This window comes from Pseudomonas sp. Sample_14 (assembly GCF_004307515.1).
Lineage (GTDB): Bacteria > Pseudomonadota > Gammaproteobacteria > Pseudomonadales > Pseudomonadaceae > Aquipseudomonas > Aquipseudomonas atacamensis.
In genome coordinates this window covers 1-46,470 of sequence record NZ_RCOC01000063.1, presented here as the reverse complement: position 1 = coordinate 46,470, position 46,470 = coordinate 1, and the positions used below count along the sequence as shown (strand labels likewise).

The following is a 46,470-nucleotide window of genomic DNA, read 5'->3' as shown; positions in this document are numbered from 1 at the left end:
TCTTCGCGAGTAATCGCCATCACCGAAGACCTTGGCTTGCCGTTGGGCAGATGCTCGGGGAAGGTCGAACCGCCGTTCTCGCCGGGATGCTGAATCCCGACAAACAGGGTTTTCTGATCCGGCGAGAAGCTGATCCCGGTCACTTCGCAACCCACCGGCCCGACCATGAAACGGCGAATCTCACCGGTCGCAGGATCGGCGCAGAGCATCTGGTTGTTGCCCATCCCGGCGAAGTCGCCAGCGTTGCTCGAGTCGCCGTCGGTGAGAATCCACAGGCGTCCGGCCTTGTCGAAACCCAGACCGTCGGGGCTGTTGAACATGTTCTGCGGGGTGATGTTGGATGAACCACCCTTCGGCGTCCCGGCATGCACGCCCGGGTTGCCGGCGACCACAAACAGATCCCAGGCAAACGTCTTCGAGGCGTGATCGTTGCGGTCGGTGCGCCAGCGCAGAATCTGCCCGTAAACGTTCTTCTCGCGCGGGTTTGGACCGCCCACCGGTTGCCCGTCTTCACCGCGCTTGGCGTTGTTGGTCAGGGTGCAATAAACCTGGCCGTCCTTGGGACTGACGACGATCCACTCCGGGCGGTCCATGCGTGTTGCGCCAACGACGCTGGCGGCAAGGCGCGCGTGGATCAGCACTTCTGCCTGATCGGCAAACCCGCTGCTGGCGTCGATGCCGTTCTTGCCGTGGGTCAGTTCGATCCACTGGCCCTGGCCTTTCGGGTGATCAGGGTTGCCGTCGCCGGCATCGAATTTGGCCACATACAACGTGCCGTGATCGAGGATGTCGCGGTTGGCTTTCTGATTGCGATGGTTGATGCGATCACGGCTGACGAATTTGTAGATGAACTCGCCACGCTCGTCGTCGCCCATGTACACCACAGCGCGACCATCGTCGGTCTCGGCCAGTGCGGCGTTTTCATGTTTGAAGCGGCCCAGCGCGGTGCGTTTGACCGGAGTCGATTGCGGATCGAACGGATCGATCTCGACCACCCAGCCGTGACGGTTGAGCTCGTTGGGGTTCTTGGCCATGTCGAAGCGCGGGTCGTGCGGGTGCCAGTTGATGTCTTTGCTGCTGGCGACAACGCCGTAGCGCTTTTGCGCGGCATCGAACTGCTGCTGGGCGTTGCTGCTGCCGAAGCAGTCGGTGAAGTTTTCTTCGCAGGTCAGGTAGGTACCCCACGGCGTCTTGCCGTTGGCGCAGTTCTGGAAGGTGCCGAGGACTTTTTTGCCGTGCTTGTCGGCGGCGGTTTTCATCAAGTCGTGGCCGCGGGCCGGACCGCTGATGCGCAGCGGCGAGTTACCGTGAATCCGACGGTTGTAGCGCGAGCCCTGGACGAATTGCCACTGGCCGTTCTTGCGCTGCACTTCGATCACCGACACGCCTTCGCAGGCCAATGCCTTGCGCACGTCTTCAGCCGACTGCGGCATGCCGCCATGCGGATATAGATAGCGATAGTTGGTGTATTCGTTGTTGATCGCCATCAGCGCGCGGTTCTTGTCGTCCGGGAAGGCGAACAGGCTCATGCCGTCATTGTTGTCGCCGAACTGCACTTCCTGTGCGGCAGCGGTGCCGTTACCGCTCGGATCGAAGGCCGGGCCGTTCTTGTGCAACGGCTGGCCCCAACTGATCAGCACCGAAGACTTGTAGCCCTTGGGCAGGCTGATGGCGTCGGTGGTCGCCGCCGGAATGCTCTCGAAACCGAGCAGGCGGCTGTTGCCGGCGCTGACGCTGGCGGCCATGACGCTGCGGCTCAGCAGGTTGCCGCCGAGGAACATCGCCGCGCCGCACAAGGCACCGGCGCTGATGAAACCGCGACGGCTGAGGCCGACCATTTTTTCCAGATCAGTGGATTGGTTTTCTTCTAATAGGCTCACATCAGGCTCCCTGCTTGGTTATGGGCAACACCTTAATGCGGGTCGATGACGCTTTTGTGGCAGGGCCGAATCAGAGCGGCGTGCCGATCAGCACGTTGGACGGCGCGCATTGCACCTGCACAGCAGACCCCACGCCGAGTTGCTGGTTGCGCAAGTGCAGCGGTTCGGCCAAGGCGCAAAGTGTCTGGCCGTTGGGCAGGGAAATGCGCACCTCGCTGGGACCGTCCTCGGCATCGAGGATGGCTTCGATGGTGCCGCGCAGCACATTGTGTCCGGGCGTTGTCGACTGATCGGCGCCGAGCAACTCAAGCCAGCCAGCCTTGATCAGCGCCATCACTTCGGTACCGATCTGCAATTCCAGATGTACGGTGCTGTCGTGGGTGATCTGCGCATCCAGAGCAATGCCTTCGGCCAGTTCGAGGTGGATCAGATCGTTGCGCCCCTGCGCCTGAATCGCTGCCACCGTGCCATGCAGTTGATTGCGCGCGCTGGTCCTGAGCATCAGACGCCCGAGCAGGTCGAGATCACTGGCGTCTTCCGCCGCTTCCAGCACCTGCGCCTGCAATGCCTGCAATTTCTGATACAGGCGCAGCACCCGCTCGCCCTCGCTGGACAGTCTGGCGCCGCCGCCACCCTTGCCGCCCACCACGCGCTCGACCAAGGGTTTCTGTGCCAGGTTGTTCAGCTCATCAATCGCATCCCATGCCGCTTTGTAACTGAGCCCCGCGCTTTTCGCCGCGCGGGTGATCGAGCCCTGCTCGGCAATGTGTTGCAGCAGGGCAATGCGCTGCGGGCGGCGGACGATGTGCTGGGACAGCAGGGTGGGCAGGGACATGGCAGAACGCTTCTGGCTCGGGCGATGAGAGGGACGTTGGCCACTTGCAACGCGCGAGTCAAGCCGAACACACAACCTGTAGGAGTTGAGCTCAGGTACCGGGCTTCGGCGTACGAGCCAGGCAATACACATTAACCCGCGCCGCACCAGCATTCATCAACAACCGCGCCAGTGCCTGAGCGGTCGCGCCCGTGGTCAGAACATCATCCACCAGCGCGAAATGGCGGCCGCTTACCTCTGCATCAGGCGCCAGCGCAAAGGCATTGCGCAAATTGCGTTTGCGCGCCTTGGCGTCGAGATCCTGTTGGGCGTCGGTGTCCATGACTCTCCGCAGCAGCTGTTCTTCACACGGCAAATCCAGCGACACACTCAACCAGCGCGCGAGCATCGCCGCTTGATTGAATCCTCGCCGACGCAGTCGTTTATTCGCCAACGGCACCGGTAGCAACACATCGGGTCGCGGCAAGTCCTCGGCGAAGCGATGCTGCAGGTATTGGCCGAGAACGTCGGCGAGCAGGTGACCAAACGGCCATTTCGCGTTGTGTTTAAACCGTGTAATCAGACTGTCCACGGGGAAGCCATAAACCCAGGGCACGGCGACCTGCTCGAAGGCCGGAGGCTCTAGCAGGCACTCGCCGCAAGTCAGGCCATCCGCCGCCAGCGGCAAAGCGCAGCTCTGACAATGGCTGCCGAGCCAGGGCAATTCGGTTTCGCAGGCCTCGCACATTGGCATTTGTGCTTCTGCGGGCTCATCGCACAGCAAACAGGTCTGTACGTTTTTTAAACAGATGTAAACCTGTCCTTGGTATTGCGGTTGACAGCGCATCGCTCTTCCTTAAATATGCCGAACATCCGTGTAGCGCCTGTGGATATTCCATTTTTCCCGGCGCCAGCCAAGCATAACCAAGGAATTGCCCATGAGCGCGAGCACCACCGCCACCCTGCGTCACGATTGGTCTCTGGCCGAAGTCAAAGCACTCTTCGTACAGCCATTCAACGACTTGCTGTTCCAGGCGCAAACGGTGCACCGCGCACATTTCAACGCCAACCGCGTGCAGGTCTCGACACTGCTGTCGATCAAGACCGGCGCCTGCCCGGAAGACTGCAAGTACTGCCCGCAGTCCGGGCACTACAACACCGGTCTGGAAAAAGAAAAGCTGATGGAAGTGCAGAAGGTCCTCGAAGAAGCGGCTCGCGCCAAAGCCATTGGTTCGACGCGATTCTGCATGGGCGCGGCGTGGAAACATCCGTCGGCCAAAGACATGCCGTATGTGTTGAAGATGGTTGAAGGGGTGAAAGCCCTCGGCCTGGAAACCTGCATGACCCTCGGCCGTCTCGATCAGGAGCAGACCGAGGCGCTGGCCAAGGCCGGTCTCGATTACTACAACCACAACCTCGACACTTCGCCGGAGTTCTACGGCAGCATCATCACCACCCGCACTTACAGCGAGCGCTTGCAGACGCTGGCCTATGTGCGTGAGTCAGGGATGAAAATCTGCTCCGGCGGCATTCTCGGCATGGGCGAATCGCTCGACGATCGCGCCAATTTGCTGATCCAGCTGGCCAACCTGCCGGAGCACCCGGAGTCGGTGCCGATCAACATGCTGGTGAAAGTCGCCGGAACGCCGCTGGAAAACGCCGAAGACATTGACCCGTTCGACTTCATCCGCATGCTCGCCGTGGCGCGCATCCTCATGCCGCAATCCCACGTGCGCCTGTCTGCCGGTCGCGAAGCGATGAACGAGCAGATGCAGGCCCTGGCTTTTTTCGCCGGCGCCAACTCGATTTTCTACGGCGACAAATTGCTCACCACCGCCAACCCGCAGGCGGACAAGGACATGCAGCTGTTCGCGCGCCTCGGTATCCAGCCGGAGGCTCGCGAAGAGCATTCCGATGAGGTTCATCAAGCTGCGATCGAGCAGGCGCTGGTGGAGCAGAAGAGTAGCGAGCAGTTCTACAACGCTGCGGTGTAATAAACCGCGCGGATTGCGCTGAAGGAATGCAAAACCCCTGTGGGAGCGAGCCTGCTCGCGAAAGCGGTTTGGCCGCCAACATCCATGTTGGATGTGACGCCCATTCGCGAGCAGGCTCGCTCCCACACGGGATCTGTGTCATCTGAAAAATTGAGGCCTGCATGTCTTTCGATCTCGCCGCACGCCTTGCTGCCCGCCGTGCCGACAACCTCTACCGGCAGCGCCCGCTACTCGAATCGCCGCAAGGGCCGGAAGTGGTGGTGGACGGCCAACCGCTGCTCGCTTTCTGCAACAACGACTATCTGGGCCTGGCCAATCATCCGCAGGTGATCGAAGCCTGGCGCGCCGGTGCCGAGCGCTGGGGTGTCGGCGGTGGCGCGTCGCACCTGGTGATCGGCCACAGCAGCCCTCATCACGCGCTGGAAGAAGCACTCGCCGATCTGACCGGACGCCCACGTGCGCTGCTGTTCACCACCGGCTACATGGCCAACCTCGGCGCGGTCACCGCGCTGGTCGGGCAGGGCGATACGGTGCTCGAAGACCGGCTCAATCATGCCTCGTTGCTGGACGCAGGCCTGTTGTCCGGCGCGCGTTTCAACCGCTATCTGCACAACGACGCCGAAAGCCTGGGCAAACGCCTGGAGAAAGCCACTGGCAACACACTGGTGGTGACCGATGGCGTATTCAGCATGGACGGTGACATCGCCAACCTGCCGGCGCTGGCCCGCGCGGTCAAGGCCAAAGGCGCGTGGCTGATGGTCGACGATGCCCACGGCTTCGGTCCGCTGGGCGCCAACGGTGGCGGCATCGTCGAGCATTTCGGCCTGAGCCAGGACGATGTGCCGGTGCTGGTCGGTACCCTCGGCAAAGCCTTCGGCACCGCCGGGGCCTTTGTCGCCGGCAGCGAAGAGTTGATCGAAAGCCTGATCCAGTTCGCCCGCCCGTACATCTACACCACCAGCCAACCGCCGGCGCTGGCCTGCGCGACGCTGAAAAGCCTCGAGCTGCTGCGCAGCGAGCACTGGCGCCGTGAGCACTTGCAGATGCTGATCCGCCAGTTCCGCCACGGCGCCGAGCAGATCGGGCTGGAGCTGATGGACAGCTTCACGCCGATCCAGCCGATCATGATCGGCGATGCCGGGCGCGCCGTGCGGTTGTCGCAGATGCTGCGCGAGCGCGGGCTGATGGTGACCGCAATTCGCCCACCGACCGTGCCTGCCGGGAGCGCGCGCCTTCGCGTGACGCTGACCGCCGCCCACAGCGAGGCGCAGGTGCAACTGTTGCTGGAAGGGTTGGCAGATTGTTTCGCCCGATTGTCATTGGAGCCAGGCCATGCGTAATCGTCTGATTCTGCTGCCCGGCTGGGGCCTCGGCGTGTCGCCGCTGGAGCCGCTGGCCGCAGCATTGCGTGGCCTCGACGAACATCTGCAGGTCGAGATCGAACCGCTGCCGGAGCTGGATTCCGCTGATCTTGAAGACTGGCTCGACGAACTCGATGCGCGCATTCCACAGGAAGTCTGGCTCGGTGGCTGGTCGCTGGGCGGCATGCTCGCCTCTGAGTTGGCAGCGCGACGCGGTGAGGTGTGCTGCGGGCTGCTGACGCTGGCGAGCAACCCTGCGTTTGTCGCCCATGAACAGTGGCCGAGCGCGATGCCTGGCGAGACGTTCGATGCGTTTCTTGCCGGTTGCCAGGCCGATCCGCGTACCACGCTCAAGCGCTTCGCTCTGCTATGTGCGCAAGGTTCGCCAGATCCGCGTGGCTTGTCGCGGTTGCTGCTCGGTGGCGCGCCAGCCACCGCGCCGGCCGCGCTGATGGCAGGGCTGGAGCTGCTTGCGCAACTGGACACACGCCAGGCGTTGCAGGGGTTTCGCGGGCCGCAGTTTCATCTGTTCGGCGGACAGGATGCGCTGGTCCCGGCGGAAGCGGCCGGTGCATTGTTCGCGCTGTTGCCGGATATCGAAATTGGTCTGATCGAACAGGCCAGCCATGCTTTTCTGCTGGAGGACCCGCACGGAGTCGCGGGCGCGATCCAGGCTTTTCTTCATGAGTGCGCTGATGACTGACCTGTCCCTTGTGCTGCCTGGGGGCTTGCCCGACAAGCGTCAGGTGGCGGCGTCTTTTTCCCGTGCTGCGGCCAGTTACGACAGCGTCGCCGAGTTTCAGCGTGACGTCGGCACGCAGCTGCTTGAGCGTTTGCCTGGGAGTTTCATGCCGTCGCGGTGGCTTGATCTCGGTTGCGGCACCGGCTACTTCACCCGAGCGCTGGCCTCGCGTTTCACCCAGGGCAGCGGTGTCGCGCTGGACATTGCCGAGGGCATGCTCAATCACGCACGGCCGTTGGGTGGCGCTGAGCATTTCATTGCTGGCGATGCCGAACGGCTGCCGTTGCAGGATGCGAGCGTCGATCTGATTTTCTCCAGTCTCGCGGTGCAATGGTGCGCCGACTTCGAGGCGGTGCTCAGCGAAGCCATGCGCGTGCTGAAACCGGGCGGGATTTTTGCGTTTGCTAGTCTCTGTACAGGGACGCTGTTCGAGTTGCGTGACAGTTGGCAGCAGGTCGACGGGTTGGTGCACGTCAATCGCTTCCGCGAGTTCGCCCGCTATGAACAGTTATGTGCCGGCAGTGGCTTGCGCACTGTGACTCTGGAAAATCAGCAGCACGTGTTGCATTACCCGGATGTGCGCAGCCTGACTCACGAGCTGAAGGCGCTGGGTGCACACAATCTGAATCCCGGCCGGCCGGGCGGTTTGACCGGACGGGCGCGGATTCTCGGGCTGATCGACGCGTATGAGCGGTTCCGTCAGGCGTCGGGGCTGCCGGCAACGTATCAGGTGGTGTACGCCGTGTTGGAGAAACCTCTATGAGCGCAGCCTATTTCATCACCGGTACCGACACCGATGTCGGCAAGACCACGGTTGCTGCCGGATTGCTCCATGCGGCGCGGTCGGCAGGCTTGAGCACGGCGGCGGGCAAACCGGTGGCTTCCGGGTGCGACGTCACGCCCAAGGGCTTGCGTAATTCCGATGCTTTGGCGCTGCTGGCCGAATGTTCGTTGCCGCTGACTTATCAACAGGTCAATCCGGTGGCGTTCGAGCCAGCGATCGCTCCGCATCTGGCGGCGCGCGAAGCGGGAGTGGCGCTGACGGTGCAATCGCTGCTGGCGCCGATGCGCGGGATTCTGGCGATGAACGCCGATTTCACCCTGATCGAAGGCGCGGGCGGCTGGCGGGTGCCGTTGGCGGATCAGGACAATCTGTCGGACCTGGCGATTGCGCTGAAGCTGCCGGTGATTCTGGTGGTGGGCGTGAGGCTGGGGTGCATCAGTCATGCGTTGCTGACCGCCGAGGCGATTGCCCGAGATGGCCTGCAATTGGCGGGGTGGGTGGCCAATATTATCGATCCGAAAACTTCGCGGCTGGAGGAAAACCTTGCGACCCTGGCCGAGCGCATTCCCGCGCCGTGCCTGGGCCGGGTGCCGAAACTCAAGGCGTTGAGCGCCGAAGCGGTGGCCGAGCATTTGCAACTGGATTTGCTCGATTAAGTTTCTCGCTATGAACAGGCACTGTGCCATTAGTGTTTTTGACGGGTGTTTTGCCGGCGCGTCTGCTTCAATGGCGAGCATTGATCCTTTGCAGGGATGAGAGTGACTATGGAAATCTCCGGCAACACAGCTTTTTATGCGGGGTTGAGCTCGATTCAGTCCGGGCAGAACCGCGTCGATCAGGCGGCCAGCCAGATCGCCAACAACACCATCGAACGTTCGGTGACCAGCCAGTCGTCCGAAGTGCAGGTCAATCGCCTTCGCGGCGTGGATCGCGCACAAGAATCGGATCTGACGAGCAATATCGTCGAGCTGTCGCAGGGCAAGATCCAGGCAGAGCTGGGTGTGAAGGTGGCCAAGGCTTCCGACGAAGTGCTCGGGACGCTCATTGATACCTTTGCCTGAATGAGTTTGTTCTAGATACCGAAACGCCGCGCCCTGTCGCGGCGTTTTTCGTTTAAGTCCTTCTTGCTCAACTAATCTTTTTACAACGCCCGTGGCTTAAGTGAAGCCGCGGCGATTTCCAGTTTCCGGCATTTGAATAATGTGATGACGAACGGCAAAAGAACGATGCTTGACAAGATTTCGGCGTAAACGTATGTTTCAAACAACTGTTTGACCGTCACAACAACTCAATACGGTCGTTCATTCCCGGTTACATCAGCAGAGGTTTATCGCTATGCCTGACTACAAGGCCCCCTTGCGTGATATTCGCTTCGTTCGTGACGAGCTGCTCGGCTACGAAGCGCACTATCAGAGCCTGCCAGCGTGCGCAGACGCCACGCCGGACATGGTTGACGCCATCCTCGAGGAAGGCGCCAAGTTTTGTGAGCAGGTACTGGCGCCGCTGAACCGCGTGGGCGACATCGAAGGTTGCACCTGGAGCGAGTCCGGCGTGAAAACCCCGACTGGCTTTAAAGAGGCCTACAAGCAATTCGTCGAAGGCGGCTGGCCAAGCCTGGCCCACGACGTTGAGCACGGCGGCCAAGGTCTGCCTGAGTCGCTGGGCCTGGCGGTCAGCGAAATGGTCGGCGAAGCCAACTGGTCGTGGGGCATGTACCCAGGCCTGTCGCACGGTGCGATGAACACCATCTCCGAGCACGGCACCCCTGAGCAGCAGGAAGCCTATCTGACCAAACTGGTATCCGGCGAGTGGACCGGCACCATGTGCCTGACCGAACCGCACTGCGGCACCGACCTGGGCATGCTGCGCACCAAGGCCGAGCCTCAGGCCGACGGTTCCTACAAAGTCTCCGGCACCAAGATCTTCATCTCGGCCGGCGAACACGACATGGCCGATAACATCGTCCACATCGTACTGGCGCGTCTGCCGGATGCTCCGGCTGGCACCAAAGGCATCTCGCTGTTCATCGTTCCAAAGTTCCTGCCAAACGCCGATGGCACCATTGGCGCGCGCAACGCAGTGAGCTGCGGTTCGTTGGAACACAAGATGGGCATCCACGGCAACGCTACCTGCGTGATGAACTTCGACGGCGCCACTGGTTACCTGATCGGCCCGGCGAACAAAGGTCTGAACTGCATGTTCACCTTTATGAACACCGCTCGCCTCGGTACCGCACTGCAAGGACTGGCTCACGCCGAAATCGGCTTCCAGGGCGGTCTGAAATACGCTCGTGATCGCCTGCAAATGCGCTCGCTGACTGGCCCGAAAGCGCCGGACAAAGCCGCTGACCCGATCATCGTCCACCCGGACGTGCGCCGCATGCTGTTGACCATGAAGGCGTTCGCCGAAGGCAACCGCGCGATGGTCTACTTCACCGCCAAGCAAGTCGACATCGTCAAATACGGCGTCGATGAAGAAGAGAAGAAGAAGGCCGACGCACTGCTGGCATTCATGACCCCGATCGCCAAAGCGTTCATGACCGAAGTCGGTTTCGAAGCCGCCAACCACGGCGTGCAGATCTACGGCGGCCACGGCTTCATCGCCGAGTGGGGCATGGAGCAGAACGTTCGCGACAGCCGCATCTCGATGCTGTACGAAGGCACCACCGGCATCCAGGCCCTCGACCTGCTCGGCCGCAAAGTGCTGATGACTCAAGGCGAAGCTTTGAAAGGCTTCACCAAGATCGTCCACAAGTTCTGCCAGACCAACGAAGGCAACGAAGCCGTCCAGGAATTCGTCGCGCCGCTGGCTGCACTGAACAAGGAATGGGGCGAGCTGACCATGAAGGTCGGTATGGCCGCCATGAAAGACCGCGAAGAAGTCGGCGCGGCCTCCGTGGACTACCTGATGTACTCCGGTTATGCCTGCTTGGCCTACTTCTGGGCGGACATGGCGCGTCTGGCTGCGGAAAAACTGGCTGCCGGCACCAGCGACGAGGCCTTCTACACCGCCAAGCTGCAAACCGCGCGCTTCTACTTCCAGCGCATCCTGCCGCGTACCCGTACGCACGTGGCCACTATGCTGTCGGGTGCTGGCAACCTGATGGACATGAAAGAAGAAGACTTCGCACTGGGCTACTAAGCCTTAACACAGTCTGAGGAAAACCGCTGCTCCCGTTAGGGGGCAGCGGTTTTTTTTGTTTGCGGATCGCTCAGATAGTCGAGCTTCCGGCCGTTACAGAGACCGTGTGTGATCTGGATCACATTGTATGGGCTTGGCCGCACTTTGCAGGCACAATGCCATCTCTTTGCTATGACGGGTCGGAGCTTACCCTTGCCGCGTTCTTCCGCTGTGCGTTTCAGCCATTTCCTGCCATCACTGCTGTTATTGCTTGCGGGGCTGGCGGCTGCGTACGTCAAAGACCTCAGCGTATTCTTCACATCGCTGTTCAACGTCCTGCCGACATTGGTTCTGCTCCTAGGTGGCGCGTATTGCGCGGTGTACCGACGTCAGCGCGAACTGTTTCTGATGCTGACGGTGTACATCGCCTACTTTCTGCTGGACACCCAGACCGATTTCTACCGCGACAACGGCAAGGTCCGCGAAGACGCTGCGGTGGTGTTTCATCTGGTCTGCCTGCTGCTGCCGTTGTTGTTCGGATTATTCGCCGCATGGCAGGAACGTACCCATCTGTTTCAGGACATGGTCGCGCGCTTTGCCGTGCTGCTGGCATTTGGCAGCGTGGCGCTGGGACTGGAGCAAAGTTACCCACAGGCGCTGCTGCTGTGGTTGTCGGAGATCCGCTGGCCGGCGCTGCACGGCGCGTGGATGAGTCTGATCCAGTTGTCCTATCCGGTGTTCATCTCGGCCTTCCTGCTCCTGGCCTGGCAATACTGGCGCAACCCGCGCCCGCTGCACGCGGCGCAACTGGTCGGCTTGCTCGGGGTGTTCTGGATGCTGCCGAAGACCTTCATTCTGCCGTTCACCCTGAACATCATGTGCAGCCAGGTGATGCTGATGATCGCCGCGGCGGTTGCGCATGAGGCCTATCAAATGGCCTTCCGCGACGAGCTCACCGGTCTGCCGGGACGTCGCGCGCTCAACGAACGCATGCAGCGTCTGGGGCGCAACTACGTGCTGGCGATGAGCGACGTCGATCACTTCAAGAAATTCAACGACACCCACGGTCATGATGTCGGTGACCAGGTGCTGCGCCTGGTCGCCAGTAAACTGTCGAAGATCAGCGGTGGCGGTAGGGCGTATCGCTACGGCGGTGAGGAATTTGCCTTGGTGTTTGCAGGCAAAACCCTTGAGGAGTGCATGCCGCATCTGGAAGTGATCCGCGAATCGATCGCCTCCTACAGCATTCAGCTACGCAACCAGGAAAACCGCCCGCAGGATGATCAGCAAGGTCGCCAGCGCCGTAGCGGTTCCGGGGCTTCGGCGGTGTCGGTGACGGTGAGTATCGGCGTCGCCGAACGTGTCGAGCAGCGCACCCCTGAAGAAGTGCTCAAGTCCGCCGACCAGGCGTTGTACAGCGCCAAGGGCGCCGGGCGTAACTGCGTCATGGCATTCGGGCAGAACCGCCGTGGCGCGGTGCGCATGGACGCTGCTGCGGGTTGAGTGATGACGGCGCATTCAGCGCCTGCACGATGATTGCCGCGCGTGGTGGCCAGCAGTAGGTTGGAGGAATCTGCTGACGGAGAAGCCACCATGCCCGAGTACAAAGCTCCCCTGCGCGACATGCGCTTTCTGATCGATCACGTCTTCGACTTCCATACCAACTACGCCAATCTCGGCGCGCATGACGCCAGCCCGGACATGATCAGCGCGATCCTCGAAGAAGGCGCGAAGTTCTGCGAGAACGTGCTGGCCCCGCTCAATCGCAGCGGCGACGAAGAGGGCTGCCATTTCGACAACGGTGTGGTGACAACGCCTACAGGCTTCAAGCAGGCCTTCGCACAATATGTCGAGGGCGGCTGGCACGGTTTGGCGGCTGATCCGGCTTACGGTGGCCAAGGGTTGCCGAGCTCGCTGGGACTGGTGATCAGCGAGATGGTCGGCTCCAGCAACACGTCATGGGGCATGTACCCCGGCCTGACCCACGGCGCGATGTCGGCGATCCACGCCCACGGTACCGCCGAGCAGAAAGACACCTACCTGAGCAAACTTACCGCTGGCCAGTGGACCGGCACCATGTGCCTGACCGAAGCCCACTGCGGCACCGATCTGGGCATCATCAAGACCCGCGCGGTGCCACGGGCCGACGGCAGCTACGCGATCACCGGCAGCAAGATTTTCATTTCCGCCGGCGAGCATGACCTGAGCGACAACATCATCCATCTGGTCCTGGCCAAGCTGCCGGACGCACCGGCCGGAACCAAGGGCATTTCCCTGTTTATCGTGCCCAAGTTCCTGCCCGATGCAGCAGGCGAAGCGGGAGAGCGCAATGGCGTTTCCTGTGGCTCGATCGAGCACAAGATGGGCATCAAGGCTTCAGCCACCTGCGTGCTGAACTTCGATGCCGCCACCGGTTACCTGATCGGCGAGCCGAACAAAGGCCTCAACTGCATGTTCACCATGATGAATCACGCGCGGCTCGGCACCGGCATGCAGGGGCTGTGTCTGGGCGAGGCGAGTTTTCAGGGTGCGATCAAGTACGCCAATGACCGCCTGCAGATGCGCGCGCTGACCGGCGCCAAGGCCCCGGAAAAACCTGCCGATCCGATCATCGTCCACCCCGATGTGCGGCGCATGTTGCTGACCATGAAAGCCTTCAACGAAGGCAACCGCGCGCTGACCTATTTCACCGCGCAGATGCTCGATGTCGCGCACCTGAGCAGCGACGCCGAGGCGCGTCAGGAAGCCGAAGACCTGTTGGCGTTCCTCACGCCGATCTGCAAGGCCTTCATGACCGACACCGGGCTGGAAGTGACCAACCACGGCATGCAGGTGTTCGGCGGCCACGGTTTCATTCGTGAGTGGGGCATGGAGCAACTGGTGCGCGATTGCCGGATTGCGCCGATCTACGAGGGTACCAATGGCATTCAGGCGCTGGACCTGCTTGGGCGCAAAGTGCTGGGCAGTCAGGGCAAGCTGCTGCGCGGCTTTACCAAAATCGTCCACAAGTTCTGCGCAACGAACGCCGACCACGCGCAATTGGGCCGCTTCATCGCGCAACTCAACGGGCTCAATCAACAGTGGGGCGACCTGACCATGAAGGTCGGCATGGCCGCCATGAAGAACCCGGACGAAGTCGGCGCCGCATCGGTGGATTACCTGATGTACAGCGGCTACATCATCCTTGGCTACCTGTGGCTGCGCATGGCGTTGGTTGCCCAGACACAGCTGGAGGCGGGCGAGGGTGAGGCTGACTTCCTCAAGGGCAAACTGGCGACGTGCGAGTTCTACTTCAAGCGCTTGTTGCCGCGTACGGCTGCGCATCAGGCAGCGATCGAGGCAGGCAGTGATTGTTTGATGAATATGCCGGCGGAGGCATTTGCTTTGTAGGGCGGATCGAAAGATCGCGGCGATCTTTTGCTGGTGACCAAAAATAACAAATCAGTCACCGGCTGACCCTATGTGTCGCAAAAGTTGTTGAGGTACACTCGGGCTCAGAAAACATCATTCCACGAACCACCTGTTTAGATCTTGCGAGGTTTGCCATGGCTGACTACAAAGCGCCGCTGCGCGATATGCGCTTCGTCCTCAATGAAGTGTTCGAAGTCGCCAAACTCTGGGCCGAGCTGCCGGCGCTGGCCGAGACCGTCGACGCCGAAACCGTTGAAGCGATTCTCGAAGAGGCCGGCAAGGTCACCAGCAAAAGCATCGCGCCACTGAGCCGTGCCGCTGACGAGGAAGGTTGCCATTGGGCGGACGGTGCCGTCACCACGCCGGCCGGTTTCCCACAGGCCTATCAGACTTATGCCGAAGGCGGCTGGGTCGGCGTCGGCGGTGATCCGGCCTACGGCGGCATGGGCATGCCCAAAGCCGTGTCGGCGCAGGTCGAGGAAATGGTCAACTCCGCCAGCCTGGCGTTCGGTCTGTATCCGATGCTGACCGCCGGCGCCTGCCTGTCGATCAATGCCCACGCCAGTGAAGAACTGAAAGCTGCGTACCTGCCGAACATGTACGCCGGCATCTGGGCCGGTTCCATGTGCCTGACCGAGCCGCACGCCGGCACCGACCTGGGGATCATTCGCACCAAAGCCGAACCTCAGGCCGACGGTTCCTACAAGGTCAGCGGCACCAAGATCTTCATCACCGGCGGCGAGCACGACCTCACCGAAAACATCATTCATCTGGTACTGGCCAAGCTGCCGGACGCCCCGCCCGGTCCGAAAGGCATTTCGCTGTTCCTGGTGCCGAAGTTCATGGTCAATGCCGACGGCAGCCTTGGTGCGCGTAACCCGGCCAACTGCGGTTCGATCGAGCACAAGATGGGCATCCAGGCCTCGGCGACCTGCGTGATGAACTTCGACGAAGCCGTCGGCTATCTGGTCGGCGAGCCGAACAAAGGCCTGGCCGCGATGTTCACCATGATGAACTACGAGCGCCTGGGCGTTGGTATTCAAGGCCTGGCTACAGGCGAGCGCTCTTATCAGAACGCTGTTGAATATGCGCGCGATCGTCTGCAGAGCCGTTCGCCGACCGGTGCGCAGAACAAGGACAAAGTCGCTGACCCGATCATCGTCCACCCGGACGTGCGACGCATGCTGCTGACCATGAAAGCCTCGAACGAAGGCGGCCGTGCGTTCTCCACGTATGTGGCGATGCAACTGGACACCGCCAAGTTCAGTGAAGACGCGACCACCCGCAAGCGCGCGGAAGATCTGGTGGCGTTGCTGACGCCGGTAGCGAAAGCCTTTCTGACCGACCTGGGTCTGGAAACCACTGTCCACGGCCAGCAGATTTTCGGCGGCCACGGCTACATCCGCGAGTGGGGCCAGGAGCAACTGGTGCGTGACGTGCGCATCACCCAGATCTACGAAGGCACCAACGGTATCCAGGCGCTGGACCTGGTCGGGCGCAAGATCGTTGGCAGCGGCGGCGCGTTCTACCAGCTGTTCGCTGACGAGATCCGCCATTTCACCGCAACCGCCAGTGCCGATCTGGGCGAGTTCACCAAGCCGTTGAACGATGCCGTCGACACCCTCGACGAGCTGACCGCGTGGCTGCTGGACCGGGCAAAAAACAATCCGAACGAAATCGGCGCGGCCTCGGTCGAATATTTGCAAGCGTTCGGATACACCGCTTACGCCTACATGTGGGCGTTGATGGCCAAAGCCGCGCTGGGCAAGGAAGCGCAGGAGGATTTCTATGCGAGCAAGCTGGGCACCGCACGCTTCTATTTCGCCCGTTTGCTGCCGCGTATCCACTCGTTGAGCGCGTCGGTCAAGGCCGGTAGCGAGTCGCTGTTCCTGCTGGATGCGGCACAGTTTTGATCCTGTAGACGTCATGTAAGCATTTGCTTACGTGACGTGCTGCTGTTCTCCCATATCCGTATATTGGATCCACGGCTAATCTACATTTCATGGACGTCGCGCAGGAAGCGCAAAGTAAACAACACGGACACGTAGGATTCTGCCAGGGTGGCGGAGTGAAATGGATGTCAGGGAAACAGTCTGCAAAGCCCCGCTTCGGCGGGGTTTTCTTTTGCCTAAAGGAAAGTTTCAGGCGAGCGGATCGAGGGGCGGCTTCACTTCGCGATCGATCACCTCTTCAAGCAATGTCCGCAGCAATGCCAACGAGGCCTGCTGGCGTTGCACATCTCGGCACACCAGGCCGATTTGCAACGGTACCCGTGGCTCGCTTAGCGGTTTCCACAGCAGATCGGCATCGTCGTATTCCTTTTGCGAACGTCCCGGCAGTACCGTCGCCAGCCGGGTGTGCGGCAGGCTGTCGAGAATCCCCAACATATTGTTCAGCTCGGCCTGCACCTGCGGGCGTCGTCCGAGGCTGGTCAGTTGTGCCTGCCAGATCTGCCGGATCTGAAACTCCTCACCGAGCAGCAGCATTGGCAGCTCAGCAGCCTGGCGCATCGAGACTTTCTTGAACTCGCGCAAGGGATGGTCGGCCGGGATGACCAGCGTCAGTTCATCTTCATACAGCAACACCCCGTGCAGACCGGGTTGGCGCGGCGGCAGATAGCTGATGCCGATGTCCAGCGAACCATTGAGCAGACGCCGTTCGATTTCCAGCCCCGTAAGTTCATAGATCTGCACCACCAGATGCGGCTGCGCCTTGCGCACACGCTCGAGCATTTGCGGCACGAGGCTGGTGTGCACCGTTTGCAGCACACCAATAGCCAGTGTGCGCAATGCCTGACCCTTGAAATTGCCCAACGCCTCGCGCGCCCGCTGCAAGCCATCGAGCAGCGGCAACGCGTGGTTGTACAGCGTGTGCGCAGCGAGGGTCGGCAGCAGGCGTTTACTGCTGCGTTCGAACAGGGTGACGTCGAGATTCTGCTCCAGCTGACGGATCTGTTGCGACAGCGCGGGTTGCGAGATCGAGAGGCGCTCAGCCGCACGGCCGACATGGCCTTCTTCGTAGACCGCGACGAAATAACGCAGTTGTTTGAAATCCATAAGTAGCGCTTATCGAAATGGCTGTGAAATCGAAATGGCCTGGAGCCGTTTGCGCGCCTAGTCTAACCGCATTCGCAAGGCTTGCAGGGCCAGAAAGCGTGACGAATTCCATTTGCTTCGTTCGTGATTACATAGGCAGTTCAAAAAACCTCCAGCGAGGTTTTTGCTCATGAATCTGTTCAGTTTGCGGCGCCAGACGCCGAGTCTGGATGACCTCTGCTTCGAGGCGGGGCCATCCGCTATGACCGACCATCTCAATGCCCAACGCCTGATGCCCAGTGTCGAGCGGCCGCATCAAGTGTTCGCTCGCGGCCAGGGTTCCTGGCTGTGGGACAGCAATGATCGCGCCTACCTCGACTTTTCTCAGGCAGGCGGCGCCAACAGCCTTGGCCACAGCCCCACGGCGCTGGTCAAAGCCATCGCCAATCAGGCCCAGGCGCTGATCAATCCCGGCTGCAATCTGCATAATCGCGGCATGCTCAGCCTCGCCGAACGTTTGTGCGCCAGCACGTCCAGCGATCAGGCCTACCTGCTCAACAGTGGCGCCGAGGCTTGTGAGGCGGCAATCAAACTGGCGCGCAAATGGGGGCAGCTGCATCGCGGCGGCGCCTCGCGGATCATCATGGCGCAGCAGGGTTGCCATGGCCGCAGTCTGGCGACGGTCGATCGAGTGCCATTCAACGACCTGCCGGCGCTGCACGCGGCGGTTGATGCGCAGACCGTGGCAATCATGCTGGAGCCGATCCAAAGCGATGCCGGGGTCATTCCGGCGACCGAGCACTACCTCAAAGGGGTCGAGCGACTGTGTCGTGACCTGGGCATTCTGCTGATTCTCGACGAAGTGCAGACCGGTATGGGCCGCTGCGGCAGCTTGCTTGCCGAACAGTCCTATGGGATTCGCGCCGATATCGTCGTGCTCGGCAAAGGCCTCGGCGGCGGCTTGCCGCTGGCGGCCTTACTGGCGCGAGGCAAGGCCTGCTGTTTCGCCATCGGCGAGCTGAGCGGCACTCATCACGGCAACGCCTTGATCACGGCGGCCGGTCTGGTAGTGCTCGACAGCATCCATGACCGCAGCTTCCTTCAGCAGGTCAACGACAACGGCCAGCACCTGCGCGAAGGCCTGGCGCGACTGGCCCACCGCTACGGCCACGGCGAGTTGCGCGGCCAAGGCCTGTTCCATGGGCTGACGCTGTCCGACGAATGCGCCGACGCCGTCGTCCATGCCGCACTGCACGAAGGCCTGATATTGAACGCCGCGCAGCCTGACTGCCTGCGCTTTACCCCCGCCCTCACTGTCAGCAAAGCCAACATCGACGAAATGCTCCTGCGCTTGGGCCGCGCCTTCTCGCGAGTGCGCACCGCCCAGTTGCAATGCCGCAAGGGCATTGCCGTCTGAGCTGAGCAGCTCCAACCGATTACCCGAACCGTCTCGCGGTATAACGCACGCCCCACGCCTGATTCTTTTGGCGTGGGGCGTTTTTTTGTGGCCGGGTTTTACAGACGGGATTTAGAGCTTGAGGGATCGTACCGCGGATGGTCTTTTAGAGAATACCAGCAAGGGATGCGGCTACGGGCTGATCGGTATCACCGAAAAAGCCGTTTTGCGATCTGTACCACTAGGTGGTATGTTTTTGGAAGGGATACCTATGCCATTGAGGCTGTTCAAGACCAGGCGCTTCGCCCTTCAGGCCAGCAGGGCGTGGATCACAGATGAAGAGTTGCAGGAGGCGTTTCACCAGATGCTTCAGGGACAGGCGGACGATCTTGGCGGAGGCGTGTGGAAGAAGCGCTTGAAGGCGAACCGCCACCGTTCGATTGTTTTGGCAAAAGGTGGACATTACTGGATCTACCAAGTGCTTTTCGCCAAGCAGGATCAAAGCAATATCACGCCAACAGAATTGAAGGATTTACGTAAATTGGCAAAGGTTTATGCGCAACTGACCGAAGCGCAGATCAGCGACTTGTTGGCGATGAAGGAGTTTGTGGAGATATGTCATGAGTAAGAAATTCAAAAGTGAAGTCTTTGAATCGATACACGAATCAGCCGGGGCGTTGCTTGCTGTCGGAGCAATCAACAAAGCAACGATGCGAGAATTCGATGACTCCTGTCTGGCATCGGTTCCCTTGGCGATCCCGGCTGAGGAGATCAAGGCGCTACGCGAGCGTAACAAGGTCAGCCAGCCGGTGTTTGCACGCTATCTCAACACCAGTGCATCCACGGTCAAACAATGGGAATCGGGTGACAAACATCCCAGCGGTATGGCGCTCAAACTACTGAGCATCGTACAAAAACACGGGTTGAAAATTCTCGCTTGAGCCTGACGCAGCTATTGCACTGAACCCTGACGAACGGCGCAGGTCGATTAGCTTGTATGGCTCAAGTGAGCCAACCCCCATTCAGGAGCTGCCCCATGGATTTCATTCGTATCATCATCGCTATTCTGTTGCCGCCACTGGGCGTGTTTCTGCAGGTCGGGTTTGGCGGGGCGTTCTGGCTGAACATTCTGCTGACGTTGTGCGGCTACATTCCGGGGATCGTGCATGCGGTGTATATCATCGCCAAGCGTTGAGTTCAGTGGCGTCTGATCAATAGCTATCGCGGGCAAGCCCGCTCCCACAGTGTTATGAGTGATGACAATTTTTGTGTACACCAAATAACCTGTGGGAGCGGGCTTGCCCGCGATTGGAGCGACGCAGTCTCAAAGTGAGGGCTCAGTCAGTCAGCCCCATCACCCGCCGATAAAACGTCCACTCCTGCTCCAGTGCATGCGCCTGGTTGGCCGCGCGACGAAAGCCGTGGCGTTCGTCAGGGTAGTAATGCGCCTCGACCGGGATGCCGTTGTGCTCCAGCGCCGCGACCATGTCGCGGGTCTGTTGCGGCACGACCACCGCGTCCAGTTCACCCTGGAAGAAAATCACCGGCACGCGAATATTGTCTGCGTGCAGCAATGGCGTGCGGGCGGCATAGCGTTCGGCATCTCGCTCGGGATCGCCGATCAGCCAGTCCAGATAATCGCCCTCGAACTTGTGCGTGGCCCGTGCCAAAGCCACCGGATCGCTGACGCCATAGAGGCTGGCGCCTGCGCGGAAAACCTGCCTGAACGCCAGTGCGCACAATGTGGTGTAACCACCTGCACTGCCACCGCGAATGAACGCGCGGTCGCCATCGATCAAACCTTGGTCAGCGAGATAACTCACCACCGCGCAGGCATCCTCGACATCCACCTCGCCCCAGCGCAAATGCAGCGCTTGCCGATATTCGCGACCATAGCCACTGCTGCCGCGATAGTTGAGGTCGGCGACGGCAAAGCCGCGCTGCGTCCAGTACTGGATGCGCGGATCGAGGATCGGATAGCACGCCGACGTCGGGCCGCCGTGGATAAACACTACCAGCGGCGGTTTCGCTTCACCGCTCATGGCCGGGTAAAAGAAACCGTGTGCCTCGCCGGAGCCGCTCGGATAACGCAAGGTCTGCGGACGGCTGATGCGTTCGGCAGGCAATGGAGCCACGCCGCCAGCGAGGATTTTCGCTGCATGAGAGACACGATCAATGGCAATCACTGCTGACGGGCTCACCGGCGTTGCGGCAATGCAATAGATGAACTGTTGATCCATCGCCAGGTGGCGGAAGCGGCTGTAGTCGCCGCTGAAATCTTCATCGCCAAGGGCCAGGCGACCGAAACCGGCCTCGGTCCAACTGGCTAAATAATGATCGCCGACAGGCAGCCAAGTGCAGCCGCCAAGCTGCCACGGCGCCGGCGCGTGATCGGCCTCGGCACTCGGTAGCGCGTGCAAGCCATCGGACGTTTCGACCCACGGCTGCCAGTAGCCGCCACGATCTGTCAGGCAGTAGAGCCGGCCGTCGGCGTCGAAACGCGGCTGCTGGATCGACTCCTCGATCTGCTCGCCGGCAATACAACGAGGCGCAGAAAAATCACCGTCCGCGACCATCAACCGCGTCGAGGTCCACGGCTGATGCGGTCGGCTCCACTCGATCCACGCCAGCCGCCGGCCGTCCGGGCTCAGCGTTGGCGACGCATAGAAATCCGCACCTTCGGCCAGCACCTGTCGCGTACCGCTCGCCAGATCGATCGCCACCAGGCGATGTCGATCCTGCTGCTCTTCGACCGCCAACACCCGGCCAGCGGCGAATTGCAGATCGCCGTAGCGGCAGTCAGTCGACGTCAGCGCGACCGGCTCGCCATCCAGCGCCTGCCGATACATCTGCTGATCCGCTTCATTGACGAAAACCACCCCGTCAGGCGTCAGACAAAACGCACCACCGCCATATTCGTACACGCGGCTACGCACGCTGAAACCGTCCGGCGTCAGACGTTTCGCCACGCCATCGCGGCAATGCCAGATCCGGCATGCGGCATCCTCGGGGCGGTATTCATTCCAGAACACACCATGGGCGCCGAGCTGCAGTTCGGCGAAGTCGGTTCCGGCGGCGACGGCTTGGGCGGCGCTGAAAGGCTCAGCCCTTGGCGATGAGGCGTGAGTTTCGTTCATTGCGAAAGGCCAGTTGTTCGATGGTTTGAGTGGCGCTCTCGGCTTCTTCGCGGGCCTTGAGGATCACGCCGTGATGTTCGGACTTGCTGCACACCGGGTCGGCATTACTGGCGTCGCCGGTGAGCATGAACGCCTGGCAGCGGCAGCCGCCGAAGTCTTTTTCTTTCTCGTCGCAAGAGCGGCAGGGCTCGGGCATCCAGTCGTAACCGCGAAAACGGTTGAAGCCGAACGAGTCATACCAGATGTGTTGCATGCTGTGATCGCGCACGTTGGGAAACTGCACCGGCATCTGGCGGGCACCATGGCAGGGCAGGGCGGTGCCGTCCGGGGTGACGGTCAGGAAGATGCTGCCCCAGCCGTTCATGCAGGCTTTCGGGCGTTCTTCGTAGTAGTCCGGAGTGACGAAAATCAGCTTGCATGGATGCCCTTCGGCTTCCAGTCTGGCGCGGTATTCGTTGGTGATGCGTTCGGCGCGCACCAGTTGTTCCTTGGTCGGTAACAGGCCAACGCGGTTGAGCTGCGCCCAGCCGTAGAACTGGCAAGTGGCGAGTTCGACGAAGTCAGCCTCCAGCGCAATGCACAGCTCGATGATGCGGTCGATCTTGTCGATGTTGTGCCGATGGGTGACGAAGTTCAGCACCATCGGATAGCCGTGGGCCTTCACCGCACGAGCCATTTCCAGCTTCTGTGCAAAGGCCTTTTTCGAGCCCGCGAGCAGGTTGTTCACTTGCTCGTCGCTGGCCTGAAAACTGATCTGGATGTGATCAAGCCCGGCCTTTTTGAAGTCGCTGATTTTCTGCTCGGTCAGGCCAATGCCGGAGGTGATCAGGTTGGTGTAGAAACCCAACTGCCGCGCTTCACGGATAAGTTCGGCCAAGTCCTGACGCACCAGCGGTTCGCCGCCGGAAAAGCCCAATTGCGCCGCGCCCATCTCCCGCGCTTCGCGGAACACCTTGATCCATTGCTCGGTGGTCAGCTCTTTGCCCTGCTCGGCAAAATCCAGTGGATTGGAGCAGTACGGGCATTGCAGCGGGCAGCGGTAAGTCAGCTCGGCGAGCAACCACAGCGGCAGGCCGACTTCCGGTTTGGCCGGCAGATCAGCCAAGGGTGAGCCAGTGTTGCTCACGGGCAACCTCCATGAATTGCTCGACGTCGTCACCGAGCTCGGGCACGCCGGGGAACTGCTTGTCCAGTTCGGCAATGATCGCCGCGACATCACGCTCACCGTCAATCAGGCCGCCAATCAGCGCGGCCGTTTCGTTGAGCTTGATCATGCCTTCCGGATACAGCAAGACATGGCCCTTTTGCGCCGGCTCGTATTGGAAGCGATAGCCCGGGCGCCAGCTCGGCACTTTGCTGCGGTCGAAACTCATAAGATGATTCCTTTATGCCAGACCCGTTGTTCGGTCACGCTGTGATACGGCGGACGGTTCAGTTCATAGGCCATGCTCATGGCATCGAGCATGCTCCAAAGAATGTCCAGTTTGAACTGGAGAATTTCCAGCATGCGCTCCTGGCCTTCGCGGGTCTTGTAATGCTCAAGGGTGATCGCCAGCCCATGTTCGACGTCACGCCGCGCCTGACCGAGACGGGTGCGGAAGTATTCGTAACCGGCCGGGTCGATCCATGGGTAATGCTGCGGCCAGCTGTCCAGACGCGACTGGTGGATCTGCGGCGCGAACAGTTCGGTCAGAGAGCTGCTGGCGGCCTCCTGCCAACTGGCGCGACGGGCGAAGTTGACGTAGGCATCGACGGCGAAACGCACGCCGGGCAGCACCAGTTCCTGGGAGCGCAATTGGTCCGGATCGAGGCCAACAGCCTGGCCCAGACGCAGCCAGGCTTCGATGCCGCCATCTTCACCGGGTGCGCCGTCGTGGTCGAGCAAGCGCTGAATCCACTCGCGGCGGATTTCCCGATCCGGGCAATTGGCAAGGATCGCCGCGTCTTTCAGGGGAATGTTCACCTGATAGTAGAAGCGGTTGGCGACCCAGCCCTGAATCTGCTCGCGGGTCGCGCGGCCTTCGTACATCGCCACGTGGTACGGGTGGTAGATGTGGTAATAGGCGCCTTTGGCGCGCAGGGCCGCTTCGAATTCGATGGGGGACAGCGGGGTGTCGGTCATGTCTGTTCTCCGGGAACAACCCTGGAAATCTCTGGTGTCTGTGCTGGCCTCTTCGCGAGCAGGCTCGCTCCCACAGTTGATCGCATTCCATTGTAGGAGTGAGCCTGCTCGCGATAGACCGCGCAGCGGTCTCGATTGCTTAAAGCACGATACTCATGCCATCAAACGCTACTTCAACGTCACGCCGCGCAAGTTCGGCACGCTCCGGCGAATCCTCGTCGAGGATCGGGTTGGTGTTGTTGATGTGGATAAGCACCTTGCGTTGCTCGGGCAACTGCTCCAGCACTTCGAGCATGCCGCCGGCGCCGTTCTGTGCCAGATGGCCCATCTCGCGACCGGTGCGGGTGCCGACGCCACGGCGCTGCATTTCATCGTCATCCCACAGTGTGCCGTCGACCAGCAGGCAATCGCTGTCCGCCATGATTTCCAGCAGCGGCGCATCGACCTTGCCCAGCCCTGGCGCGTAGAACAGCTTGCCGCCAGTGTTGAGGTCTTCAACGATCAAACCGATGTTGTCGCCCGGATGCGGATCGAAACGGTGCGGCGAATACGGCGGCGCGGCGCTGCGCAACGGTAACGGTGTGAAACGCAGGTTCGGGCAGGCCGCTACGGTGAAGCTCTGGTCGAGCTCGATACGGTTCCAGTCCAGCCCGCCATTCCAGTGGGTGAGCATTTTGAACAAGGGAAAACCGGTGCTCAGGTCTTCGTGAACCATGTCCGTGCACCAGACCTGATGCGGGCAGCCTTCGCGCAGGCTGAGCAGGCCGGTGGTGTGGTCGATCTGGCTGTCCATCAGGATGATCGCGCTGATGCCGGTGTCGCGCAGGGCGCGGCCCGGTTGCATCGGGGCGAAGCTTTGCAGTTGCGCGCGGATGTCCGGCGAGGCATTGCACAGCACCCAGTTAACGCCGTCATCGGAAATGGCGATGGACGATTGGGTACGGGCCTTGGCGTTCAGGCTGCCGTCGCGAAAGCCTGCGCAGTTGACGCAGTTGCAGTTCCACTGCGGAAAACCGCCACCGGCGGCCGAACCCAGAATCTGGACGAACATGAACGCTCCATCATTTCAACGCGGAAAATAAAACGCCTCGGCGAGCCGAGGCGTTGCACTGCGATTCTGCGTAAGCAGAACTCAGCGGCTGGCGAAGTACATGGTGACTTCGAAGCCGATACGCAGGTCGGTGTAAGCAGGTTTGGTCCAGGCCATGAGATGTCTCCTTCTGAGGGTTGGGATAGCGCTATCCATAGTTATAGTCCACGGCAGCGCGGTGATGTTCCAATTAGTTAGGCGGCTATGTTACTCAAAATTTCAACGCCGTGACCCGTGAATCTTTGAGAAAGCTCCTTGCAGCCTCGGTAATGATCAGTTTGTCGCTTGCCACGGCGCGTCCGGCATCGATTCATTGGCCAGGCAGTGCCAGCCGCCCTCGGCGTTGATCAGACGCTGTGCAGCATCGAGTAAAGCCTCGCGATTCAGCTGCTGAATCGCCGCGACCAACTGCTCACGATAATCGGACGAATGGCCAGCGAGTTTGCCCTGCCACAGCAGCTCGGCGGCATCCTTGGTGGACAGCGTGGCGTCGTCGAACTGAACGGCGAGGCTTTGGCGCTGTTGCTTAAGGCTTGCGTCATCGAGCGTTTCGATCAACGCGGGGATGTTTTTCAGGAACTCTTGAATGTGTTCGAGCAACTCGGCGGCCGAAGTCGTCGGCGATTGTGCGCCAAAGACAATCGCGGTCCTGCCGTGCAATTGACGCAGCGCGCTGAACACGGCGTACCCCAATTGCAATTCGACGCGCAGGCGCTGGTAAAAAGGCGTCTGGCACAGCTGAGCCAGAAGGCGCCATGCAGCTTCATCAGCGATGTCGCGGCTGGCAGTCGGGCAGACCAGCAGCAAGACGTGTTCGCTGGAGGCCGTGTTGATCTGGCTCCAGTGGAACTGGCCTTGTGTGGTTGGCATGACCGGTAGCTGATTGTCCGGTGTGCCGGGAATGCGGCTCAGCGCCAGGCCCAAGGCTGATTGGGTTTGTTGGTTGAGGCCTAGAGCGAGGCCGTCCCAGCGCGAAGTTGTCCACAGCTGATTGGCGTCATCGCTGGTTTCAATCGTGGGCAGGGATTTCTCTGGCAACGCTTCGAGTAGTTGGCGGATCGGCATCGACGGTATCTGCACCGCGTCGCGCGGCGAATCGGCGTCGATCATCGTCAGACATTTCAGCGCATGCTCGAGGACGCTGGGCATCGGTTCCTGTAATCCGCTCATTTTCAGCAGCCATTGGTTACCTGTGGCGCTGAAAGACAAGTCCACTCCGGCTTCGGACGCATCCTGTCGGGTCTGGCGCAGACTGCGCTGCAATCTGGAGAGCAGATCTGCGCTGGCCGCCGCCTCGACCTGCCAGCGCAGATAGATCGCGCCTTCATCGCTGTTGTCCGGCAGCGCCTGACTGAAATGCATCGGCGAACGTTCGCGACGGCTGCGCGAGCGATCCTGGGCGAACGTGCGCAGGCCACGGTGGGCGCTGGTCTGGCCGCGAATCAGCCCGGCGTTGGCCAGCGGTTCACTGGCGCGCAAGAAAGGATTGGCGGCGGGCAGATGCCAATGATCGCTGAAGTTATCCACAACGCCGATCTCGCGAAGGATGTGCTCAAGTGCGGTAGCGCCGGATTCGGACAGGCCGAATGCTTGCTGCTCGAGATCGAGCCGTGCCACTTGCAACGCGCCGCTGACTTGCTGCTGGCGCTGAAGCAGGGCGGCGTATTCCTCGCGCAACGGCGTCCAGTCCTGACGGTCGAAGAAGCTCAGCCAATCCAGCAGCCGTTCGCGAATGGTATCCAGGCGGTCGCCGTCGGCATGGAATTGAAGATGCAGCAGCGCTTGGCCGGCGAACTGGTAAAGCGGCGTGGCTTTCAGGCTGTCAGCCAGATTCTGTTGATGCAGGTATGCGAGCAATCCACCAGGTTTTGCGCTATTCAACCAATGACAGAGAAAAGCCATCGCCTCGGCGGATGACTCGGGCAACGCGTCGAAAGCAAATAACAGGTTCGTGTGAGCGCCGACCTTTTGATAACTTTTCACTGCCAACGGTGGCGGTGCGGCCTGGGCAACTTTATCCCCAACCGGCAACACCGCTGCGAATTGCTGCGCCAGCTCCCGAAGCTCATCGATACTTTGTGGCCCGACCAGACTCAGGCTCATTTGCCCGGTTCGATAAAAGCGCTGATGGAAGTCTTGCAGCGCCGACTGAAACCCAGGCGATTCGACCTGCAAGCTGCCCCGATTGCCCGCATGAAACCCACGCAACGGATGCTCCGTTGGCAAACCTTCATACAAGGCAAACTGCTGCTGCGCTGTCGGATCCTGCGACCAGGCGACGAATTCGGCCTGCAGCACTTCTCGTTCACGCAGTTGATCGTCCAGATTCATACGTGGCCGGGCGAGCATGTCTGACAAACGCTCGAGCCCCGCGCTGAAGGACGACACAGGCAACTCGAAGAAAAAGTCCGTGGTGCGCTCGCGGGTGCTGGCATTCACCTGCCCGCCGTGACGTTGCACGTAGGCCATCAGCCCTTCGTCTGTGGGAAAACGCTCGGTGCCGAGAAACAGCAAATGCTCGAGAAAATGCGCCAGCCCCGGCCATGCCAGCGGCACGTCATGACTGCCGGCCGCCACGCGCAACGCCGCAGCGCTGCGCTTGAGACCGGGCACGTGGCGCAGGGTCACGTGCAGGCCGTTGGCCAGGGTTTCAGAGTGGGGGCGGGGATGAGTCGGCGCGGGCATGGGCACTTCCAGAACAGTGAAGTGCCCATGCTAGCGGATTAGCGGCGGTTGAGCGCGCCGTAAAGCTCCGGGCGGCGATCGCTGAGATAGCGATTGGCCTGACGTGAGTCGCTCATCAGTTGTCGATCCAGTTCACCGACGATCAACGCCTCGTCCAGTCCTGCCAGGGCGATACGGCTGCCGTCCGGCGCGGCAATGCTGCTTTGCCCACAGTACTGAATATCGCCTTCATGCCCGCAGTAATTGGCGTAAGCCACGTAGCACTGGTTTTCGAAGGCGCGGGCACGCACGGTGACATCGGCAACGAAATCGAATGGAATCATGTTGGCCGTCGGCACCACGATCAGCTCGGCGCCGGTCAAGGCCAGGCGCCGCGCGTTTTCCGGAAACTCCAGGTCGTAGCAGATCAGGAAGCCGAGCTTCCAGCCGTTCAATTCAACCACCGGCAAGTCGGAGTCACCGGGGCTGAACATCGACCGGTCGAGATCGCCAAACAGATGCGACTTTCGATAGTTGCACAGGCGCTCGCCGTGGGCGTCGATCAGTTGCACGGCGTTGTAGATCTGCCCGTCGGCGGTGCGCTCCGGATAACCGTAAACGATCGCCAGACCCGCAGCCTTGGCAATCCGGCCGATCTGCTGCGCCCATTCACCGTTGTAGACCTCGGCCAGCGTGCTCACCGCTTCGGCGCCGATGTTGTAGCCGGTCATGAACATTTCCGGCAGCACCAGCAGGTCGGCGCCCTTGGCCTCCATCGCTACCTGATGCAGGCGCTGCAGGTTGGCGGCGGGGTCCAGTGGCAGCGGTGGACATTGGTAAACGGCTACGCGCATCGGGGTATCCTCTTACTCGGGCAGGGCGATAGGGCCGATGTCTTTGAACACATCACCCGGGCCCGGGTTCTCTTTATGTGTCGAACCGCCGAAATGTTTCATGATGCCCCACACCGCGTTGAGCGAGGTCTGCACCGCGCCTTCGACCCACGCCGGGGTCCACGACACGTCGTCGCCGGCGATGAAAATCCCGCGCTGCTCGGCCGGCATATCGTCCTGCATGAAGTGCGCATACATGCGCTGGTTGTAGCGGTAATGGCCGGGCAGGGCGCCCTTGAAGGCACCGAGGAAGTACGGATCGGCTTCCCACGACACGGTGATCGGATCGCCGATGATCCGTGCGGCGATGTCGACTTTCGGGTAGATCTTTTTCAGCGCGTTCAATGCCAGTTCAACGCGTTTTTCTACCGGATGCGGGAGCATTTTCAGCGCGTCGCTCATCCACGAGTAAGACAGGCAGATCACTCCCGGCTTGTCGTCGCCGTTGTCGAACAGATAGGTGCCACGGGTCAGGCGATCGGTGAGGGTCATGCTCATCACATCGCGGCCGGTCTCCGGATCCTTGTCCTTCCAGAATGGTCGGTCGACCATCACGAAGGTTTTCGACGACTGCATGTAGCGCGTGCGGTCGAGGGCCATCCACATCTTCTGCGAGAACAGGGTTTCGTCGCATTCGATCTGAGTGGTCAGCAGCCAGCTCTGGCAGGTTGTCAGGACGGCGGCGTATTCGCGGGTGTCACCGTTGTTGTCGGTTACGGCGAAACGGCCTTGCGGTGCGTGGGCAATCTTCTTCACACCGGAACGCGGTGCGCCACGGTGCAGGGATTTCAGGCTGGTGCCGGCCGGCCAGTGCACGCAGCGCTCCGGCACATGGCGCCAGATGCCCTGTGGCACCTGCTCGACGCCACCGACCACCAGGTGCTGGTGATCGTCGCAATTGGTCATTACCACGCGGAAGATTTCCAGCATCGAATTGGGAAAGTCCGAATCCCAGCCGCCGGTGCCGAAACCGACCTGACCGAACACTTCGCGGTGCTGGAACGACAATTTGGCGAAGGCTTTCGAGGTGGCGACGAAGTCGTAAAAGGTCCGGTCGTCCCACAGCGGCACCAGCTTGTTCCACAACTCTTTCAGGCGCGGCACATCGCGATCACGGATGGCTTGCTGAATGTCGGAGAACTGCGAACCGGCTTCCAGCGCATCTGCCCAGGCGTCAGCCACTTCCTGAAACAATGCAGGAAGATCCTTCAGGCTTTCGGCGTAATAGGTTTCGCCCTCCAGATCGATCACGGTACTGCCAGACGCGCCGGTCAGCGGGTTGGGGAAGGGCTTGGTTTCGAGGCCGAGCTTGTCGACGTAGTGGTAGAACGCTGTGGAGGAGACCGGAAAGCGCATGCCACCGAGCTCGGCGACGATGGCATCGGTGCCGTTGAATGCCTGCGAGCGCAGACGACCACCGAGTTTCGACGCCTCGTACACCACCGGCTTCAAACCGAGTTTCATCAGTTCATACGCAGCCACCAGACCGGCAATACCCGCGCCGACAATCGCCACCTCAGCGCCATGGTGCTGCTCGGGAATGCTGCCCAGCCCGGCGGGATGCTCGATCCAGTCGTCAAACGCGAACGGAAAGTCCGGACCGAAAATGGTGACTGGTTTTTTTCCGTCTGCAGGATGGCGATTGTTCTTGTTCATGGCTGACCTTATTGGCGACCCGACGCAGGATTCGCGTCTGAGTATAGGAAAAGATGCCAGCCATTCTAGGGAGCGTGGAGCGCGTTAATAAGACGCAATGTGTCGTCGTTTTGCCTGATTGTTGTGCAGATTGACGATTGCAGGCTGCATACCGACCAAAGAAGTGGGAGCGGGCGTGCTTGCGAAGCGGCTCAGCCAGAATGCCCGGCCAATGCTCAGACCGGCTGCCCGCGATCAATCTTGCTGCTCAGAATGATCGAAGTCGTGGTTTTCTCCACCCCATCGACGCTGCCAATCTGATCCAGCAACTGATCGAGCTGCTCCGGCGAATCGGTGCGCAACCACGCGACATAATCAAACTCGCCACTCACTGCGCACAACTGCTGCACCTGCGCCATCGCACTCAAGCGCCGCAGCACGTCCTTGCCGGAACGCGGCTGCACCTTGATCCCAACGTAGGCCTGCAAGCCACCATCGACCACACGCTGACCCAAGCGCACGCCATAACCGGTGATTACCTTGGCCTTTTCCAGGCGGGCCAGACGCGACGTCACCGTCGTGCGAGCAATGCCTAGCTGACGGGCGAGCATGGCCACGCTTTCGCGGGCGTTGATTTGCAGCGCGGCGATCAGTTGGCGGTCGATTTCGTCGAGGATGGGTTGGCGGGTGTCTGGCAAGGGGGACTCCGGTGGCATGGGACAATCAGGTTAAGGATGGTACAGGGACAATCGCGTTGGGGCTTTCTGCGTTCTCTCAAACGGATTTTCCTGCGCAGTTCCAGAACGTTGCGCCCGCCAAGACGAAACCCAACCACTCGCCCACAAAAAAGCCGCGCATTCAGCGCGGCTTTTCAATTTGGTGGGCCCACACGGACTCGAACCGTGGACCAAAGGATTATGAGTCCTCTGCTCTAACCAACTGAGCTATAGGCCCTCAGTAGGCCGCGGATTATAGCGACGGTTTCGCGGCTGTGCTATCCGAAAAATCCGATACGGTTACATGCAGAAACGTCGCGGCGAATTCCTCCGGGGGCAGCGGCAGGCTGACGATGTAGCCCTGTATCTGTTCGCACCCTTCAGCAGCGAGGAATTGTTGTTGCGCCTGGGTTTCCACGCCTTCGGCAATCACGGTGAATTGCATGCTGCGCCCCAGAGCGATGATGGCGCGCACAATGGCTGCGTCGTGGGGGTCGTCAGGCAGTCCGCGGACGAAGGATTGATCAATCTTGAGGATGTCCAGCGGCAGGCGTTTGAGGTAGCTGAGCGAGGAGTAGCCGGTGCCGAAGTCGTCGATCGCCAGTTGCACACCGAGGTGTTTGAGTTGGTGCAGCACCGCCAGCGCCTCTTCTGCCTGACTCATGATGAAATTCTCGGTAATTTCCAGTTGCAGTAAATCCGGCCTGAGGTGGTTGTCCTTGAGCAGTTGTTCGATGCGCACCAAGAGGTTGGGCTGACGCAATTGCGCACCGGCGAGGTTTACCGAAAGCGGCCCCAACGGTTGGTAGATCTCGTTCCACTCGAACATCTGCCGGCAAGCGGTCTCCAGCACCCAGTCACCGATCTGCAGGATCATGCCGTTTTCTTCCGCCAACGGAATGAAATGCTCGGGCGGCACGTCGCCGAAGGTCGGGTGGCGCCAGCGAATCAGCGCCTCTGCACCGACCAGACTGTGATCGACCAGGCTGATTTTCGGTTGGTAATAGAGAGACAGCTCATCGCGCTCGATGGCGCGGCGCAGTTCGTGTTCCAGCGCTATGCGCTCGCTGGCCTGGGCGGTGAGGTCGCGGGTGTAGCTTTCGACGCGGTTGCGTCCTTTGGCTTTGGAGCGGTACATCGCCGCGTCGGCGTTTTTCACCAGCGTGGCCACATCGCAACCGTCGCGGGGATAGAGGCTGGTGCCGATGCTGGCGCTGATAAAGAACTCGTGTTCGCCGGCCTGGAACGGCGCGCCGAAGCAGTTGAGCAGTTTCGCCGCGATGTTGTCGGCGTCGCTGGCTTGCTGCAAGCCTGGCAACAGGATGATGAATTCGTCACCGCCCAATCGCGCGACCGTGTCGATATCGCGCAGTTGTTCTTTCAAGCGCACGGCGATGCCCTTGAGCAACAGGTCGCCGACCGGGTGGCCGAGGCTGTCGTTGATGTGTTTGAAGCGGTCGAGATCGAGAAACAGCACCGCGCCCTGGCCACCATTTTCCTGCTGGCTGGTCAGGGCCATTTGCAGGCGACTCTCGAACAAGGTGCGGTTGGGCAAACCGGTGAGCGGGTCGTGGTGGGCCTGATAATCGAGTTTGGCCTGGGCATGCTTGAGGCTGGAAATATCGGCGAACACCGCGACGAAGTGAGTGATGAACTTGTCGCGATTGCGCACCGCGCTGATCGTCAGCCAGCTCGGGTACAGCTCGCCGTTCTTGCGCCGGTTGGAAATCTCGCCTTGCCAGTGTCCCTCGTCGGTCAATTGATGCCACATCGCGGCGTAGAAAGCGCTGTCATGCAGCCCTGACGCCAGCAAGCGTGGCGTGTGGCCCAGCGCTTCACTTTCGCTGTAACCGGTGATTTCGGTGAAAGCACGATTAACGGCGCTGATGTGTTGTTGAGTATCGGTGATCAATACGCCCTCGGCGGTGCTCTCGAAAACGGTCGCGGCCTGCTGCAGTTTTTCCTGCATGAGATGGCGTTCGGTGATGTCGCGGGCGATGGTCAGCATGCAATCCTCGTCGCCAATCGGCAGCGGTCGACTGGACACTTCGCACAGGCGAATCTGCCCGTCGCTGCGACGGATGTGGCATGTGAAGTCGCGGACGAAACCGTCGCGTTGCAGCAGGTCGAGCATCTGTTTGCGTTCGTTGAGGTTGACCCAGATACCCAGATCCAGCGTCGAACGATCCACTGACATGGCGCTGTTGAAACCGGTGATGCGGCTGAAACCTTCGTTGACCTCCAGCAGCAGGCCGTCGCTCTGGCGCGACAGCAACAGGCCGTCGGGCGACGCATGGAAAGCCTTGGCGAATTTCTCTTCAGAGGTTTGCAGTTGCTGTTGGGTTTCCTTGAGCTGGCTGATGTCGCGAACCACCACCACCAGCGCCGGCGTGGTATCGAGGTCGAAAGGCTCGGCGGAAATCAGCCCGGTGAAGACTTGGCCGTTGTTGCGGCGAAAGGGCATTTCCAGATTACGGATACTGCCGGCCTGCAAACGCTGCAAGAGGCCCGGCCCGACGCCGGGGATGCCCCAGATATTGAGGTTGGTGGCGGTCTGGCCGATCACGTCCTCGGCCCTGAGGCCGATCTGCTCTTCGAAGGCCTCGTTGACCTCCAGCAGGCAGCCGTCGGACAGGCGTGCAATCACCAGAATGTCCGGGCATTGCTCGAACACCGAAGCGAACTTCTGCTCGGACAGCCGCAGCGCTTCTTCGGTGCGTTTGATTTCGCTGATATCGATCATCAACCCGCGCATCACCGGTTCGTGGCCATGCTCGATCAGGCTGACAATGTCGCGCACCCACAGGCAGCGGCCGTCGGCGGTGATCACGCGATAGTCGACGATGTGATCGCGGCCCTGGCGCAGCGCTTCCCTGCAATAGTTCTGCGTGCGGGTCAGGTCGGCCGGGTGAATGATGTTGTGCCAGAAACCCGGAATCAGCCAGTGAGACTGTGGATACCCGAGCAGGTCTTCAGCATGGGGCGAAACATAGCTGTAGGTGAAGTCGCTCATCCGCGCTTCCCAGGCGATTGCCGACAAGCTCTCTACCAGGCCACGGTAGTGATATTCGCTACTGCGCAATTCCTGTTCGAGGTCGATGCGCCGGCTGATTTCCGAACTCAGGCGGCGGTTGATGCGAATCACCACGGCGAGGATCGTCATCAGCAACAACAGACCGGGCAGACCGTACATCAGCAGGTCCGACCAGAACGTGCGGTGGTCGAGCACATTGCCGACCCAATGTTCCTGGATGCTACTGATTTCCGCCGGCGTCATGTCGGCGAGGACTTTATCAAGTATCCCGACCAGCACCTTGTTGTCGCGGGGCACGGCCATCGCCAATTGATAGCGATATGGGGTTTCGCCGCTGACGTAGAGGCCGTCGAGCTTGAGTTGGCGCAGGCTCCACACGCTGGAAGCGAGATCGCCGACCACCGCGTCTACTTCATCGGTCGCCAAAGCTTGCAGCGCCGAGCTGACATTGGGCATGGCGACCAGATTCAGATCGGGGTGGTGAGTACGCAGCAGTTCGTGGGGGGCGTAGTTTTCCACCACGGCGATTTTCAGACCGTACAGGTCGTCGAGTTTGCGCGGCTGGGCGCCGCCGACATGGGCAAGGATGACGATCGGGAAGTCGAGGTACGGCCGGGTAAATGCCAGGTAATTCTGGCGCTCCGGCGTGGACATGATCCCTGGCAGCAAATCGATCTTGCCTTTTTTCACCTGCTCCAGCACCACCGTCCAGCTTGCCGGTTCGATCGGCGTCAGCTTGATCGCCAGGCGTTGGCGAATCACGTCGATATAGTCAGCGGCCAGACCCTGATAGCGGTTCTGATCGTCACGAAATTCGAAAGGCGGCCACGACGCGTCGACACCCAGGCGCAAGTCAGGGTGAGCCGCCAGCCAGCTGCGTTCTTCATCGGTGAGAGTCAGCGCGTCAGCCGTGGCGGTGCAGATCATCAATGACAGCAGAAAAAGCACGGGCGCCAGTCTGGGCATAACGCTCTCGTCACGGCTTGGGGATGATTGTTTCGAGTGTAGACGGGGTACGCGGTGGGGAGGGCGGAGCGGGGAATTTAATCTGCCATAAAACAAAAACCCCGGCCTGGGCCGGGGGTTCTGGTATCACTCGTCGAGGAAGGAGCGCAGATGCTCGCTTCGCGTCGGATGGCGCAGCTTGCGCAACGCCTTGGCTTCGATCTGACGAATCCGCTCACGCGTTACGTCAAACTGTTTGCCCACTTCTTCGAGCGTATGGTCGGTGTTCATGTCGATACCGAAACGCATGCGCAGTACCTTGGCTTCACGGGCAGTGAGGCCGGACAGCACTTCGCGAGTCGCTTCCTTCAGGCTTTCCACCGTGGCGACATCGATTGGCGACTGCATGGTCGAGTCTTCGATGAAGTCGCCCAGATGGGAGTCTTCGTCATCACCGATCGGGGTTTCCATGGAGATCGGCTCTTTAGCGATCTTCAATACCTTGCGGATCTTGTCCTCAGGCATTTCCATGCGTTCGCCCAGCTCTTCCGGGGTGGGTTCGCGACCCATTTCCTGCAACATCTGCCGGGAAATACGGTTGAGCTTGTTGATCGTCTCGATCATGTGCACCGGAATACGGATGGTGCGCGCCTGGTCGGCGATCGAGCGAGTGATCGCCTGACGGATCCACCAGGTGGCATAAGTCGAGAACTTGTAACCGCGACGGTATTCGAACTTGTCCACCGCCTTCATCAGGCCGATGTTGCCTTCCTGGATCAGATCGAGGAATTGCAGGCCGCGGTTGGTGTACTTCTTGGCGATCGAGATCACCAGACGCAGGTTGGCTTCAACCATCTCTTTCTTCGCGCGGCGGGCCTTGGCCTCACCGATCGACATGCGACGGTTGATGTCCTTGATTTCAGCAATGGTCAGGCCGGTCTCGGTTTCCAGTGCGATCAGCTTCTGCTGGCAACGGATGATGTCCGGCTGCACGCGACCGATGGCTTCGGCGTACTTGCTCTTGCCTTTGGCCAGGGCGTCGGACCAGCTTTCGTCGACTTCGTTACCCGGGAACTGACGCAGGAAATCGGCGCGTGGCATACGTGCATCACGTACGCACAACTGCATGATCGCGCGCTCTTGCTGACGCAGACGATCCAGGGCACTGCGCACACGCTCGACCAGGGCTTCGAATTGCTTCGGCACCAGTTTGATCGGCATGAACAGCTCGGCCAGGGCCAGCAACTCGGCAACCGCTGCCTTGTTGTGACGACCGTGCTTTTTCAGGGCCTTGCGGGTGATTTCCATCTGGTCGGCGACGGCGCCGAAGCGCTGCGCAGCGATGACCGGATCCGGACCGCTTTCGGCTTCTTCTTCGTCATCGGAAGATTCGGCATCATCGTCGTCGGTGTCGTCGTCGGCCTTGACGGCTTTCGGGTCAACCGGCGGCGGCACTTCTGCCGCAGGCGGCGCGATGCCGTCGTCCGGGTCGATATAACCGCTCAGGACGTCGGACAGGCGACCACCTTCGGTGGTGACGCGGGTGTACTCGGAGAGAATGTGGTCAACCGTGCCGGGGAAGTGCGCAATCGCGCTCATCACTTCACGAATGCCTTCTTCGATCCGCTTGGCGATTTCGATTTCGCCTTCACGGGTCAGAAGCTCGACCGTACCCATTTCACGCATGTACATGCGCACCGGGTCGGTGGTGCGACCGATATCGGTCTCCACCGCCGCCAACGCAGCGGCTGCTTCTTCCGCAGCGGCCTCGTCGGTATCGGCGTCGGCCAACATAAGGGCGTCCGCATCCGGAGCACTCTCGTGTACGGGGATCCCCATGTCGTTAATCATGCGGATGATGTCTTCCACCTGCTCCGGATCTGAAATATCCTCGGGCAGGTGGTCGTTGACCTCGGCGTAAGTCAGATACTTCTGCTCACGACCCAGTTTGATCAACTCAATAATACGAGACTGCTGTTGCGCTTTTCCGGACATAACACCCTATCCACTGAAGGTCTTGGCGGGCAAAAAACAAGCCGAGGATTATACCTGAGCTATGACCTCACGCGCCAGTTGAGGTCGGGTTTGATGCGGAAACATTGCGACTTAAAAGGTCGCGCAGTTGATTTTTCTCTTCGACGCTCAGTTCGCTTTGCCGCGCTTTCCTGAGTAACTGTTCGAGATTTCGCTCGCGTTGGCGGGCGGACAAGCTAGTAATGGTGTCGAAAAACTGTTGTTCAAGGTTATCTCCGTCAATCAGCCATTCCTTTTCTGCCAGCGCCTTGAGCAAGCGACCCTGTTCAGTACCGTGCCATCGCGCGATCAACTGAAATGAGTTTAGCTTGGGATTCTTCTGTACGGCTTCGAGCAGCGCCACAAGCAACTGGGCGTTGGTCTGATTTTCATCGGCAATGTGCCCGGCGTCTTCGACGCGCTTGGCCAGTTGCGGATGATGGAGCAATGTTCTCAATGCCGTCAGGGTTGGCGATTCAACGCCAATCGGCGTGCGCGGGCGCTGCTGTTCACGATCGCCACCACGCTTGCCGTTCTTGTCCCACGGTTTCTTGTCCCACTTCTTGCCGCCGGCGCCGGGTTTCTTCGGCGTCCATTCCTGCTGCGGCGCGTACATGTCCTGTGCCTGCGGCTGATGGTAGTCGCTGTAGTCCGGCATGGCGTCGTAATCGAAGCCCGGATCGTAGGCGGGCGGTGCTTCCTGCGGCGCACTCTGAACCAACTGGCTGACGGTCTCGCTGCTCAGGCCGGTAATCTCGGTCAGGCGCTGACGCATGAGGATGCGCAGGTTCGCTCCCGGCACCCTGTCGATCAATGGTGCAGCGAGGGTGGCCATGTGCGCCTTGCCCTCAAGCGAGCGCGGGTCGGATTCTTCGGTCAGTTGCTGGAAAAAATAATCGGCCAGCGGCTGCGCGTGCTGATTGATGCGCGCCTTGAATGCGTCGGTGCCTTCGGCGCGAACCAGGGTGTCCGGGTCTTCGCCTTCGGGCAAAAACAGGAACCGCGCGCGACGACCGTCCTGCAGGCACGGCAGGGTCGCTTCCAGTGCGCGCCACGCGGCGTTGCGGCCGGCCTGGTCGCCGTCGAAGCAGAACAATACGTTCGGCACGACGCGAAACAGGCGCTTGAGGTGTTCTTCGCTGGTCGCGGTGCCCAGCGTGGCGACGGCATTGCGCAAGCCTTGCTGGGCGAGGGCGATGACGTCCATGTAACCCTCGACAACGATGATTTCATCGAGGTTGCGATTGTTCTTGCGCGCTTCATAAAGGCCGTAGAGTTCCTGGCCTTTATGGAATACCGGGGTTTCCGGTGAGTTCAGGTACTTGGGCTTGTCGTCGCCCAGTACGCGACCGCCGAAGGCGATGATCCGTCCACGGGTGTCGCGGATCGGGAACATCACGCGATCGCGGAAGCGATCGTAGCGCTTACCGGTTTCGGCGTTCTCGATCAGCAGGCCGGCTTCGATCATGGCCTTCTGTTGCAGGGTGTCGCTGCTGAGATGCTTGAGCAGGTTGTCCCAGCCTGGCGGCGCAAAGCCGAGGCCGAAATCCCGAGCGATCTCGCCGGTCAGGCCGCGGCCCTTGAGGTAATCCACCGCAGCCTTGCGCGACGGATGGCTCTTGAGTGCCTGCCGGTAAAAATCAGCGGCGGCGGTGAGCAGTGGATACAGCGGCGAATCGGTCGGCTGACGCGGCTTACGCTCGCGGCCGCTTTCTTCGCGGGGGATTTCCATGCCGGCGGCTTTGGCCAGATCTTCGACAGCCTGGGGGAAATCCAGATTGTCGTGATCCATGAGAAAGCCGAGGGCGTTGCCCCCGGCGCCGCAACCGAAGCAGTAATAGAACTGTTTGTCGGGGCTGACGCTGAATGACGGGGTTTTCTCTTTATGGAACGGGCAGCAGGCGGTGTAGTTCTTGCCGGCCTTCTTCAATTGCACGCGCGAGCTGACCACGTCGACGATGTCGGTGCGGTTCAGCAGGTCGTCAATGAAGCTCTGGGGAATCAGCCCGGCCATGGCGTTCTCGTCGTCTGCGCTGTAATAAATCCGTTGCGACAGGCTGTCGGACGCGGGCCATTGCTGGAAACGCACAAAAAGTGCGGCTCGACCGGTGTCGTCTGCGTGATCGCTGTCGGGAAGTGTATCTGCCGAAAATCCACTGACGTTAGTACCTATCAGTCTTCGACTATGTGAAAGTGTTGCGCTGAATCCGCTGACGGCCGGTTGTCGGCCTCGGATAGCTCAATAAAGCGGGCACGCATGCAGGTGCCTTGGGCTGATCGTCGTAAGAGGAATCAGTGGGTGTGCTCGTCAGTAGCCTTGAAAGGCTCGTCAGAAAAGACGTGCACCGCTGGCAGAAGAGCCAGGCCTGACGCGGTGAAGCAGATTTGTCTCGGTCGCATCGGCGGCGTCGACGGTGAAGCATCAAGCGTTTTACGCAAATGCCATTAGCCCGGCTGAGGGCCGGGCTTAGGCAAGAAGCTTGCTACGAACGTCTGTGGATTAGTACAGACGAACGGCGCGGCGCTGTTCGCGCTGAACTTTCTTGGCGTGACGCTTAACAGCGGCTGCTGCTTTGCGCTTACGCTCAGAAGTTGGCTTCTCGTAAAATTCGCGGCTACGAACTTCAGCCAGTACACCGGCTTTTTCGCAGGAGCGCTTGAAACGACGCAGAGCTACGTCGAAGGGTTCGTTCTCTTTTACTTTGACGGCTGGCATCCAGAGCTACCTTCATTCATTACCGGGGTCAACATCCTCGCGGCAAAAGAGCACTTGAAGACGTCGGTTTTTAAGGGTTGCGGATGTTAACCCCTCATCGCTCGGAATGCAAAGCCTCTGATCGAAAACCGCTGGTCGGGGCATCACGTGGCGACTATTATGCGCGCCTTCGAATTCAGCCTAAACAAGGCGCAAACCCATGCTAGTACTGGGATTAGAAACCTCCTGCGACGAAACCGGCGTCGCATTGTATGACAGTGAACGCGGTCTGCTGGCCGACGCGCTGTTCAGTCAGATCGACCTTCACCGCGTCTATGGCGGTGTAGTGCCGGAGCTGGCCTCGCGTGACCACGTCAAACGCATGCTGCCCTTGATCCGTCAGGTGTTGGCCGAGGCCGACTGTGTGCCGACCGAGATCGACGCAATCGCCTACACCGCAGGTCCTGGCCTGGTCGGCGCGCTGCTGGTCGGTGCCTCCTGCGCGCAGGCGCTGGCGTTTGCCTGGGGCATTCCGGCGCTTGGCGTGCACCATATGGAAGGCCACTTGCTGGCACCGATGCTGGAGCCGAAACCGCCGCAATTCCCGTTCGTCGCTTTGTTGGTTTCCGGTGGTCATACACAGCTGGTTCAGGTCGATGGCATTGGCCAGTACAGCCTGCTCGGCGAGACGCTCGACGATGCGGCCGGTGAAGCCTTCGACAAAACCGCAAAGATGATGGGCCTCAATTACCCCGGCGGGCCGGAAATCGCCAAGCTGGCCGAGAAGGGGGTCGCAGGACGTTTCACTTTTCCGCGTCCGATGTGTGATCGCCCAGGTCTGGACTTCAGCTTCAGCGGCTTGAAAACCTTCGCCCTCAACACGTGGCAGCAATGCGTCAGCGCCGGGGACGACGGCGAGCAAGCCCGTTGCGACATCGCGCTGGCATTCCAGCAGGCCGTGGTGGAGACTTTGACCATCAAGTGCAAGCGCGCCCTGAAACAGGCAGGCATGAAGCGGCTGGTGATTGCCGGCGGCGTCAGCGCCAACAAGGCGTTGCGGGTTTCGCTGGAAAAGATGCTCGGCGATATGAAGGGCGATGTGTTCTATGCGCGCCCGGAGTTCTGCACCGACAATGGCGCGATGATCGCGTTTGCCGGTTGCCAGCGCCTGAAGGCTGGTCAGCAGGAAAGTCTGGCAATCACCGTGCAGGCACGCTGGCCAATGGAGCAGTTGTCGGCGCTGTAATGAGTGACGCTCATGAACGGCAGTCAGAAATGCCGTTCGCGCCCGGCAAACAGGTCGCGTAGATTGCCGCGATGGCGCCAGACAATCAGCAAGGTCAGCGCGCTCATTGGCAGCAAGGCTTCCGGCTCCTGCCAGGCCAGCAATGGCAGGGTCAGTGGCGTGGCAATCAGCGCCGCCAGCGAGCTGGTGCGGGTCAGGTAGAACGTCAGCAGCCAGGCGCACACCGCCAGCAGCGCGGCGGGTGGATACAGGCCGAGCAGCATGCCGGCGGCAGTGGCAACGCCTTTGCCGCCGCGAAAGCGAAAGTACAAAGGGAACAGGTGACCGATCACGGCGCACACGCCAATCCAGGCCTGATCCTGCAGTGAGAGGCCCGCGCTCGAGCCGATCAGCACCGGCAGCAGGCCTTTGCACAGATCACCGAGCAGGGTCAGGATCGCCAGTTTGCGACCGGCCAGGCGCAGCATGTTGGTGGCGCCGGCATTACCCGAGCCACTCATTCGCGGATCCGGATTTCCGGTCAGGCGGCTGAGCAAAATGGCGAAGGACAGCGAGCCGAGCAGGTAGGCGAGAATCGCCAGTAACCAAAACATGCTAACTATTCCGGGCGAGGACGCCCTGATTCTAACGGCGCATTGCGCCCTTGTCGTGCAGCGGAGAGAAGTGCTTGGACAGAGTGTTTATCGAGGGCCTGGAAGTCGACACCGTGATCGGTGCCTACGACTGGGAGCGTGGCATCCGTCAGTGCCTGCGTCTTGATCTGAGCTTCGCCTGGGACAATCGCCCGGCTGCCGCCGGTGACGACCTGACTCTGGCGCTCGATTACGCCAGTGTTTCCACGCGCATTCAGGCCTTCGCCGAGCAGGCGCAGTTCCAGTTGGTCGAAACCTTTGCCGAGCGTCTGGTTGAAGTGCTGATGGCCGAATTCAAGATCACCTGGGTGCGACTGAAACTGACCAAACCGGGCGCGGTGCCGGCGGCCAAGGGCGGTGTGGGTGTGGAGATCGAGCGCGGATGTCGCTGACTCAGGTCTACCTCGGGCTCGGTAGCAATATCGAGCGCGAAACCCATTTGCGCGCCGGTCTCGATGCGCTGGCCACGTTCCTGGTGGATATCCGTTGTTCGGCGGTGTTCGAGAGCCAGCCGGTGGGCATCAAGAGCGGGCCGTTCTTCAATTTCGTGGTCTCGGCCTACACCGATCTGCCGTTGATGGAGCTTGATCGCCGCTTGAAATTCATCGAGGCGGATAACGGTCGCTATGCCCCGGATCGCAAGGGCTTGCCGCTGGATATCGACGTGCTGCTGTATGGCGATCTGGTGGGTAATTTTGATGGATTGATGCTGCCGCGTGCGGAAATCCTGAAAAACGCATTTGTGCTGTGGCCGTTGTCGTTGATTGCGCCGGATCGGGTGCATCCGGGGGTGGGCAAGAGCTTTGCGACGTTGTGGGCTGAGGCGCAAATTGATCAGGTGTTGGCGCCGGTGGAGTTCGAGTGGCGGGGGGAGCAATTAACCCCTCCAGATTTGCGTTGATCTGACTTACGTTTTCGCGAGCAGGCTCGCTCCCACATGGGATCGAGGTCTCCTGTGGGAGCGAGCCTGGGCGCGAAGTTTTTTCATCAGGCTGTCGCCGCCTCTTTGTAGGCTTTCAACGCCTTCAGTCGTTCCCGCTTCAGCGCTTCGCCCAGTTCAGGCCCCTTGAATCCCTGCTCCAGCAACGGCTGCACGGCCACTTCTCGTGCAGCTTTCGCCGCTCCGCGCAAATAATCCGCCTGTGGATAACTGCGCTGCTCCAGGCCCTTGCGGCCACGGGCATCCATCTCGCACGCGGCGATAAACTCTTCGAATCGCTGCGGCCGGCGATAAATATCGAAACTCTGCAGCAACTCCAGCAGCGTCGAGGCTTTCAGCTCCAGCGCCCGGTGCCCATGGGTGTGGTATTGCCCGACCAGCAGCGCCAGTTCCTGACAGTCTTTGGGGGCTTTGAAGCGCTCGTTGACCGCTTTGATCAGCTTCAGCCCGGTGTGCTCATGGGCGATATGCCTGGGCCATTCTTCTTCCGGCGTCAGGCCTTTGCCCAAGTCGTGCAGCAGGCAGGCCCAGCGCACTGTCAGTGGTTGTTTGTGCAGGGATGATTGCTCCAGCACGCTCAGGGTGTGCAGGCCCGTGTCGATTTCCGGGTGATGGGTCTCTGGCTGCGGCACGCCGAACAAGGCGTCGACTTCCGGCATTAGCTCTTTGAGTGCGCCACAGTCGCGCAAGACCTGGATGAACACCTGTGGACGGTCTTCCATCAGTGCGCGGGAAATCTCTTTCCAACTGCGCTCAGCGGTCAGCGCCTGCAATTCGCCGGACTCACTGAGCTGGCGCATCAAACCCATGGTCTCGTCGGCGACCGTGAAGCCCAGTCCTGCGTAACGCGCAGCAAAACGGGCAACGCGCAGCACTCGCAACGGATCTTCGGCGAACGCCGGGGAAACATGGCGAAGGATTCGTGCTTCGAGGTCGCGTTGACCATGATACGGATCGGTCAGGTTGAGCTGATCGTCCTCGGCCATGGCATTGATCGTCAGGTCGCGTCGAATCAGGTCTTCTTCGAGCGTGACTTCGGGACTCGCGTAGAAAGTGAAACCGCCGTAACCGCGACCGCTTTTGCGCTCCGTGCGGGCGAGAGCATATTCCTCACCGGTTTTCGGGTGCAGAAACACCGGGAAATCCGCGCCAACCGCGCGAAACCCCTGGGCGAGCATTTCTTCAGTGGTCGCGCCGACCACGACCCGGTCGACATCAGTGACCGGCAACCCTAAAAGGCGATCACGTACCGCGCCGCCAACCTTGTAAACCTGCATAAAAAACCTCCGTCAGTCCGACAGGATAACCCTTGCGTCAGACTTTCGGAGGCCAGAACCGGATCAAAGATGAATCACGGCCAGATCGAGCCGGCCGTAATCGCCCTCGCTGTGTTCACTGCGCGGCGGCACGTGATGGGTTTTCATGATCTGGTCGCCTTGCAGGGTTTCCAGATGAATGTCGAAGCCCCAGAGCCGGTGCAGGTGCTTGAGCACTTCTTCGGTGGAGTCGCCCAAGGGTTTGCGGTCGTGCTGCTGATGGCGCAGGGTCAGCGAGCGATCGCCGCGCCGATCAATGCTGTAGATCTGCACGTTCGGCTCACGATTGCCGAGGTTGTACTGCGCGGCAAGGGTTTCACGGATGATCCGGTAGCCGCCCTCGTCATGGATGGCCGGCACCAGCAGGTCGTCTTTCTGGTCGTCATCGAGAATGCTGAACAGCTTCAGATCGCGGATCACCTTGGGGGACAGGTACTGCAGGATGAAGCTCTCGTCCTTGAAACTGCTCATGGCGAACTTGATGGTCGACAGCCAGTCGGAACCGGCGATGTCCGGGAACCAGCGGCGATCCTCTTCGGTAGGCTCTTCGCACATGCGCCGAATGTCGCGGTACATGGCGAAACCCAACGCATAGGGGTTGATGCCGCTGTAGTACGGACTGTCGAAACCCGGTTGGAACACCACGCTGGTGTGCGAGGTGAGGAATTCCATCATGAAGCCGTCGGTGACCAGGCCTTCGTCATACAGATCATTCATCAGCGTGTAATGCCAGAACGTTGCCCAGCCTTCGTTCATGACTTGGGTCTGGCGCTGCGGATAGAAATACTGGGCGATCTTGCGCACGATGCGCACGATTTCGCGTTGCCAGGGTTCCAGCAGTGGCGCGTGTTTCTCGATGAAATAGAGGATGTTTTCCTGCGGCTCGGCAGGGAAGCGGGCGTTGTCCTTGTCGCTGTATTTGTCCGCGCCTTTGGGAATGGTGCGCCACAGATCATTGATCTGCTTCTGCATGTGCTCTTCACGGTCCTTTTGCCGCCGGCGCTCTTCTTCGGCGGAGATCGGATACGGACGCTTGTAGCGGTCGACGCCGTAATTCATCAAGGCATGGCAGGAATCGAGCAGATCTTCCACGGCGTCGATGCCGTGGCGTTCCTCGCACTGCATGATGTACTGCTTGGCGAACACCAGGTAATCGATGATCGAACTGGCATCGGTCCAGGTACGGAACAGGTAGTTGCCCTTGAAGAAGCTGTTGTGGCCATAGCAGGCATGGGCCACCACCAGCGCCTGCATGCAGATGGTGTTTTCTTCCATCAGATAGGCGATGCACGGGTCGGAGTTGATCACGATCTCGTAGGCCAGGCCCATCTGCCCGCGACTGTAGGATTTCTCTGTGCTGAGGAAGTGTTTGCCGTAGGACCAGTGGTGATAGCCCAGCGGCATGCCCACCGAGGCATAGGCGTCCATCATCTGCTCGGCGGTGATCACTTCGATCTGGTTGGGATAGGTGTCCAGTGCATAACGGGCCGCGATCCGGGCGATTTCACGGTCGTAGGTCTGGATCAGCTCGAATGTCCATTCTGAGCCGGTGGAAATCGGTTGGCGTTTCTGCTCTTTGGCGGTCATGTCACTAACCTGCGCTGGAAGAGTTCACGGAAGACCGGATAGATATCTCCGGCCGAGACCAGTTGCTGCTGGGCAAACGTGTCAGAGAAGGCTTCGGCGATGCGTTCGTATTCGTACCACAGCGCCTGATGTTCGCGCGGGGTGATCTCCACATAAGTGTAGTACTGCACAAACGGCATGATCTGGTTGATCAGGATGTCGCGGCAGATCGGCGAATCGTCGTTCCAGTTGTCGCCGTCGGAGGCCTGAGCGGCGTAGATGTTCCACTCATTGCTCGGATAGCGCTCGGCCATGATTTCCTGCATCAGCTTCAGGGCGCTGGAAACAATGGTGCCGCCGGTCTCACGAGAATAGAAAAACTCCTCTTCGTCCACTTCCCGGGCGCTGGTGTGGTGACGGATGAACACCACGTCGATCTTGTCGTAGTTACGCTTGAGGAAAAGGTACAGCAGGATGAAGAAGCGCTTGGCGATGTCCTTGGTCGCCTGCGTCATCGAACCGGAAACGTCCATCAGGCAAAACATCACTGCTTTGGAACTGGGATTGGGTTGCTTGACCAACAGGTTGTATTTCAAGTCGAAGGTATCTAGGAACGGCACGCGGTGAATGCGTGCGCTGAGTTTCTCGATTTCAGCCTCGAGTTCCTGGATATCGCCGAAGTTGTCCGGTTCTTCGCGCTTGAGCCGTGCCAGCTCCTCCTTGGCTTCGCGCAATTTCGCGCGGCTGCTGCCAGACAGGGCAATACGACGCGCATGCGCTGAGCGCAGGGTGCGGATGATGTTGATCCGCGACGGATTGCCCTCGTTGCTGATCCCGGCGCGTACGGTTTTGAACGTGTCGGTGCCGGTCAGGTTGCGTTTGACCAGATTCGGCAATTCAAGGTCTTCGAACATGAATTCGAGGAACTCTTCCTGCGTGATCTGGAAGACGAACTCGTCCATGCCTTCGCCGGAATTCCCCGCCTTGCCCGGACCGCGTCCACCGCCGCCTCCCGGTGGACGAGCGATATGTTCACCGGACGTGAACTCTTTGTTACCGGGATGCACCACGGTCTGCTTGCCGCCGCGTCCGTGATGAAGCACCGGTTCGTCAATGTCGCGACCGGGAATGCTGATCTGTTCACCGTGCTCCATATCGGTAATGGAGCGGCGACTGACTGCCTCTTCGACAGCCTTCTTGATGTGGTCACGGTAACGCCGCAGAAAACGCTGGCGGTTTACCGTGCTCTTGTTCTTGCCATTGAGGCGTCGGTCGATCACATAGCTCAT

The 46,470-nt window shown here is 60.4% G+C and carries 39 protein-coding genes and 1 tRNA gene; 17 read left to right on the top strand and 23 right to left on the bottom strand.

What is annotated here, in order from left to right; translation table 11 throughout:
* The 3 genes from D8U61_RS14490 to D8U61_RS14480 form a co-directional block, all read right to left on the bottom strand.
* Positions 1–1,880 (bottom strand): PhoX family phosphatase (locus D8U61_RS14490; protein WP_130888303.1); only part of this gene is annotated, 1,880 nt, incomplete at its 3' end.
* 70 nt (positions 1,881–1,950) lie between these two features.
* Entirely contained in the window at positions 1,951–2,715 is a 765-nt protein-coding gene (locus tag D8U61_RS14485; protein ID WP_130902412.1) for a TOBE domain-containing protein, read from the bottom strand.
* Positions 2,716–2,806: 91 nt separating this feature from the next.
* The gene (locus D8U61_RS14480; protein WP_130927166.1) at positions 2,807–3,541 is read right to left on the bottom strand and encodes a ComF family protein; all 735 of its coding nucleotides are present in this window, start codon (positions 3,539–3,541) and stop codon (positions 2,807–2,809) included.
* Positions 3,542–3,632: 91 nt separating this feature from the next.
* Between D8U61_RS14480 and bioB the strand changes: the two genes are divergently transcribed.
* The 10 genes from bioB (at position 3,633) to D8U61_RS14430 (ending at position 16,019) form a co-directional block, all read left to right on the top strand.
* A complete protein-coding gene (bioB, locus tag D8U61_RS14475; RefSeq protein ID WP_016772860.1) occupies positions 3,633–4,688 on the top strand; it encodes a biotin synthase BioB in 1,056 nt (351 codons plus the stop codon).
* A 161-nt stretch (positions 4,689–4,849) separates the two neighbouring features.
* Positions 4,850–6,028 carry an 8-amino-7-oxononanoate synthase gene (gene bioF, locus D8U61_RS14470; protein ID WP_130927165.1) on the top strand — a complete coding sequence of 393 codons (1,179 nt, stop codon included), beginning with the start codon at positions 4,850–4,852 and terminating at the stop codon, positions 6,026–6,028.
* Positions 6,021–6,752, top strand: a complete 732-nt coding sequence (locus D8U61_RS14465; RefSeq protein WP_130927164.1) for an alpha/beta fold hydrolase — start codon at positions 6,021–6,023, stop codon at positions 6,750–6,752. The genes bioF and D8U61_RS14465 overlap by 8 nt, the downstream gene beginning before the upstream one ends.
* Positions 6,745–7,554 carry a malonyl-ACP O-methyltransferase BioC gene (gene bioC / locus D8U61_RS14460; RefSeq protein WP_130888256.1) on the top strand — a complete coding sequence of 270 codons (810 nt, stop codon included), beginning with the start codon at positions 6,745–6,747 and terminating at the stop codon, positions 7,552–7,554. Before D8U61_RS14465 ends, bioC begins: the two co-directional genes overlap by 8 nt.
* The gene (bioD, locus tag D8U61_RS14455) at positions 7,551–8,231 is read left to right on the top strand and encodes a dethiobiotin synthase (RefSeq protein WP_016772864.1); all 681 of its coding nucleotides are present in this window, start codon (positions 7,551–7,553) and stop codon (positions 8,229–8,231) included. The genes bioC and bioD overlap by 4 nt, the downstream gene beginning before the upstream one ends.
* Before the next feature lie 108 nt (positions 8,232–8,339).
* On the top strand, positions 8,340–8,636 hold the full coding sequence (locus D8U61_RS14450) for a pyrroloquinoline quinone biosynthesis protein PqqE (RefSeq protein ID WP_130927163.1): 297 nt from the start codon (positions 8,340–8,342) through the stop codon (positions 8,634–8,636).
* Positions 8,637–8,910: 274 nt separating this feature from the next.
* Positions 8,911–10,716 carry a phenylacyl-CoA dehydrogenase gene (locus D8U61_RS14445; RefSeq protein ID WP_024014564.1) on the top strand — a complete coding sequence of 602 codons (1,806 nt, stop codon included), beginning with the start codon at positions 8,911–8,913 and terminating at the stop codon, positions 10,714–10,716.
* Between the two features lie 192 nt (positions 10,717–10,908).
* Positions 10,909–12,198 carry a GGDEF domain-containing protein gene (locus D8U61_RS14440; protein ID WP_039757672.1) on the top strand — a complete coding sequence of 430 codons (1,290 nt, stop codon included), beginning with the start codon at positions 10,909–10,911 and terminating at the stop codon, positions 12,196–12,198.
* Between the two features lie 90 nt (positions 12,199–12,288).
* On the top strand, positions 12,289–14,085 hold the full coding sequence (locus tag D8U61_RS14435) for an acyl-CoA dehydrogenase C-terminal domain-containing protein (RefSeq protein ID WP_130888255.1): 1,797 nt from the start codon (positions 12,289–12,291) through the stop codon (positions 14,083–14,085).
* Between the two features lie 155 nt (positions 14,086–14,240).
* The gene (locus D8U61_RS14430; RefSeq protein WP_130927162.1) at positions 14,241–16,019 is read left to right on the top strand and encodes an acyl-CoA dehydrogenase C-terminal domain-containing protein; all 1,779 of its coding nucleotides are present in this window, start codon (positions 14,241–14,243) and stop codon (positions 16,017–16,019) included.
* Positions 16,020–16,247: 228 nt separating this feature from the next.
* Here D8U61_RS14430 and D8U61_RS14425 read toward each other — a convergent pair whose 3' ends face one another.
* Positions 16,248–17,162, bottom strand: coding sequence for a LysR family transcriptional regulator (locus tag D8U61_RS14425; RefSeq protein ID WP_130927161.1), 915 nt, complete (start codon positions 17,160–17,162; stop codon positions 16,248–16,250).
* A gap of 169 nt (positions 17,163–17,331) precedes the next feature.
* Here D8U61_RS14425 and D8U61_RS14420 point away from each other — a divergent pair, with 169 nt between their 5' ends.
* The 4 genes from D8U61_RS14420 (at position 17,332) to D8U61_RS14405 (ending at position 19,732) form a co-directional block, all read left to right on the top strand.
* Positions 17,332–18,558, top strand: coding sequence for an aminotransferase class III-fold pyridoxal phosphate-dependent enzyme (locus D8U61_RS14420; protein ID WP_130927160.1), 1,227 nt, complete (start codon positions 17,332–17,334; stop codon positions 18,556–18,558).
* Between the two features lie 250 nt (positions 18,559–18,808).
* Positions 18,809–19,165 carry a type II toxin-antitoxin system RelE/ParE family toxin gene (locus tag D8U61_RS14415; RefSeq protein ID WP_123443830.1) on the top strand — a complete coding sequence of 119 codons (357 nt, stop codon included), beginning with the start codon at positions 18,809–18,811 and terminating at the stop codon, positions 19,163–19,165.
* Complete coding sequence (locus D8U61_RS14410) at positions 19,158–19,478, top strand: DNA-binding transcriptional regulator (protein ID WP_039757682.1); 321 nt, start codon at positions 19,158–19,160, stop codon at positions 19,476–19,478. The genes D8U61_RS14415 and D8U61_RS14410 overlap by 8 nt, the downstream gene beginning before the upstream one ends.
* Positions 19,479–19,573: 95 nt before the next feature.
* Positions 19,574–19,732 (top strand): YqaE/Pmp3 family membrane protein, encoded by a 159-nt coding sequence (locus tag D8U61_RS14405; RefSeq protein ID WP_003228885.1) that lies wholly within the window; start codon positions 19,574–19,576, stop codon positions 19,730–19,732.
* Positions 19,733–19,874: 142 nt separating this feature from the next.
* Here the strand turns inward: D8U61_RS14405 and D8U61_RS14400 are convergent, their stop codons facing one another.
* The 15 genes from D8U61_RS14400 to rpsU form a co-directional block, all read right to left on the bottom strand.
* Positions 19,875–21,674 (bottom strand): S9 family peptidase, encoded by a 1,800-nt coding sequence (locus D8U61_RS14400; RefSeq protein ID WP_130888252.1) that lies wholly within the window; start codon positions 21,672–21,674, stop codon positions 19,875–19,877.
* Complete coding sequence (pqqE, locus tag D8U61_RS14395; protein WP_125925504.1) at positions 21,640–22,800, bottom strand: pyrroloquinoline quinone biosynthesis protein PqqE; 1,161 nt, start codon at positions 22,798–22,800, stop codon at positions 21,640–21,642. Before pqqE ends, D8U61_RS14400 begins: the two co-directional genes overlap by 35 nt.
* Positions 22,772–23,047, bottom strand: coding sequence for a pyrroloquinoline quinone biosynthesis peptide chaperone PqqD (pqqD, locus tag D8U61_RS14390; protein ID WP_016772874.1), 276 nt, complete (start codon positions 23,045–23,047; stop codon positions 22,772–22,774). The genes pqqE and pqqD overlap by 29 nt, the downstream gene beginning before the upstream one ends.
* Positions 23,044–23,796 carry a pyrroloquinoline-quinone synthase PqqC gene (pqqC, locus tag D8U61_RS14385; protein WP_130927159.1) on the bottom strand — a complete coding sequence of 251 codons (753 nt, stop codon included), beginning with the start codon at positions 23,794–23,796 and terminating at the stop codon, positions 23,044–23,046. The genes pqqD and pqqC overlap by 4 nt, the downstream gene beginning before the upstream one ends.
* 139 nt (positions 23,797–23,935) lie before the next feature.
* Positions 23,936–24,847 carry a pyrroloquinoline quinone biosynthesis protein PqqB gene (pqqB, locus tag D8U61_RS14380; protein WP_130927158.1) on the bottom strand — a complete coding sequence of 304 codons (912 nt, stop codon included), beginning with the start codon at positions 24,845–24,847 and terminating at the stop codon, positions 23,936–23,938.
* Positions 24,848–24,928: 81 nt separating this feature from the next.
* Positions 24,929–25,003, bottom strand: a complete 75-nt coding sequence (gene pqqA, locus D8U61_RS14375) for a pyrroloquinoline quinone precursor peptide PqqA (RefSeq protein WP_003444522.1) — start codon at positions 25,001–25,003, stop codon at positions 24,929–24,931.
* 156 nt (positions 25,004–25,159) lie between these two features.
* Positions 25,160–27,571 (bottom strand): pyrroloquinoline quinone biosynthesis protein PqqF, encoded by a 2,412-nt coding sequence (gene pqqF, locus D8U61_RS14370; RefSeq protein ID WP_130927157.1) that lies wholly within the window; start codon positions 27,569–27,571, stop codon positions 25,160–25,162.
* A 38-nt stretch (positions 27,572–27,609) separates the two neighbouring features.
* Complete coding sequence (locus D8U61_RS14365) at positions 27,610–28,404, bottom strand: carbon-nitrogen hydrolase family protein (RefSeq protein WP_130927156.1); 795 nt, start codon at positions 28,402–28,404, stop codon at positions 27,610–27,612.
* A 12-nt stretch (positions 28,405–28,416) separates the two neighbouring features.
* Entirely contained in the window at positions 28,417–30,099 is a 1,683-nt protein-coding gene (locus D8U61_RS14360) for an NAD(P)/FAD-dependent oxidoreductase (RefSeq protein ID WP_016772878.1), read from the bottom strand.
* 215 nt (positions 30,100–30,314) lie between these two features.
* A complete protein-coding gene (locus tag D8U61_RS14355) occupies positions 30,315–30,776 on the bottom strand; it encodes an Lrp/AsnC family transcriptional regulator (RefSeq protein ID WP_016772879.1) in 462 nt (153 codons plus the stop codon).
* Positions 30,777–30,955: 179 nt separating this feature from the next.
* Positions 30,956–31,032: transfer RNA gene (locus D8U61_RS14350), tRNA-Ile, on the bottom strand.
* A gap of 15 nt (positions 31,033–31,047) precedes the next feature.
* Positions 31,048–34,794 (bottom strand): bifunctional diguanylate cyclase/phosphodiesterase, encoded by a 3,747-nt coding sequence (locus tag D8U61_RS14345; RefSeq protein ID WP_130927155.1) that lies wholly within the window; start codon positions 34,792–34,794, stop codon positions 31,048–31,050.
* Positions 34,795–34,920: 126 nt separating this feature from the next.
* Positions 34,921–36,768: an RNA polymerase sigma factor RpoD gene (gene rpoD / locus D8U61_RS14340; protein ID WP_024014550.1), complete on the bottom strand. Its 1,848-nt coding sequence runs from the start codon at positions 36,766–36,768 to the stop codon at positions 34,921–34,923.
* A gap of 67 nt (positions 36,769–36,835) precedes the next feature.
* Positions 36,836–38,800 carry a DNA primase gene (gene dnaG, locus D8U61_RS14335; protein WP_016772882.1) on the bottom strand — a complete coding sequence of 655 codons (1,965 nt, stop codon included), beginning with the start codon at positions 38,798–38,800 and terminating at the stop codon, positions 36,836–36,838.
* Positions 38,801–39,286: 486 nt separating this feature from the next.
* A complete protein-coding gene (gene rpsU / locus D8U61_RS14330) occupies positions 39,287–39,502 on the bottom strand; it encodes a 30S ribosomal protein S21 (RefSeq protein ID WP_002551877.1) in 216 nt (71 codons plus the stop codon).
* Between the two features lie 199 nt (positions 39,503–39,701).
* Here rpsU and tsaD point away from each other — a divergent pair, with 199 nt between their 5' ends.
* Positions 39,702–40,727 (top strand): tRNA (adenosine(37)-N6)-threonylcarbamoyltransferase complex transferase subunit TsaD, encoded by a 1,026-nt coding sequence (tsaD, locus tag D8U61_RS14325; RefSeq protein WP_016772883.1) that lies wholly within the window; start codon positions 39,702–39,704, stop codon positions 40,725–40,727.
* Positions 40,728–40,750: 23 nt separating this feature from the next.
* On the opposite strand, the gene plsY is transcribed toward tsaD, so the two are convergent.
* On the bottom strand, positions 40,751–41,320 hold the full coding sequence (gene plsY, locus D8U61_RS14320; RefSeq protein WP_125925519.1) for a glycerol-3-phosphate 1-O-acyltransferase PlsY: 570 nt from the start codon (positions 41,318–41,320) through the stop codon (positions 40,751–40,753).
* Between the two features lie 74 nt (positions 41,321–41,394).
* Here plsY and folB point away from each other — a divergent pair, with 74 nt between their 5' ends.
* A complete protein-coding gene (gene folB / locus D8U61_RS14315; protein ID WP_016772885.1) occupies positions 41,395–41,751 on the top strand; it encodes a dihydroneopterin aldolase in 357 nt (118 codons plus the stop codon).
* Positions 41,742–42,260 (top strand): 2-amino-4-hydroxy-6-hydroxymethyldihydropteridine diphosphokinase, encoded by a 519-nt coding sequence (gene folK, locus D8U61_RS14310; protein ID WP_130902121.1) that lies wholly within the window; start codon positions 41,742–41,744, stop codon positions 42,258–42,260. The genes folB and folK overlap by 10 nt, the downstream gene beginning before the upstream one ends.
* A gap of 86 nt (positions 42,261–42,346) precedes the next feature.
* Here the strand turns inward: folK and D8U61_RS14305 are convergent, their stop codons facing one another.
* The 3 genes from D8U61_RS14305 to D8U61_RS14295 all read right to left on the bottom strand — a co-directional run.
* A complete protein-coding gene (locus D8U61_RS14305; RefSeq protein ID WP_130927154.1) occupies positions 42,347–43,576 on the bottom strand; it encodes a multifunctional CCA addition/repair protein in 1,230 nt (409 codons plus the stop codon).
* A 63-nt stretch (positions 43,577–43,639) separates the two neighbouring features.
* Positions 43,640–45,202 carry a SpoVR family protein gene (locus D8U61_RS14300; RefSeq protein ID WP_024014545.1) on the bottom strand — a complete coding sequence of 521 codons (1,563 nt, stop codon included), beginning with the start codon at positions 45,200–45,202 and terminating at the stop codon, positions 43,640–43,642.
* On the bottom strand, positions 45,199–46,470 hold a 1,272-nt coding region (locus D8U61_RS14295), incomplete at its 5' end, for a YeaH/YhbH family protein (protein WP_130887899.1). The genes D8U61_RS14295 and D8U61_RS14300, both read right to left, overlap by 4 nt.

Bases quoted from the DNA above. Each gene is read 5' to 3' on its own strand.
- D8U61_RS14485 (WP_130902412.1), bottom strand. From the start codon at position 2,715: ATGTCCCTGCCCACCCTGCTGTCCCAGCACATCGTCCGCCGCCCGCAG.
- D8U61_RS14480 (WP_130927166.1), bottom strand. From the start codon at position 3,541: ATGCGCTGTCAACCGCAATACCAAGGACAGGTTTACATCTGTTTAAAA.
- bioB (WP_016772860.1), top strand. From the start codon at position 3,633: ATGAGCGCGAGCACCACCGCCACCCTGCGTCACGATTGGTCTCTGGCC.
- bioF (WP_130927165.1), top strand. From the start codon at position 4,850: ATGTCTTTCGATCTCGCCGCACGCCTTGCTGCCCGCCGTGCCGACAAC.
- D8U61_RS14465 (WP_130927164.1), top strand. From the start codon at position 6,021: ATGCGTAATCGTCTGATTCTGCTGCCCGGCTGGGGCCTCGGCGTGTCG.
- bioC (WP_130888256.1), top strand. From the start codon at position 6,745: ATGACTGACCTGTCCCTTGTGCTGCCTGGGGGCTTGCCCGACAAGCGT.
- bioD (WP_016772864.1), top strand. From the start codon at position 7,551: ATGAGCGCAGCCTATTTCATCACCGGTACCGACACCGATGTCGGCAAG.
- D8U61_RS14450 (WP_130927163.1), top strand. From the start codon at position 8,340: ATGGAAATCTCCGGCAACACAGCTTTTTATGCGGGGTTGAGCTCGATT.
- D8U61_RS14445 (WP_024014564.1), top strand. From the start codon at position 8,911: ATGCCTGACTACAAGGCCCCCTTGCGTGATATTCGCTTCGTTCGTGAC.
- D8U61_RS14435 (WP_130888255.1), top strand. From the start codon at position 12,289: ATGCCCGAGTACAAAGCTCCCCTGCGCGACATGCGCTTTCTGATCGAT.
- D8U61_RS14430 (WP_130927162.1), top strand. From the start codon at position 14,241: ATGGCTGACTACAAAGCGCCGCTGCGCGATATGCGCTTCGTCCTCAAT.
- D8U61_RS14425 (WP_130927161.1), bottom strand. From the start codon at position 17,162: ATGGATTTCAAACAACTGCGTTATTTCGTCGCGGTCTACGAAGAAGGC.
- D8U61_RS14420 (WP_130927160.1), top strand. From the start codon at position 17,332: ATGAATCTGTTCAGTTTGCGGCGCCAGACGCCGAGTCTGGATGACCTC.
- D8U61_RS14415 (WP_123443830.1), top strand. From the start codon at position 18,809: ATGCCATTGAGGCTGTTCAAGACCAGGCGCTTCGCCCTTCAGGCCAGC.
- D8U61_RS14410 (WP_039757682.1), top strand. From the start codon at position 19,158: ATGAGTAAGAAATTCAAAAGTGAAGTCTTTGAATCGATACACGAATCA.
- D8U61_RS14405 (WP_003228885.1), top strand. From the start codon at position 19,574: ATGGATTTCATTCGTATCATCATCGCTATTCTGTTGCCGCCACTGGGC.
- D8U61_RS14400 (WP_130888252.1), bottom strand. From the start codon at position 21,674: ATGAACGAAACTCACGCCTCATCGCCAAGGGCTGAGCCTTTCAGCGCC.
- pqqD (WP_016772874.1), bottom strand. From the start codon at position 23,047: ATGAGTTTCGACCGCAGCAAAGTGCCGAGCTGGCGCCCGGGCTATCGC.
- pqqC (WP_130927159.1), bottom strand. From the start codon at position 23,796: ATGACCGACACCCCGCTGTCCCCCATCGAATTCGAAGCGGCCCTGCGC.
- pqqB (WP_130927158.1), bottom strand. From the start codon at position 24,847: ATGTTCGTCCAGATTCTGGGTTCGGCCGCCGGTGGCGGTTTTCCGCAG.
- pqqF (WP_130927157.1), bottom strand. From the start codon at position 27,571: ATGCCCGCGCCGACTCATCCCCGCCCCCACTCTGAAACCCTGGCCAAC.
- D8U61_RS14365 (WP_130927156.1), bottom strand. From the start codon at position 28,404: ATGCGCGTAGCCGTTTACCAATGTCCACCGCTGCCACTGGACCCCGCC.
- D8U61_RS14360 (WP_016772878.1), bottom strand. From the start codon at position 30,099: ATGAACAAGAACAATCGCCATCCTGCAGACGGAAAAAAACCAGTCACC.
- D8U61_RS14345 (WP_130927155.1), bottom strand. From the start codon at position 34,794: ATGCCCAGACTGGCGCCCGTGCTTTTTCTGCTGTCATTGATGATCTGC.
- rpoD (WP_024014550.1), bottom strand. From the start codon at position 36,768: ATGTCCGGAAAAGCGCAACAGCAGTCTCGTATTATTGAGTTGATCAAA.
- dnaG (WP_016772882.1), bottom strand. From the start codon at position 38,800: ATGGCCGGGCTGATTCCCCAGAGCTTCATTGACGACCTGCTGAACCGC.
- rpsU (WP_002551877.1), bottom strand. From the start codon at position 39,502: ATGCCAGCCGTCAAAGTAAAAGAGAACGAACCCTTCGACGTAGCTCTG.
- tsaD (WP_016772883.1), top strand. From the start codon at position 39,702: ATGCTAGTACTGGGATTAGAAACCTCCTGCGACGAAACCGGCGTCGCA.
- plsY (WP_125925519.1), bottom strand. From the start codon at position 41,320: ATGTTTTGGTTACTGGCGATTCTCGCCTACCTGCTCGGCTCGCTGTCC.
- folK (WP_130902121.1), top strand. From the start codon at position 41,742: ATGTCGCTGACTCAGGTCTACCTCGGGCTCGGTAGCAATATCGAGCGC.
- D8U61_RS14305 (WP_130927154.1), bottom strand. From the start codon at position 43,576: ATGCAGGTTTACAAGGTTGGCGGCGCGGTACGTGATCGCCTTTTAGGG.
- D8U61_RS14300 (WP_024014545.1), bottom strand. From the start codon at position 45,202: ATGACCGCCAAAGAGCAGAAACGCCAACCGATTTCCACCGGCTCAGAA.